The sequence below is a fragment of the Yoonia maricola genome, assembly GCF_002797915.1.
Lineage (GTDB): Bacteria > Pseudomonadota > Alphaproteobacteria > Rhodobacterales > Rhodobacteraceae > Yoonia > Yoonia maricola.
This window is the reverse complement of the sequence record NZ_PGTY01000004.1, coordinates 166856-224526: the sequence shown is the minus strand read 5'-3', so window position 1 is coordinate 224526 and position 57671 is coordinate 166856. Positions and strand designations below refer to the sequence as shown.

The 57671-nt window shown below is 56.5% G+C and carries 57 protein-coding genes (2 of these 57 running past the window's edge); 31 read left to right on the top strand and 26 right to left on the bottom strand.

All coding sequences use genetic code 11. From position 1 onward, the window contains the following. A protein-coding gene (locus BC777_RS17940; RefSeq protein ID WP_168769216.1) for a phosphohexomutase domain-containing protein crosses the window boundary here: on the bottom strand, positions 1–652 show its beginning. The gene continues 746 nt to the left of window position 1, outside the view; the window shows 652 of its 1398 coding nt (coding positions 1–652); it begins with the start codon at positions 650–652; the stop codon falls past the left edge of the window. A gap of 214 nt (positions 653–866) precedes the next feature. Here BC777_RS17940 and BC777_RS17935 point away from each other — a divergent pair, with 214 nt between their 5' ends. Then, positions 867–3020 carry a calcium-binding protein gene (locus tag BC777_RS17935; protein WP_100369584.1) on the top strand — a complete coding sequence of 718 codons (2154 nt, stop codon included), beginning with the start codon at positions 867–869 and terminating at the stop codon, positions 3018–3020. 2 nt (positions 3021–3022) lie between these two features. On the opposite strand, the gene BC777_RS17930 is transcribed toward BC777_RS17935, so the two are convergent. Together BC777_RS17930 and BC777_RS17925 are read right to left on the bottom strand one after the other, a co-directional pair. Beyond that, complete coding sequence (locus tag BC777_RS17930) at positions 3023–4135, bottom strand: polysaccharide biosynthesis/export family protein (RefSeq protein WP_100369583.1); 1113 nt, start codon at positions 4133–4135, stop codon at positions 3023–3025. Positions 4136–4228: 93 nt separating this feature from the next. Further along, positions 4229–4405, bottom strand: coding sequence for a DUF1674 domain-containing protein (locus tag BC777_RS17925; RefSeq protein ID WP_100369582.1), 177 nt, complete (start codon positions 4403–4405; stop codon positions 4229–4231). A gap of 72 nt (positions 4406–4477) precedes the next feature. Here BC777_RS17925 and BC777_RS17920 point away from each other — a divergent pair, with 72 nt between their 5' ends. The 10 genes from BC777_RS17920 to BC777_RS17875 all read left to right on the top strand — a co-directional run bounded on the left by BC777_RS17920 (position 4478) and on the right by BC777_RS17875 (position 16877). Next, positions 4478–5752 (top strand): RsmB/NOP family class I SAM-dependent RNA methyltransferase, encoded by a 1275-nt coding sequence (locus tag BC777_RS17920; RefSeq protein WP_100369581.1) that lies wholly within the window; start codon positions 4478–4480, stop codon positions 5750–5752. A gap of 69 nt (positions 5753–5821) precedes the next feature. After that, positions 5822–7561 carry a heparinase II/III family protein gene (locus BC777_RS17915; protein ID WP_311135480.1) on the top strand — a complete coding sequence of 580 codons (1740 nt, stop codon included), beginning with the start codon at positions 5822–5824 and terminating at the stop codon, positions 7559–7561. Positions 7562–7580: 19 nt separating this feature from the next. Beyond that, positions 7581–9170 (top strand): bifunctional phosphoribosylaminoimidazolecarboxamide formyltransferase/IMP cyclohydrolase, encoded by a 1590-nt coding sequence (gene purH / locus BC777_RS17910; protein WP_100369579.1) that lies wholly within the window; start codon positions 7581–7583, stop codon positions 9168–9170. 10 nt (positions 9171–9180) lie between these two features. Beyond that, positions 9181–9687 carry a signal peptidase II gene (locus tag BC777_RS17905; RefSeq protein WP_168769215.1) on the top strand — a complete coding sequence of 169 codons (507 nt, stop codon included), beginning with the start codon at positions 9181–9183 and terminating at the stop codon, positions 9685–9687. Positions 9688–9739: 52 nt separating this feature from the next. Beyond that, on the top strand, positions 9740–10378 hold the full coding sequence (locus BC777_RS17900; RefSeq protein ID WP_100369698.1) for a DUF3035 domain-containing protein: 639 nt from the start codon (positions 9740–9742) through the stop codon (positions 10376–10378). A gap of 83 nt (positions 10379–10461) precedes the next feature. Then, complete coding sequence (locus tag BC777_RS17895) at positions 10462–11793, top strand: M16 family metallopeptidase (RefSeq protein WP_100369578.1); 1332 nt, start codon at positions 10462–10464, stop codon at positions 11791–11793. After that, the gene (locus BC777_RS17890; protein ID WP_100369577.1) at positions 11793–13103 is read left to right on the top strand and encodes a M16 family metallopeptidase; all 1311 of its coding nucleotides are present in this window, start codon (positions 11793–11795) and stop codon (positions 13101–13103) included. The genes BC777_RS17895 and BC777_RS17890 overlap by 1 nt, the downstream gene beginning before the upstream one ends. 54 nt (positions 13104–13157) lie before the next feature. After that, positions 13158–14969, top strand: coding sequence for a DNA mismatch repair endonuclease MutL (mutL, locus tag BC777_RS17885; protein ID WP_100369576.1), 1812 nt, complete (start codon positions 13158–13160; stop codon positions 14967–14969). Next, a complete protein-coding gene (locus BC777_RS17880; protein WP_100369575.1) occupies positions 14966–16204 on the top strand; it encodes a DNA recombination protein RmuC in 1239 nt (412 codons plus the stop codon). The genes mutL and BC777_RS17880 overlap by 4 nt, the downstream gene beginning before the upstream one ends. A 22-nt stretch (positions 16205–16226) precedes the next feature. Continuing rightward, a complete protein-coding gene (locus BC777_RS17875; RefSeq protein ID WP_100369574.1) occupies positions 16227–16877 on the top strand; it encodes a DUF4259 domain-containing protein in 651 nt (216 codons plus the stop codon). 55 nt (positions 16878–16932) lie between these two features. Here BC777_RS17875 and BC777_RS17870 read toward each other — a convergent pair whose 3' ends face one another. Next, positions 16933–17583, bottom strand: coding sequence for a ChrR family anti-sigma-E factor (locus tag BC777_RS17870; RefSeq protein ID WP_245834469.1), 651 nt, complete (start codon positions 17581–17583; stop codon positions 16933–16935). Positions 17584–17591: 8 nt separating this feature from the next. Beyond that, complete coding sequence (locus tag BC777_RS17865) at positions 17592–18248, bottom strand: sigma-70 family RNA polymerase sigma factor (protein WP_100369572.1); 657 nt, start codon at positions 18246–18248, stop codon at positions 17592–17594. A gap of 124 nt (positions 18249–18372) precedes the next feature. Here BC777_RS17865 and BC777_RS17860 point away from each other — a divergent pair, with 124 nt between their 5' ends. Genes BC777_RS17860 through BC777_RS17840 form a run of 5 tightly spaced genes read left to right on the top strand, consistent with a single transcriptional unit; the run spans position 18373 to position 22966 of the window. Next, a complete protein-coding gene (locus BC777_RS17860; protein ID WP_100369571.1) occupies positions 18373–19671 on the top strand; it encodes an NAD(P)/FAD-dependent oxidoreductase in 1299 nt (432 codons plus the stop codon). Beyond that, positions 19668–20426, top strand: coding sequence for a DUF1365 domain-containing protein (locus BC777_RS17855; RefSeq protein WP_100369570.1), 759 nt, complete (start codon positions 19668–19670; stop codon positions 20424–20426). The genes BC777_RS17860 and BC777_RS17855 overlap by 4 nt, the downstream gene beginning before the upstream one ends. Beyond that, positions 20423–21649, top strand: coding sequence for an MFS transporter (locus BC777_RS17850; RefSeq protein ID WP_100369569.1), 1227 nt, complete (start codon positions 20423–20425; stop codon positions 21647–21649). The genes BC777_RS17855 and BC777_RS17850 overlap by 4 nt, the downstream gene beginning before the upstream one ends. Positions 21650–21652: 3 nt before the next feature. Further along, entirely contained in the window at positions 21653–22225 is a 573-nt protein-coding gene (locus tag BC777_RS17845; RefSeq protein WP_100369568.1) for a DUF3833 family protein, read from the top strand. Positions 22226–22228: 3 nt separating this feature from the next. Next, positions 22229–22966, top strand: coding sequence for an SDR family NAD(P)-dependent oxidoreductase (locus BC777_RS17840; protein ID WP_100369567.1), 738 nt, complete (start codon positions 22229–22231; stop codon positions 22964–22966). A gap of 52 nt (positions 22967–23018) precedes the next feature. On the opposite strand, the gene BC777_RS17835 is transcribed toward BC777_RS17840, so the two are convergent. Both BC777_RS17835 and BC777_RS17830 read right to left on the bottom strand, forming a co-directional pair. Further along, the gene (locus BC777_RS17835; protein WP_100369566.1) at positions 23019–24161 is read right to left on the bottom strand and encodes an alkane 1-monooxygenase; all 1143 of its coding nucleotides are present in this window, start codon (positions 24159–24161) and stop codon (positions 23019–23021) included. 51 nt (positions 24162–24212) lie between these two features. Next, a complete protein-coding gene (locus BC777_RS17830; RefSeq protein WP_245834483.1) occupies positions 24213–25211 on the bottom strand; it encodes an A/G-specific adenine glycosylase in 999 nt (332 codons plus the stop codon). Positions 25212–25333: 122 nt separating this feature from the next. Between BC777_RS17830 and BC777_RS17825 the strand changes: the two genes are divergently transcribed. Together BC777_RS17825 and BC777_RS17820 are read left to right on the top strand one after the other, a co-directional pair. Next, on the top strand, positions 25334–25852 hold the full coding sequence (locus BC777_RS17825; RefSeq protein WP_100369564.1) for a DUF721 domain-containing protein: 519 nt from the start codon (positions 25334–25336) through the stop codon (positions 25850–25852). A gap of 2 nt (positions 25853–25854) precedes the next feature. Further along, entirely contained in the window at positions 25855–26520 is a 666-nt protein-coding gene (locus BC777_RS17820) for a DsbA family protein (protein ID WP_100369563.1), read from the top strand. Positions 26521–26682: 162 nt separating this feature from the next. Here BC777_RS17820 and BC777_RS17815 read toward each other — a convergent pair whose 3' ends face one another. Continuing rightward, entirely contained in the window at positions 26683–27114 is a 432-nt protein-coding gene (locus BC777_RS17815; RefSeq protein ID WP_100369562.1) for a helix-turn-helix domain-containing protein, read from the bottom strand. An 80-nt stretch (positions 27115–27194) separates the two neighbouring features. On the opposite strand from BC777_RS17815, the gene BC777_RS17810 reads away from it, so the two are divergent. Together BC777_RS17810 and BC777_RS17805 are read left to right on the top strand one after the other, a co-directional pair. Beyond that, positions 27195–27686, top strand: a complete 492-nt coding sequence (locus BC777_RS17810; protein WP_100369561.1) for a DUF2938 domain-containing protein — start codon at positions 27195–27197, stop codon at positions 27684–27686. 117 nt (positions 27687–27803) lie between these two features. Next, the gene (locus BC777_RS17805) at positions 27804–28367 is read left to right on the top strand and encodes a hypothetical protein (protein ID WP_100369560.1); all 564 of its coding nucleotides are present in this window, start codon (positions 27804–27806) and stop codon (positions 28365–28367) included. Between the two features lie 41 nt (positions 28368–28408). Here BC777_RS17805 and lpxK read toward each other — a convergent pair whose 3' ends face one another. The 6 genes from lpxK to BC777_RS17775 all read right to left on the bottom strand — a co-directional run bounded on the left by lpxK (position 28409) and on the right by BC777_RS17775 (position 34645). Then, complete coding sequence (lpxK, locus tag BC777_RS17800) at positions 28409–29395, bottom strand: tetraacyldisaccharide 4'-kinase (protein WP_100369559.1); 987 nt, start codon at positions 29393–29395, stop codon at positions 28409–28411. Continuing rightward, positions 29396–30592 (bottom strand): 3-deoxy-D-manno-octulosonic acid transferase, encoded by a 1197-nt coding sequence (locus tag BC777_RS17795; protein WP_100369558.1) that lies wholly within the window; start codon positions 30590–30592, stop codon positions 29396–29398. It abuts the gene before it with no gap. Between the two features lie 22 nt (positions 30593–30614). Further along, a complete protein-coding gene (locus tag BC777_RS17790; protein ID WP_100369557.1) occupies positions 30615–30860 on the bottom strand; it encodes a DUF4170 domain-containing protein in 246 nt (81 codons plus the stop codon). Between the two features lie 36 nt (positions 30861–30896). Continuing rightward, positions 30897–31688 carry an inositol monophosphatase family protein gene (locus BC777_RS17785; protein WP_100369556.1) on the bottom strand — a complete coding sequence of 264 codons (792 nt, stop codon included), beginning with the start codon at positions 31686–31688 and terminating at the stop codon, positions 30897–30899. Beyond that, a complete protein-coding gene (locus BC777_RS17780; protein ID WP_100369555.1) occupies positions 31675–33021 on the bottom strand; it encodes a TldD/PmbA family protein in 1347 nt (448 codons plus the stop codon). Before BC777_RS17780 ends, BC777_RS17785 begins: the two co-directional genes overlap by 14 nt. A 121-nt stretch (positions 33022–33142) precedes the next feature. Then, complete coding sequence (locus tag BC777_RS17775) at positions 33143–34645, bottom strand: DUF2125 domain-containing protein (RefSeq protein ID WP_245834467.1); 1503 nt, start codon at positions 34643–34645, stop codon at positions 33143–33145. A gap of 130 nt (positions 34646–34775) precedes the next feature. On the opposite strand from BC777_RS17775, the gene BC777_RS17770 reads away from it, so the two are divergent. The 7 genes from BC777_RS17770 (at position 34776) to BC777_RS17735 (ending at position 41674) form a co-directional block, all read left to right on the top strand. Continuing rightward, positions 34776–35525: an SDR family oxidoreductase gene (locus BC777_RS17770; RefSeq protein ID WP_100369696.1), complete on the top strand. Its 750-nt coding sequence runs from the start codon at positions 34776–34778 to the stop codon at positions 35523–35525. Further along, positions 35522–36130, top strand: a complete 609-nt coding sequence (locus BC777_RS17765) for an enoyl-CoA hydratase/isomerase family protein (RefSeq protein WP_100369554.1) — start codon at positions 35522–35524, stop codon at positions 36128–36130. The genes BC777_RS17770 and BC777_RS17765 overlap by 4 nt, the downstream gene beginning before the upstream one ends. A 187-nt stretch (positions 36131–36317) precedes the next feature. Then, positions 36318–37604 (top strand): ammonium transporter family protein, encoded by a 1287-nt coding sequence (locus BC777_RS17760; RefSeq protein ID WP_245834465.1) that lies wholly within the window; start codon positions 36318–36320, stop codon positions 37602–37604. A gap of 133 nt (positions 37605–37737) precedes the next feature. Further along, positions 37738–38481: a hypothetical protein gene (locus tag BC777_RS17755; protein ID WP_133122589.1), complete on the top strand. Its 744-nt coding sequence runs from the start codon at positions 37738–37740 to the stop codon at positions 38479–38481. Positions 38482–38584: 103 nt separating this feature from the next. Then, positions 38585–39892, top strand: coding sequence for a mechanosensitive ion channel family protein (locus BC777_RS17750; protein ID WP_100369694.1), 1308 nt, complete (start codon positions 38585–38587; stop codon positions 39890–39892). Then, a complete protein-coding gene (locus BC777_RS17745) occupies positions 39889–41073 on the top strand; it encodes a TIGR03862 family flavoprotein (protein WP_100369552.1) in 1185 nt (394 codons plus the stop codon). Before BC777_RS17750 ends, BC777_RS17745 begins: the two co-directional genes overlap by 4 nt. Positions 41074–41458: 385 nt before the next feature. Beyond that, positions 41459–41674 (top strand): hypothetical protein, encoded by a 216-nt coding sequence (locus tag BC777_RS17735; RefSeq protein WP_100369550.1) that lies wholly within the window; start codon positions 41459–41461, stop codon positions 41672–41674. Between the two features lie 52 nt (positions 41675–41726). Here the strand turns inward: BC777_RS17735 and holA are convergent, their stop codons facing one another. The 5 genes from holA to BC777_RS17710 all read right to left on the bottom strand — a co-directional run bounded on the left by holA (position 41727) and on the right by BC777_RS17710 (position 47723). After that, complete coding sequence (gene holA, locus BC777_RS17730) at positions 41727–42749, bottom strand: DNA polymerase III subunit delta (RefSeq protein ID WP_100369549.1); 1023 nt, start codon at positions 42747–42749, stop codon at positions 41727–41729. Next, positions 42746–43231 carry an LPS assembly lipoprotein LptE gene (lptE, locus tag BC777_RS17725; protein WP_245834463.1) on the bottom strand — a complete coding sequence of 162 codons (486 nt, stop codon included), beginning with the start codon at positions 43229–43231 and terminating at the stop codon, positions 42746–42748. Before lptE ends, holA begins: the two co-directional genes overlap by 4 nt. After that, positions 43221–45779 (bottom strand): leucine--tRNA ligase, encoded by a 2559-nt coding sequence (gene leuS, locus BC777_RS17720; RefSeq protein WP_100369548.1) that lies wholly within the window; start codon positions 45777–45779, stop codon positions 43221–43223. Before leuS ends, lptE begins: the two co-directional genes overlap by 11 nt. Before the next feature lie 76 nt (positions 45780–45855). Continuing rightward, positions 45856–46251, bottom strand: coding sequence for a DUF3576 domain-containing protein (locus tag BC777_RS17715; protein WP_375342430.1), 396 nt, complete (start codon positions 46249–46251; stop codon positions 45856–45858). A 161-nt stretch (positions 46252–46412) separates the two neighbouring features. Beyond that, positions 46413–47723, bottom strand: a complete 1311-nt coding sequence (locus tag BC777_RS17710) for a porin (RefSeq protein ID WP_100369547.1) — start codon at positions 47721–47723, stop codon at positions 46413–46415. A 227-nt stretch (positions 47724–47950) separates the two neighbouring features. Here BC777_RS17710 and BC777_RS17705 point away from each other — a divergent pair, with 227 nt between their 5' ends. Both BC777_RS17705 and BC777_RS17700 read left to right on the top strand, forming a co-directional pair. Beyond that, a complete protein-coding gene (locus tag BC777_RS17705; protein WP_100369546.1) occupies positions 47951–48604 on the top strand; it encodes a YggS family pyridoxal phosphate-dependent enzyme in 654 nt (217 codons plus the stop codon). Beyond that, positions 48601–49248 (top strand): RluA family pseudouridine synthase, encoded by a 648-nt coding sequence (locus BC777_RS17700; protein ID WP_100369545.1) that lies wholly within the window; start codon positions 48601–48603, stop codon positions 49246–49248. Before BC777_RS17705 ends, BC777_RS17700 begins: the two co-directional genes overlap by 4 nt. 61 nt (positions 49249–49309) lie before the next feature. Here BC777_RS17700 and BC777_RS17695 read toward each other — a convergent pair whose 3' ends face one another. The 3 genes from BC777_RS17695 to BC777_RS17685 form a co-directional block, all read right to left on the bottom strand. Beyond that, on the bottom strand, positions 49310–49906 hold the full coding sequence (locus BC777_RS17695; RefSeq protein ID WP_100369544.1) for an alpha/beta hydrolase: 597 nt from the start codon (positions 49904–49906) through the stop codon (positions 49310–49312). Position 49907: 1 nt separating this feature from the next. Further along, on the bottom strand, positions 49908–50837 hold the full coding sequence (locus tag BC777_RS17690; RefSeq protein ID WP_100369543.1) for a VOC family protein: 930 nt from the start codon (positions 50835–50837) through the stop codon (positions 49908–49910). 96 nt (positions 50838–50933) lie between these two features. After that, on the bottom strand, positions 50934–52373 hold the full coding sequence (locus tag BC777_RS17685) for an aldehyde dehydrogenase family protein (RefSeq protein ID WP_100369542.1): 1440 nt from the start codon (positions 52371–52373) through the stop codon (positions 50934–50936). Positions 52374–52496: 123 nt separating this feature from the next. Here BC777_RS17685 and BC777_RS17680 point away from each other — a divergent pair, with 123 nt between their 5' ends. Further along, positions 52497–53150 carry a peroxiredoxin gene (locus BC777_RS17680; RefSeq protein ID WP_100369541.1) on the top strand — a complete coding sequence of 218 codons (654 nt, stop codon included), beginning with the start codon at positions 52497–52499 and terminating at the stop codon, positions 53148–53150. A 56-nt stretch (positions 53151–53206) separates the two neighbouring features. Here the strand turns inward: BC777_RS17680 and BC777_RS17675 are convergent, their stop codons facing one another. Both BC777_RS17675 and pnp read right to left on the bottom strand, forming a co-directional pair. After that, positions 53207–53821 carry an autotransporter domain-containing protein gene (locus BC777_RS17675; protein ID WP_100369540.1) on the bottom strand — a complete coding sequence of 205 codons (615 nt, stop codon included), beginning with the start codon at positions 53819–53821 and terminating at the stop codon, positions 53207–53209. A 195-nt stretch (positions 53822–54016) separates the two neighbouring features. Next, positions 54017–56149 carry a polyribonucleotide nucleotidyltransferase gene (gene pnp / locus BC777_RS17670; protein ID WP_100369539.1) on the bottom strand — a complete coding sequence of 711 codons (2133 nt, stop codon included), beginning with the start codon at positions 56147–56149 and terminating at the stop codon, positions 54017–54019. Positions 56150–56425: 276 nt separating this feature from the next. On the opposite strand from pnp, the gene BC777_RS17665 reads away from it, so the two are divergent. Beyond that, positions 56426–57145 carry an Lpg1974 family pore-forming outer membrane protein gene (locus BC777_RS17665; RefSeq protein WP_100369538.1) on the top strand — a complete coding sequence of 240 codons (720 nt, stop codon included), beginning with the start codon at positions 56426–56428 and terminating at the stop codon, positions 57143–57145. Between the two features lie 76 nt (positions 57146–57221). Here the strand turns inward: BC777_RS17665 and rpsO are convergent, their stop codons facing one another. Beyond that, entirely contained in the window at positions 57222–57491 is a 270-nt protein-coding gene (rpsO, locus tag BC777_RS17660; protein WP_100369537.1) for a 30S ribosomal protein S15, read from the bottom strand. Positions 57492–57629: 138 nt separating this feature from the next. Beyond that, positions 57630–57671, bottom strand: partial view of a calcium-binding protein gene (locus BC777_RS17655; protein WP_245834461.1) — the 3' portion only. 798 nt of this gene lie beyond the right edge of the window; only the last 42 of its 840 coding nucleotides appear in the window; the start codon falls outside the window, past its right edge; its stop codon occupies positions 57630–57632.

Here is a 57671-nt window from a genome sequence, read left to right as displayed (position 1 = left end):
GCGCCCAATCGCGCAATTGGTCGCGTAAATCGGCGGGTACCGCCTCTGTATCAATTGGCACAAACACATCGGAGCGGCCCAAGGACGTCACTTTTGCCCCAAGGCTGCGCAGCAGATCAGCCAGACTATCACGACCCACAGCGCTTTGTTCATAAAGCCCAAGGTGCAGACCGCCGAGAGCCTTGTCAAAGGCCGCCTGATATCGCGCTGCATAGCGGGCCTGCACATCTGTGGCGTTTGTCACAGAACCAACGGCATCAGCGGTACTCTTTTGCCCCAATGCGTTTTGGATCAATGCCTCTTCTGCCTTTGTGATTTCACCCGCTGGGGTATAGAATTTCAAACCATTGCGATCAGCCGGGATATGGCTGCCGGTCACCATGATGGCCGCCGCACCATCGGCCATTGCCGCATGCGCAAGCGCGGGTGTCGGTACTGCCTCGCAGCACGTCACCGTCAGACCGGCATTCGCAGCAGCGTGTCCCACGACATCGGCCAAATCGGGTGACGAAGCCCGTAGATCATGCCCAATATAAAGGCCCTTTCCGATTGGACAGCTCAGGGCAAAGGCGTGAACGTAGCGCGTGACGCAAGCCACTGTTAGCTCTGTCACAAGGCCGCGCAGGCCGCTGGTTCCGAATTTAGGGGGCATATGCGTGATCCAATTGCAGGGTGTCGCATGACAGACAATCAACTGTCATCAACGCAAATGTAAACCAAGCTTCACCTTAAATCCAAAACGATATTGAACAAATTGCTTGGTAAGCTCCACGCCCCTGCCGCAATTGGGTCACCCCCTCATCATGTGGGTCACGCAGGTTGTTTGGACATTCTGACGACACATGGTTCCGGGGGGGACCTCTTGCATGTCATCTTTATCATTTTCATTCTACGTCACCGATCCCGGTGACATAGGTTTTTCGCATATCACCGATCTGATGGTCGTGGATGTCGGCGGCGTGGCACAGCTTTACAGTAGCACGCGGTATGACGGTGTGCTGCGCCAGTGGGACATCGAAAGCGGTGTGCTGCGCCTCGGTGACAGTGACCCCTTTGCGGGCGGGCTGATCGCCGGTGGGACAGGAAGCATCACCAGCCTGTCTAATGGTGTGCTGGTGGGCGGCGGTTCGGGTGGCGCGCTTGAAATCGTCAGCCTTGGCACAGATGGCGGCTTTGATGCGTCGGTCGCGTTGACCGACCTGCCACCTGCCTTTCAAGGGTTCCAATATGGGACGACCCTGAACATGTCTGACGGTATCCAAGTGGTGTTTGGCGCATTGGCGGGGCAGACAGGGCTGGCGCGTCTGACCTTTGATGCGGGCGGTGCTTTAACGGGTCACACGGTCTTGCAGGATGCAACGCAAGGCACGGCCTCTGGTATCGCTGCGACCACCGCCGCGACCGTCGCCGGGCAGCACTTCATCGTCACAGCCAGCGCCTTGCAAAACAGCATCACCGCAAGGGCGGTAGATGATGCAGGCATCATCACCAGCGAGACGACCATTAACGCCGATGACGGGCTTTGGGTCAGCGCGCCAACAGCGCTTGAGGCCGCCACAGTCGGCGATAGCACCTATCTGGTCCTTGCCGCTGCCGGAACAGACAGTCTGAGCGTGGTTGAACTGGGCGCTGATGGCAGCATGATCGTCCGCGATCATGTGCTTGACAGCCGCGATACGCGCTTTGGCGGGGTCACATCACTGGAGGTGATCACGGCACAGGGCAAAACCTATGTCATTGCAGGCGGGGCGGATGATGGCATCTCTGTCTTTCTTTTGCTTGAGGGTGGTTTGCTGGTCCACCGTGATGCGATGGAGGATACCGATGATTTCGGCCTTGATAACATTAGCGCACTTGCAGCCGCAGCCCGCAACGCAGGGATCGATATCTTTGCGGCCAGCAGCAGTGAGACCGGCGTGACACAGCTACGGTTTGATACAGGGCCGCCCGGTCAGACATTTACGGCTGTCGTGGATGGTGATGTACTGACCGGGACGACAGGTGGCGATATCCTGCAAGGCCATGACGGTGACGACATCATCAATGGCGCGGGTGGCGACGACATTCTGCGCGACGGCTTGGGCAGTGACATCATGACAGGTGGTGCGGGCGCAGATGTGTTCATCCTGTCTGCCGATGGTGAGACCGACACGATCACGGATTTCACCGTGGGTGAGGATAAGATCGACCTGTCACTCTGGCCGATGCTGCGCGACATCAGCCAGTTGTTCATTACGCTGCAACCTGATGGCATGCGGATCATCTATGGGGATGAGATGCTGAACGTCATCAGCACCGATGGCACCCCGATTGACTATCGCATGCTGAACACAGCTGATCTGATTGGTCTGTCACGGCTGCCCGTTGACCTGCGGCCCGGCTATCCCGGCCCCGCGACACCTACGCCGCCGCTGGGCGAACCACCCACTGAGCCTCCGACGGTCGACGCTGGCGCAAACAACCCGATGACCGCTTGGCAAATGATCAAGTCAGGCAACATTGATCTGCTGCGCGGTGCGGTCAGCGATGAGGCCGGTGGCATGGTCATCGATGGCAGCGACGCATCTGAAACGATTACGGGTGGTGCCGGGTTTGATCTTGTCTTTGCCGGTGGTGGCGATGACATCCTGCACGGAGATGCAGGTGATGACGCGCTTTTTGGACGTGCTGGGAATGACAGGTTATCGGGTGATCAGGGGGCGGATACATTGCTTGGCGGTGCGGGCGCGGACATCCTTGATGGCGGATTGGGGCAGGATATGCTGATCGGCGGCGCAGGGGCTGATACGTTCATCTTCAACAGCGGCACCGATGAGATTGCCGATTTTGAACAAGGCTTGGACCAGATCATCCTTGATCCCTCGCTTTGGACCGGTCTGACCTCAGCCGCGGATTTATTGTTCCTCTACGCTGATTTCACGGATGGGCAGGCGATCATTGACTTTGAGGACGGCAACGTCCTGATCATCAACGGGATCACGGATTCCAATGCATTCGCCGATGACATTGCACTGTTCTAAGGTCAGTTGGCGTTGGCGAGGCTATTTACCGTACTTGTCAGGCTGAACAATGACAACGCAGGGCCAAGCGCGCTTTCGGTGCCGTAAATCAGATCATCGCCTTCCAGCATAAAGTTCCGGGCCGAAAACAGCCCATCAGCTGAGGTCAGATCGATGTTGAATACGACGCGTTCCTGTGGGGGGCCGGCGATGCCGTCAGACACAGCACTCGAGGCGTATTCGCGCAGGATCAAAATCCCCTCGGGATTTGCGCTGCTCGCGTTCACCCCGCCGATAAAGGCAAGCGCTTCGAGAGCGGAAAACTCAACCTCTGGGAAATCAACGACAGACTGGCTGCCTGTGGCCCCAAGGGCAATGAACTTGCGGGCGTCGTCTTCCACATAAACACGGTCACCGCCGCGCATGGCGATGTTGGCGGTAGGGTCCCGTAGTAGCTGTTCAAACGGGATACCAAAGGTGCGCGACCCGCGCACAAGACGGACCTGAGGCGAGTTCAACTCGGGGTTCGGCCCGCCTGCCTGCGACATCAGATCAAGGATCTTCACGTTGCGATCAAGCAATGGATAAAGGCCCGGCGCCACAAAACCAGATGCCAGATTTGCGGTATTCGACGACCCCGGCTCGACCGAAAGCTGGACCTGAGCGGAGGGTACCGTTCTGATCAGCTCTTCTTCGATACGCTGACGCGCCGTGTTTGGCGCCATGCCAGCTACACGTAAATCCCCGATGTAGGGTACGAAAATCCGGCCATCTGCACTGACCGTTTCGGGCTGCAACGGCGTGACACCGGCGACCCCGAAGATCGAGTTCTCTTCGGCATCCCAGATCGTGATTTGTACAATGTCGCCTGCAGCAATCATCAAGGATGCCGGCTGTTCTTGCGCAACAATCCACGGCAGCGTCGCATCGCCGGTCACTGGCCAGCCTTGCAGAACGGGCAAGGTATCGCGGTTCACTTCATAAACAGCAAAATCATAAACCGGTTCTTCACCTTCGACAGCCGTATTGGCGTTGGACGCCGCCAGAACCTCTGACTGGAAACCAGCACCGCGGGGCAGACCGCAACTGGCAAGGGCAAAACAAGCGACAACGGCAACAAATCTTTGAAAGAGCAAACGTGATTCCTTTCGAGCAGCCCGAGGAACCTACACCGCAAAAGTTGTATGCAACAGCACTTGCTAAGGAAAATCATTCTGAAAGCATGGCAATCAGAAGTCGATGGCGAGGCCCTTCTTCTCCCAATCGCCATAGCGCACGGGTTCAGGTCCGTCGCGCCCACCCAATTCGGTAGGCAGCGCTGGGCTCTCAGCCTTTTTGCGGCGTTCTTCGGCCTCGGCCAACGCGCGTTGTGCGGCAGGTGGCAGGTCTTTGGGCTGATCAGTCATGGGACATGCACTCCTTGTCGATATCATTGGATTGATATACGCCCCCGCCACCCGGCTTCAAGTGAGACACCCATGAACCAGACAGGCCTGCCCGCCCGCCGCACTGCGCATTACCTGCTGATGGAGATCACCGGCGAAGGCCGTTTAATGGCCGAACTGATCGCCGGTGGTGCATTGGCGCGCCTTGAAACCGACGACCGCGCACGCGCCCAGCGCCTTGCCACGGATGCCTTGCGCGGGCTGGACCGCGCCGACAGGATGCTGAAACCGTACCTGAAGAAAACACCTCCCGATCACGTGATGAATGCTCTGCGCCTTGGAGTGATTGAACTGTGCGGTGGCGAAGCTGCGCATGGCGTGGTCAACGCCTATGTTGAAATTGTCGCCCGCAACAAACGCACTCAGGCGATGAAGGGGCTGACCAACGCCGTTTTGCGCAAAATCGCGGCTGAAGGCCCCGAGGGCTGGAATAAACGTGCTATCCCGCTGACGCCTGGTTGGCTGCGACAACCGCTTGTCGCCGCTTGGGGACGTGACGCGGTTGAGGGGATGGAGGCCGCCCATTTTGCAGGGGCGCCTTTGGATTTATCCGCGAAGGGCAATGCAGAGGCTGTCGCCAAAGCACTGGATGGCAACCTTTTGTCCACTGGTTCAGTGCGGTTACAGAACGCGGGGCAGGTTTCGACCCTCAGGGGCTACGCGGAAGGTGATTGGTGGGTACAAGATGCAGCGGCGGCCATTCCGGTTAAGCTGCTGGGTGACGTTAAGGGCCTTAGGGTACTGGATCTCTGTGCAGCACCTGGCGGCAAAGCGATGCAACTGGCCGCCTTGGGCGCAGATGTCACTGCTGTTGATATCTCTGAGAAACGGATGGAGCGCATTGCCGAAAACCTTACCCGCGTCGGTTTGACAGCGGCTTGTGTAGTAAGCGACGCCTTTGCCTTTGATCAAACGGGTTTTGACGCCATCTTGCTTGATGCCCCTTGTTCGGCCACCGGCACCATCCGCCGCCACCCTGATCTGCCCTATGCCAAGGACGGGTCAGAGTTTGGCGCGCTTATTGATCAGCAAGAGGCGATGATTGATCACGCGCTGACCCTATTGAAACCCGGTGGGCGGCTGGTCTTTTGCACATGCTCGCTCTTGCCTGATGAAGGCGAGGTGCAGGTAGAAGAGGCGCTTGCGCGGCACCCGGACCTGAGGACCGAGGCTGATGCCTTGCGGATCAACGGCATCGACGCCGATTGGATCACGGATGAAGGCGGCCTGCGGCTGCGACCGGATTATTGGCCAGACATCGGGGGAATGGATGGCTTCTATATGGCGGTACTGCGAAAGCCTGCGTGACTTAGGGATCTGCTTTTTCTATGGTTTGCCTAACCGATTTACAACGTAGGCAAATCAAGGCTACAGGCATTGGCCCAGATAACAACATGGCGTGAACGCAGGGCGCGCTTTATGCACCGCCACCATGCGCGGCGCGCCGGTCGTATGGCACTGGCGACAGAATTTGTCGCCACACCCGAACCGCGCACCATTGGGGTGTCAGAACGCGGTGCGCAGCTGATTGCAGGCAAATTTCTGTTCTCTGGTCTGTTCGTTGAAGGCAAAAACTATACCGTTTGGGATATCGCCGAAGCCTACCCCGACGTTGCCGATGAAATCCATGGCTGCGATTGGCTGGATGATCTAGTTGCTGTCGGCGACAAGACCGCGCAGGCGTTGGCACAAAAATGGGTTTTAGCGTGGATGGCAAAATATGGTGACGGGCGCAGCGGTGGCTGGATGCCGGGCATCACAGGGCGCCGCCTGATCCGGTGGATCAACCACGGGCCGTTTCTGCTGCGTGGAAAAGATGAACCCACTTCGGCAAAGTTCTTTCAAAACCTTGCGGGCCAGACCGTCTTTGTCGCGCGCCGTTGGAAGACGACCAAGCCCGGTCTGCACCGGTTTGAGGCCTTGGCAGGCACGGTCTACGCCAGCCTGTCGCTGCAAAGCCTTGAACACCATGCAGAGGGCGCAATTGTGGCCCTTGCACAGGATTGCGCCGCGGCGATTGGCCCTGATGGGTCTATCGTCACGCGCCAGCCCGAAGAACTGCTGGATATTCTTGGCCTGCTGAACTGGACATCACAAACGCTGACCCATGCAACGCGCCCGATCCCATCCGAGATATCGGACGCTATCGCCCGCATTGTCCCGACTTTACGGGCCTTGCGGCATGCAGACGGCAGTTTGGCCCGCTTTCATGGCGGTGGTGAGGGTGTTGACGGGCGGTTGGATGCAGCCCTGTTTGCATCGGGCATCAAGACACTGCCCAAAGACCAGACCCATATGGGTTTCGCCCGCCTTGCCGCAGGCCGCACGACGCTCATCGCCGATGCAGCGGCCCCGCCGGAAGGCCGCGCTTCGGCGCAGGCGCATGCCAGTACGCTGAGTTTTGAACTGACCTCAGGGCGCAGGCCCCTGATCGTGAACTGCGGCTCCGGCGCGCGTTTCGGCGATGAATGGCGGCGGGCCAGCCGCGCGACACCCAGCCATTCCACAATGATGATCGCTGGTGCATCATCCTCGCATCTTGGGCCGAAAGGGCGGATGCCCAATGGGGACGAGTTGCTGACCGAATTGCCGACACGCGTGCAGGCCGAATTTTCTGCAACGCATATGGGACGCAAGTTAGAGCTGTCGCACAATGGCTATCAGCGCGCATATGGTCTGACACATGCGCGTGTCCTGATGCTTTCCGCGAATGGCCGGTCCTTGGTTGGCGAAGACATGTTCAGCACGCTGGGCCCGGACGATCAGACCGTCTTTGACCATGCTTTGCCGCAAGAAGGCTTGCCCTTCGTGATACGGTTTCACCTGCACCCAGAGGTGAAACCGGCGATTGATGCCGAAGGGACAGCCGTCTCTCTTACCCTGAAATCGGGGGAAATCTGGGTTTTACGGCATGATGGGGCGGCGAAACTTAGCCTTGCACAGTCGGTTTACCTACAAAATCGGCAATTAAAGCCGGTTGCCACCCAACAGGTGGTTTTATCCGGGCGCGCAATGGCCTATGCGACGCGTGTTCGTTGGTCATTGGCCAAAACGCCAGATACGCCCCTCGCGGTGCGTGACTTTGCGCAGGCCGATTCATTGGACGCGATTGACTAGCCTCTTCTTAAGGACCCACATGACCGATCTTGCCCCGCTGCGCCGCGCCTTGCTTTCTGTATCTGACAAAACCGGGTTGACCCACCTTGGACGCGCGCTTGCCGCGCGCGGGGTTGAATTGCTGTCAACGGGCGGGTCAGCCAAGGCGCTGCGCGATGCCGGGCTTGAAGTGCGCGATGTGGCCGATGTCACCGGGTTTCCAGAGATGATGGATGGGCGCGTCAAGACGCTACATCCGGTTGTGCATGGCGGTCTGTTGGCCCGCCGTGACCTTGAAGGGCACCGCGATGCGATGGTGGAACACAACATCGGGCCGATCGACCTGCTGGTGGTGAACCTTTATCCGTTTGAAGAGACCGTTGCGAAGGGCGCCGATTTCGATACTTGCATTGAAAATATCGACATTGGTGGGCCCGCCATGATCCGCTCTGCCGCCAAGAACCATGCCTTTGTGAATGTCGTGACAGATGTCGAGGATTATGACGCGCTGTTGGCTGAACTGGACGCCAACGATGGTCAAACCACGCTGGCGCTACGTCAACGTCTTGCGCTGACGGCCTATGCCCGGACCGCCGCCTATGACACTGCCGTCAGCACCTGGATGGCTGGTGCGATTGGGGCAGAGACACCGCGCCGCCGGTCGTTCAGCGGCACTTACAAGCAGACGATGCGCTATGGCGAAAACAGCCACCAGTCAGCCGCGTTTTATACCGATGGCACAGACCGTCCCGGCGTGGCCACTGCGATGCAGCATCAAGGCAAAGAGCTGTCCTACAACAACATCAATGACACTGATGCTGCGTTTGAACTGGTCGCAGAGTTTGACCCTACCGATGGCCCCGCCGTGGCCATCATTAAACACGCCAACCCTTGCGGTGTGGCGCGTGGTGCTACGCTGCTAGAGGCCTATCAGAACGCTTTCGATTGCGACCGCACCAGCGCGTTTGGTGGAATCGTTGCGCTGAACCAACCTCTGGATGAGGACACCGCCAAAGCGATTGTCGAGATTTTCACCGAAGTCGTCATAGCACCGGGTGCCTCAGACGCCGCCAAGACTGTGTTTGCTGCCAAGAAAAACCTGCGCTTGTTGACCACCGATGGTTTGCCAGATCTGAAAGCGCCGATCACGACCTATCGTCAGGTTGCAGGCGGGATGCTGGTACAAGACAAGGACACGGGCTTTGTCAGCATGGATGACCTGAAAGTGGTGACGAAGGTTGCCCCGACAAAAGCGCAGATGGCCGATCTTCTTTTCGCGTGGAAAGTCGCCAAGCACGTCAAATCCAATGCCATCGTCTATGTGAAAGACACGGCAACCGTCGGCGTCGGGGCTGGCCAGATGTCGCGCGTTGACAGCGCATTGATCGCCGCCAAAAAGGCTGAGCGCATGGCAGCGACGATGGGATTGCCTGAACCGTTGACCAAAGGCTCTGCCGTCGCATCCGACGCGTTCTTCCCCTTCGCTGATGGCCTGATGGAGGCCGCTGCTGCAGGTGCCACCTGCGTGATCCAGCCCGGCGGGTCCATGCGCGATGACGAAGTGATTGCCGCAGCGGACGAGGCTGGCATCGCCATGGTCTTTACCGGCATGCGCCACTTCCGGCACTAAGAGGTCTGCAATGCGGTTGATGTTCATGACGGCGCTGTGGATTTTCCTGCTTGATCAGGTGATCAAGTTCTTCGTGCTCTTCAACGTCTTTGGGCTGAAGTGGGCGCAGGTGACGGTACCTTCTGACCAACTGCCCTACCCCCAATCGATTGAGGTGTTCCCGCCTTTCCTGACCTTGCGGATGGCATGGAACCGCGGCGTCAACTTTGGCCTGTTTGCAGAATTCGACATGCGCTGGGTACTGATCGCCGTTGCCTTTCTGATCACAGCGGGCGTGATCTGGTGGCTCAACAAGGTTGGCGGGACCAAATGGGTTTATATCTCAGGTGGGCTTTTGATTGGTGGGGCGATGGGCAATGTCATCGACCGGTTCTTTTATGGGGCGGTTGCGGATTTCATCAACATGTCCTGCTGCGGGATCAACAATCCTTATGCGTTCAACGTGGCTGACATCTGTATTTTCATAGGCGCAGTCGGGCTGGCGTTTCTTGCCGATGACAAAAAGAAATCAGCGTGACGTCCCCCCGACCATGAGGTACACACCCCAAGAACACCCTGAGGGATTTTTGATGCGCGCGCTTTCTTTCTCTGTTCTGGCCCTGATCCTGATCACCGCCTGTGGCAACACAGACCGGCCTTTGCGTGACTTGCAGTCTGCAGGCGGTGGCCCTGACGAATTTGCAGTGATCCCGCTTGACCCGCTTGAAATCCCCCAGACCCGTGATCTGCCGACACCGACACCGGGGGGGACAAACCGCGCGGACCCATCACCAAACGCTGACGCGATTGTCGCACTCGGTGGGTCGCCATCGGCACAGATCGCAGGCGGCGTGCCTGCGGGTGATGCCGCCCTTGTGGCGCAAACCAGCCGCTATGGCGTAGATCCGAATATCCGGGCAGTCCTCGCCGCAGAAGACGAAGCCAGACTGAACCGCGCGCGGCGGTCAAACGTCATCAACCCACTTGGGCGTGATCGATATTTCCCCGCTTACCGCCGCGAGGCGCTAGATGCATCTGCTGAACTGGCACGGCTGCAAGATTTGGGCGTGCGTGTGCCACAGGTGCCCAGTGAAACCGTTGACGCAGGCGAAACTGCTGGTTCGGGACTTTTGGGTCGGCTTGGCGTGGATGAAAACTGCGTCTTCACCACTGTTGGATCACCCGATGGCCGCCTGCGCCGCGTCTGTACGGACGACGCAGCCGAATAACCCTACCTCACATCCGCGTATGGTGCCTTGAACATGGGCCAAAGCAGCGTAGGTATCGGGACAACCAACGAAAAAGGATGCCCATGACACGTTTGTTTGCCGCGCTGGCCATCATGATATCAGCCATGGCCGCACAGGCCGAAGAGGTCACCACCTACACGCTTGATAACGGGATGGAGGTCGTCGTGATCGAAGACAACCGCGCGCCCGTTGTCGTTCATATGTTATGGTACAAGGTGGGGTCCGCGGATGAACCCGCCGGCACATCCGGCATCGCGCATTTTCTGGAACATTTGATGTTCAAGGGCACAGACGTTCTTGCTTCGGGTGAATTTTCTTCCATCGTCGCGGCCAACGGTGGCAGCGACAACGCTTTTACCAGCTATGATTATACGGCCTATTTCCAACGGGTCGCCGCTGACCGGCTTGAGCTGATGATGCAGATGGAGGCCAGCCGCATGAACAATCTGGCGATCACGCCAGAGGAAGTCAGAACAGAGCGTGGCGTAATCCTTGAAGAACGCAACCAGCGCACCGAAAACGACGCAAACGCACTGGCGCAGGAACAATTCCGTGCAGCCCTGTATCAGAACCACCGCTACGGCGTGCCCATCATCGGCTGGAAGCACGAGATGGAACAGTTGGACCTGCAAGACGCGCTTGATTTCTACGACCTCTATTATGCGCCCAACAACGCCATTCTGGTTGTCGCGGGTGACGTGAAACCAGAGGAGGTCCTCGCACTGGCTGAACAGTATTACGGTGTCATACCGGCCGAAGACCAACTGCCCCTGCGCGAACGCCCGCAAGAACCGCCCCAACGGGCCGAGCGGCGGATGACCTATGTGGATGCCCGCGTCAGCCAGCCTTATGTGGTGCGCAGCTATCTGGCCCCTGAACGCGATCCCGGCGCACAGACCGAGGCCGCCGCATTGGTCTATCTGGCCGAGTTGCTGGGCGGGTCGCCATTTACGTCCGCCCTTGGGCAAGCGTTGCAATTTGACAGCCAGACGGCGATCTACACCAATGCATCCTACAGCGGACAATGGTTGGATGACGGTACATTTTCATTCTCATTGGTCCCGGCAGAGGGTGTCAGCCTGTCTGAGGCAGAGGCTGCGATGGATGATGTGATCAGCACCTTCATGGAAAGCGAAATTGACCCCGCGCGCATGGACAGCATCCGCACCCAACTGCGTGCGTCAGAAATCTACGCGCTTGATAACACGCAACGGTTGGCCCAGCGCTATGGTGCGGCCTTGTCGCAAAGCCTGACGGTCGAAGACGTGCAGGTCTGGCCAGACGTTCTGCAGGCAGTCACTGCCGAGGATGTCAAAGCGGTTGCCGCCAAGGTTTTCGACCGTAAGCATTCCGTCACCGGCTGGGTCGTATCCAATGAAGAGGAGGCACGCTGATGCGCCGTTTTCTGATTGCCATTTGCCTGACTGTCCTCGCAACAACAGCACGGGCCGAGATTGACATCCAAGAGGTCACATCCCCCGGCGGCATCAATGCATGGGTGGTGGAAGAACCCGCCATCCCTTTCATTGCACTTGAATTACGGTTCCGGGGTGGTGCCTCTCTTGATCTGCCCGGCAAACGCGGGGCCACAAACCTGATGACGGCACTGTTGGAGGAAGGCTCTGGTGACATGTCAGCACAGGAATTCCAGTCCACGCTGGAAGACCTTGCCGCAAGCATCAGCTTTCGCGCCTCTGATGACAGTATCTCAATTTCTGCGCGCTTTCTGACGGAAAACAAGGAAGACGTGCTCGCCCTGCTGCGCCAAGCCTTGCTGGAACCCCGCTTCGATCAAGAGGCGCTCGACCGGGTGCGCGCGCAGGTGCTGTCCGGCATCGCCAGTGACGCTAAAAGTCCCAATGCGATTTCAAGTGCCGTGTTCAATGCGGCCGCCTACGGCGACCACCCTTACGGCTCTGCCATCGACGGCACGGCTGAAACGGTTAACGCGTTGACCAGACAGGATATGATTGACGCCCACCAAAATGCACTGGCGCAAGGGCGCATTTATGCCTCGGTCGTTGGTGATACCACCGCTGATGCCGTGAGCGGTCTGCTGGATGATTTGTTGGGTGACTTGCCACAGGAAGGCCCCCCCCTGCCAGACGACATCACATATGATCTGGAAGGTGGCGTCACCGTTGTGGATTTCGATACACCGCAATCTGTTGCCCTTTTCGGTCACCGCGGCATGAAACGCGAAGATGAGGATTTCTTTGCCGCTGTTATCGTCAACCGGGTGCTTGGCGCGGGCGGTTTTGAATCGCGCCTGATGACCGAAGTGCGCGAAAAACGCGGGCTGACCTATGGCATTCGATCTTACCTTGTGCCGCGGTTCCATGCCGAGGTGATGTTGGGCTCTGTCGCGTCATCGAACGAAACCATTGCCGAAGCAATTGAAGTGACACGCAATGAATGGGCGCGCATGGCAGATGAGGGCATGACGGCCGAGGAGCTTGACGCCGCAAAGACCTATATGACTGGCGAATATCCACTGCGGTTTGATGGCAATGCCGAGATTGCCAAGATCCTGGTAGGGATGCAGATGATCGGGCTGACACCGGATTATGTGATCAACCGCAACGACTTGGTCGAGGCGGTGACGCTGGACGATGTGAACCGGGTCGCATCCGAGTTGCTGCAACCAGAAAACTTGCATTTCGTGGTGGTCGGTCAACCGGTCGGACTGGAAAGCACGCCGTAAAGACCCCCGTTTTCCACTCGCAGAATCGCGGCTGGTCATGCTACAGTTTGTGCCATGGCCACCGCAGACCCCCAGATACAGCCACGCCCAGTGATCCGGCAGCTGGATGACGCCGCAATCAACCGGATTGCGGCGGGCGAGGTGCTTGAACGTCCGGCATCGGCCGTCAAAGAGCTGGTAGAAAACAGTATCGACGCGGGTGCCACTCGGATAGAGGTGGTTATCGCCGATGGCGGCAAGACCCTGATCCGCGTGACCGACGATGGCTGCGGGATGACGCCCTCAGACCTGCCGATGGCCATGTCGCGCCATGCGACATCCAAGATTGACGGCTCAGACCTGCTCAACATCCGCTCATTCGGGTTTCGAGGCGAGGCTTTGCCGTCGCTGGGCGCGACGGGCCGCCTGACCATCACTTCACGCGCAAAAGATGCGGAGGCCGCGATGATTGCCGTGGCTGGTGGTAAGGCCGAAGGCGTCAAACCCGCCGCCCTGTCCGCCGGGACGGTCATTGAGCTGCGCGATATGTTCTACGCGACGCCTGCACGCCTGAAATTCTTGCGCACGGACCGGGCAGAAGCGCAGGCGGTGGCCGATGTCGTCAAGCGCCTTGCGATGGCGGAACCTTTTGTGACCTTCATTCTGCGCGATGCATCCAAGGGCGACAGCCGCACGGTCTTTCGCGCAGATGCCGAAACCGGTGATCTATTTGATGCGTTGCATGGGCGGTTGCGGTCCGTGCTGGGCAAGGATTTCGCCGAAAACGCTTTGCGCATTGATACCCAACGCGACGGGTTTCACCTGACCGGCTATGCCGCCCTGCCGACCTATTCGCGCGGTGCTGCCGTAGCACAGTTCCTTTTCGTGAACGGACGCCCTGTGCGCGACAAGATGCTGCTGGGTGCCTTGCGTGCTGCCTATATGGACGTGCTGTCACGTGATCGGCATCCGGTTGCAGCGCTCTTTGTCGATTGCGAGCCAACGCTGGTGGACGTCAACGTTCACCCCGCCAAATCCGAGGTCCGGTTCCGCGACCCCGGCACAGTGCGCGGGCTGATCGTATCTGGCTTGCGGCATGCCTTGGCCGAGGCAGGCCATCGTGCCTCGACCACTGTTGCCAACGCAACGCTGGGGGCGATCACGCCAGAACAGACCGCCCCGCGCATCTATCAGATGGATCGGCCCAGTTTCAGTGCGCGGTCGATGACGTTTCAGGCGCAAGCCCCGGGCTTTGGTGAGGCGCCATCTGCGCGCATTGAACCAATGGTCGAGGATGAACCCGACGATCTGCCCCTAGGTGCGGCCCGAGCACAGGTGCATGAGAACTACATCATTGCACAGACCAAGAAGGGTATCGTGATTGTCGATCAGCACGCGGCACATGAACGGCTGGTATACGAGAAGCTCAAAGCGCAAATGGCCGAGAATGGCGTTGCAGCGCAGGCTTTGCTGATCCCTGAGGTCGTAGAACTGTCCGAGAATGAAGCAGCGCAATTACTGGGCATCGCGGATGATCTTTCCAAGTTTGGCCTGACCATCGAACCCTTCGGTGGCGGCGCCATTGCGGTGCGGGAAACCCCTGCCATTCTGGGCGAGGTCAACGCCGAAGCCATGATCCGTGATATCCTTGATGAACTCGCCGACCAAGGCGACAGTGCTTCGGTTCAGGCGCGGATCGAGGCAATCCTGAGCCGCGTCGCTTGCCATGGCTCTATCCGCTCAGGCCGCCGGATGCAGGCGGCGGAAATGAACGCGCTACTGCGCGAGATGGAAGCAACGCCGCTTTCAGGACAGTGCAACCACGGGCGACCAACTTATGTTGAACTCAAGCTCGCCGATATTGAACGGCTGTTCGGGCGCACATGATCCAGATTGGCGATGCAGTTTATGACCTGAGCGATCCAGTGGTGATCGGCGTCATCATGGGCGCAGTGATCACGCTTGTGGTGTTGATCTTGCTGATCATGACGGTACGCCGTGCGGGGAAATCAACCGAAGCGGTGCAATTCGTCGCTTCTCAGGTCGGGCGCTTATCGCAGGATGTAAATGCGCTGGGGCAAGGCCAGCAGCAGCTGGCAGGCAACATCCGCACGGTCAGTGACGCGCAGGCCACCGCACAGGTGCAGGTCGTACAAACGATGGAGACGCGACTGGCCGAGGTGCAGGCTCTGATGGCAGAGCGGCTGGCAGACAATGCAATTAAATCGGCGCGGTCCCTCGCGGAGATGCAGGAGCGGATGAAAGATACGCTTTCTGGTTCATCCGAGAAAACGACCAAGAGCCTGACAGAACTGCAAGAGCGGCTGGCGACCATCGACAAGGCGCAGACAAACATCGAAAAGCTGTCGGGCGATGTGCTATCTTTGCAGGACATCCTATCGAACAAGCAAACACGCGGTGCATTTGGCGAAATCCAATTGCAGGATATCGTGTCCAAGGCGCTGCCCGCCGACAGCTATACTTGGCAGGCCACCCTTTCCAACAATAGCCGCCCAGACTGTCTGGTACACCTGCCCAATCCGCCCGGCCCCATCGTCATCGATGCGAAATTCCCGCTAGAGGCCTATGAGGCACTGATGGCGACCGAGACCAAAGTGGATCGGGAACGCGCGCTCACGGCCTTTGGCCAAGCCATAAAGACGCATATCAAGAAAATTTCCGACAGTTACCTGATCGAGGGCGAAACCGCCGACGGCGCGCTGATGTTCCTGCCGTCCGAGGCAGTTTATGCCGAACTACACAGTCGACTGCCCCACATCGTACGCGAAGGGTTTGCCGCGCGGGTCTGGATCGTCTCACCCACCACCTGCATGGCAACACTGAACACGATGCGTGCGATCCTGAAAGACGCGCGGATGCGCGAGCAGACTGGCGAAATTCGCAAGGAACTTGCCATGCTAGGCGGTGATGTAGAACGGCTGGTGACGCGGGTTGGCAATCTGGATCGCCACTTTGGACAAGCTGCGAAAGATATCGAAGACATCAAGATATCAGCCGAAAAAGCAGGCAAGCGGGCGCACCGCCTTGATCACTTTGATTTCGAAGAACTCGCGCCGGAGGATACGGCAAAGGTCGTGCCCCTCGCGTCATCAGAGCAATAACGCATCGTAAAAAGGAACCACCATGGGCGCTCGGGATGTTGGCCAATTCGGCAATGACACCGCATTGGATTTTGCCGCAGAGGTCAAAACCTTTGCAGATGTCTGTGCCGTCATTGAAGACGACAGCAAATTTGCCCCTGATCTGGATGCCGACGACGCCAGCATCGCTTTGGCAGCGTGCGAAATGCTGGCAACGGCCATAGGTCGCGCCCCGGAAGACCTGCCAGAGATGACAACACTTGGCGATGAGGGCGTCACACCGGCGCTTTTGGAAACTGCCACGGGGTTGATCATCCATATTCGTAGCAATTCAGAACTGGCCGCGCTTTGGCAGGAGTCTGAAGAAAACGACGCTTGGCAAGCCTCGCTTGATGGGTTGTTGGCGCGGCTTGACCAATCCAAGCCATTTAAAGCGCCTGCGAAGAAAGCCAAGCAGGAAGAACTGCCTGAGGATTTCATCGGCTATTGCTACATCTGCTACGGCATGGTGACAGAACGCGATGGCTTGCTGTTTGAGTATGATGATCCGGAAGGCGGATCGTTATCGAACTATCCCCATCGTAAGTGCATCGAAGATCAGATCACCGAACCTGGCCCCTATTGGAACGATGATGGATCACCGACACCAGTGACAAGAAAGCAATTGATGCGCGGATTGGGCTACGAAATCTAACGAAAAATGCCTCGGTTTTCACCGAGGCATTCTGATTTGGGGTGGGATGACCCGCTTAAATTCCGATAAATTTCTGCGCAATACGCGGCACAATACCGTTGAAGAGCAACGGCGCATCGGTCGCTGCGAGGCAGATGCAATCCACCCCTTCTTCTGCAACAGGCGTATGGTGCAAATCTTCGTTCGCAACCTCAACATCGCCCGCACCAAAGCGGTCTTCCTCGTCAGTGAAAGCGCCTTGCAGAACAAGCGTAAGTTCTGTGCCTTGGTGCCCGTGATCAGGCACAGCAGTGCCTGCCGGAATACGCAACAGCCGCACGCTGGCGTCTTTGGACGTGTTCAAAACCAACTGGCTCACACCGCCGCCAACTTTACGCCATTTCAGGCTATCGAAATCACCGCTGATGTAATCTTGCAGTGGCCCGGGGAACACGCTGTTTTGCGTACGTATGGGTTTCGGCCGTTCTGCCAAATGCCCACCGTCGATCATCGCAAGCGTCGCAGCCAGCGCATCTTCGGCGACATCGACAGGGTCTGCATCTAACATGACCTCACCACCGACGGCTTCATATTCAGCCAAGGCAGCGCGGCAGGTGTCACACATGGAAATATGTGTTGCGACCACAAGATTAAAAGCTTCCGGCAGCGTGCCAGCGGCATAGCCGATCAGCAGTGGCTCGGTCAGATGGTGTTTGATCTGTTTCATATCATTCATCATTTCATTGCGTGGCGCAGTCTATCCAACGCCAACCTAATCCGCGATTTGATCGTACCCAGCGGCAATCCCGTTTCTGCGGCAATTTGACTGTGGCTTAGCTCACCAAAGTAGGCGCGCTCGATCAGTTGTCTTTGTTCAGCGGGCAATGTGGCCAAGGCCTGCCCGAGTTGTTCCGTTTCTTGTTGTAGACCCATCGCATCAACCTGATCAGGCTCAGCTTCGGGTCCCCATGGCAGGTCTTCTGGTTCGGGCCTGCGCTGCTTGCGCAGGATGTCGATCTTGCGGTTCCGGGCGATTGTGAAAATCCATGTGGATACACTCGCCTTCGAAGGATCGAACATATGAGCCTTGTTCCAAAGGGTCGCCATGACCTCCTGTGTGCATTCTTCAGCCAGATCCGGGCTGGCCCCCGATTTCATCAAAAACGACTTCACCCGCGGAGCGAAATACCCAAACAACTCAGCAAATGCCTTGCGGTCCTGATTGTCCCGCACAGCGTATACTTGGACAACCCAAGCCATACGTTTTGCTGTTGCTTCTGGGGTCACCTGCGTCGTCCTCTTCTTGCGCACGGGCTGCGGCTTGACATCACCATAGGCAACGTTGGGCGGCAGCGCATCCGCTTTTGTGAGGGCGTTGGTTTCCGTCAACATGTATTTGTTACGCCGCTGTTAAGCTTTTGGATCACCCCGGATGATATTTTTCTTTTGATCCACGCAAGTTGTGGATGCGTAAGAACAATTATAAACGAAAAGAAGAAGTTGGAGCCCCCCAGACATGCCATTCGAGACCGGGACAGCCGTGCCCAGAAAAATTGCGGTGATTGGGGCAGGTATTTCCGGGATGGGGGCGGCGCATGCCTTGGCCAAAGACCATCGCGTCGTGCTGTTTGAGGCGGAGGATCGTTTGGGCGGGCACGCTCGCACACGGATGGCAGGCAAAAACCGGGATCAAGCAGTTGATACGGGCTTTATCGTCTTCAACTATGCCAACTATCCTAATTTGACCAAGCTGTTCGACCACCTCGACGTACCCGTCATCAAAAGCAACATGAGCTTTGGTGCCTCTTTCAGCGGTGGACGCATGGAATACGGGTTGGCCAGCCTGAATGCTCTCTTCGCCCAGCGCAGCAACATCGCCAGCCCCAAGTTTTTGCGCATGGTGCGCGATATTCTCAAGTTCAACGCCAAAGGGTTGCAGGCTAGTCAGGATGAAACTCTGACGATCCGGCAGCTACTCGAAAACCTGAACCTCAGCGATTACTTCCGCGACCATTATCTGCTGCCATTCTCTGGGGCGATCTGGTCGACCCCGAAAGAAAAGATTCTCGATTTCCCCGCCTACGCGATGATGCGTTTTTTTGACAATCATGCACTGCTTGGGGCCACAGGCCAGCATCAGTGGTACACTGTCGATGGCGGGTCGCGTGAATATGTAACGCGGTTAGGTGCCGATATGATGCAACGTGGCATCGATATTCGCCTTGGCACCCCGATTGATGCGGTGCGCCGCACGTCCGTGGGTGCAGAAGTCAAAACGCATGGTGCGAATTGGGAAATGTTTGATGAGGTGGTTTTTGCCACACATTCTGACGACACATTGCGCATGCTGTCTGATGCAACCGCTGTCGAAAAATCGGTTCTTGGTGCGGTGCGCTATCAGCCAAACAAAGTTGTCCTGCATTCCGATACCTCGATCATGCCGAAACGCCGTCAGGTCTGGTCATCATGGATTTATTCTGAGGACGCCCAGCGCACCGATACCGAGATCAACCTGACCTATTGGATGAACTCGCTCCAGCCGTGGCTGCAGGGCGATGACATGATGGTCACGCTGAACAGCAACCGGCCTATTCGGGAAGAATTGATCTGGGACGAAGTGTCCCTTCGCCATCCCGTCTATGATCTTGAGGCGATTGCCGCACAAGAAGCGGCTGCCGCGATGAACGGATCAAACCGGACGTGGTTCTGTGGCGCATGGATGAAGAACGGTTTTCACGAAGACGGGCTGTCCAGCGCTCTTGACGTTGTGCATTCACTCAATAGCCTTGAACACATGCAACTTGCTGCCGAGTGACCTCTAGCATTCATCATATAGCAGCCGAAACCTACCATGGGCGGCGGGGGGCCACGAAAAACGCCTTTCGCTATTCCATCGATTATGTGCTGACAGATTTTGAGGCTGAGGCACCGACGCCAACATTATTCTCGCGTAATGCAGGTAACCTGATGTCGCTGCAAGACAGCGATCACGGGGGTGCACCCAAGCATGGCAAGGGGGCACCATGGGTGCGCGAGGTGCTGTCCGCCTATGAGATCACTGATGCCGCACGTATCGAACTGCTCGCACAACCGCGCGTGTTGGGGCACGTCTTCAACCCTGTGTCTTTCTGGCTTTGCTACAATGCTGACGATGCGCTAACGACAGTCATTGCTGAGGTCTCCAACACATTCGGCGACCGCCATTCCTATCTGTGTCGTCATGAAGATGGTCGCGCGATCACCAAGGATGAAACGCTGTCAGCGCAAAAGCTGATGCATGTATCCCCATTCCAGCCCATCGAGGGCGGCTATACCTTCCGTTTTGATATCCAGCCTGACAGCATCGGCATATGGATCGACTATTCGCGCGGCAATGGGGGGCTGATTGCCACGCTGACCGGGCCGCGTAAACCGATCACAAATGCCTCTATCATCAAGGCGACACTTCGCAGGCCCTTCGGGTCCCGACGCGTGCTGACATTGATCCACTGGCAGGCGCTCAAGTTATGGTGGAAGGGCGCAACATTCCGCTCGCGACCTGAGCCGCCTGCGGAAGAGGTCAGCAGATGAAAGCCCTGTCAGAGCGGCTGCCCGCATACTCGGTCTTTGCGGCCGTGTTGTCGGGTGCGGGCTTGCCCATCTATATCTACGCGCCGAAATATTATGCCGATACCTTTGGGGTCAGCCTTGCGGCATTGGGCGCGCTACTTTTTGCCATGCGTCTCTTCGATATGATCCAGGATCCTGTGTTGGGGTGGATCAGCGAACGGCTTACATCCTCAAAGAAACTGATTATCACCGGGACCGCCCTGATCATGGCCCTGTCCATGATCGGTCTTTTTGCCATCGCACCGCCCATCGATCCGCTATGGTGGTTCGGTATCACGGTGACGGGGCTGTTCACCGCGTTCAGCTTCCTGACCATCAATTTCTACGCACAAGGCGTCAGCAAAGCAGGCAAAGATCCCCAAGGGCATGTGCGGTTAGCCGCATGGCGCGAAAGCGGGGCCTTGTTGGGCGTCTGCATCGCAGCAGTCATCCCCACAGTGCTGATCGGTGTTGTTGCCAGCCCATTCGCCGCTTTCGCCTATGGGTTCGCGGCACTCACGATCGTTGCGGCCATCTTCATGTGGCCCGAATGGAAAGGGCGCGTGAACGCAGAGCCTTCGCAGATCAGTGGGATCATCCGCGACAATACAGCGCGGAAACTGCTGATCCTTGCCTTGGTAAACGCCACACCCCTCGCCGTCTCATCCACGCTTTTCCTATTCTATGTGGAAAGTAAACTGGGGGCCGTCGGCTGGGAAGGCCCTTTATTGGTACTGTTTTTCCTGGCCGCAGCGCTGTCTTCGCCCATTTGGTCGGCGCTGGCGCGGCGCTTCAGCCCCAAGCCCGTTCTGGTCGCCGCGATGATCCTCGCGGTCGCCTCATTCGCCTACACGCTCACTTTATCGCCCGGCGATGTGATCCCTTTTGCTTTCGTGTGCGTACTAAGTGGAGCGACCATCGGGGCAGACCTGACTTTGTTACCTGCGATGTTTGCGAAACGTATGGCCGCCATCTCGCCAAATGGCGGACAGGGCTTCGGACTTTGGAATTTGGTGAACAAGTTCACGCTTGCCTTCGCCGCGGTGGTTTTGCTGCCGTTACTGGAACGATCTGGCTTCACGGCTGGGGCAACCGATTTGCCCACTGAGGCCATCACCATGCTGACGGTGCTTTACGCGCTTGTACCGTCACTTTTGAAACTTGTGGCCATCGGCTTGCTGATCGCCACGAAACTTGAGGACTAAACGATGTCGTTTGTCACTTACATCCTGATCGGGGCCGCTTTGATGGCCGTCGCAGTGTTCCTCAAAGAACGCTACGTATCCTTCTGGGCGCAGAAATCGGATGACTATGCCGATGGCCCGATCTTTGATATCCGCGAACGGTTCAACGGGCCGATCGAATGCGAAGGGGTCATCTACGGACCAACCGGCAAGGTGTCTTCGCGGTTCGTGGCCGATTTTGAAGCCTCATGGAATGGCAACATCGGCACGATGAAAGAAGTGTTCCACTACGACAGCGGTCAGGTGCAGCACCGCGAATGGACGCTGACCCTAGGCAATGACGGTAAGATCAAAGCCGAAGCGCCTGATGTGGTTGGCGCAGGCACCGGGCAACAATCCGGGTCCGCTGTCCTGCTGAACTACCGCATCAAACTGACCGAGGAAGCGGGCGGACACGCACTTGATGTGACCGACTGGATGTACCTCATGTCCAACGGCAACATTATGAACCGCAGCCAGTTCCGCAAATTCGGGATCAAAGTGGCCGAGCTGGTCGCAACCATGCGCCCCAAAGACAAGGCCTACGCAGGAGAATAAGCCGTGAAGAACTGGCAAGGAAAACGCTACTGGCTTGTTGGGGCAAGCGAGGGGCTGGGGCGCGAAGTGGCCTTCTGTCTCAGCCGTGCTGGGGCTGAGGTGATTGTCTCTGCCAGATCTGAGGACCGGTTGAAGGAGTTGGTGGAGGAGTTGCCCGGCAAGGCGTCTTACATCGCCGTCGATGTGGCTGACCGCGCAGCGGTTGAAGCTGCCGCGCAACAAGCAGGTGAGATCGACGGCGTCGTCTATTTGGCCGGTGTCTATTGGCCCATGAAAGCGCAGGAGTGGGATAACGAAAAGGCTGACATGATGGGCGAGGTGAACTTCCTTGGCGCATCGCGTGTCGTGGGTTCAGTCATCAAAGACATGGTGGCAAAAGATGTAGGGCATATTGTCTTGGTCGGTTCTCTCTCCGGTTTTCGGGGGCTTCCCGGTGCCATTGGCTACTGCTCGTCTAAAGCGGGTATGATGTCGCTCGCGGAATCAATGCAGGCCGACCTGCGCACCTCTCCTATCGAGGTGCAACTGATCAACCCCGGCTTCATTAAAACGCGGCTGACCGAAAAGAACGATTTCAACATGCCGTTCATCATGTCACCAGAAGATGCGGCGAAAGAAGTGTTCGAACACATGAACACCGACACCTTCAAGAAAAGCTTCCCGATGGTGTTTTCCTGGGTCTTTCGCCTGTCGCAATTCATGCCGGATTGGATGTACTATCGGCTGTTTGGGGCAAAATAATCCTCTTCATCTTGGCCAAAAAACTCCCGCCGGAGGCTCCTGACCGCGCCTCCTAGCGCGGCATCGGATTGGTGGCCCGCTTGTATGGCGTCCAATCCTTGATTTCAGGATAATACCGCTGTCGCCATTGCCTGACGCGCGGGTGCATCAATTTACGCCATGCGAGCGGCACCAAGGCGATCATCGTCATCAGCGGATAGCCATAGGGCAGCTGCGGCGCCTCATCGTCATCGTAGGTTTGCAATAGCGGAAAGCGGCGGTTGGGCTTGTAGTGGTGATCCGAATGCCTTTGCAGATTGATCAATAACCAGTTTGACGCCTGCTGCGTTGCGTTCCACGAATGGCGCGGCAACACATGTTCGTATTTGCCATCCCCAAGGTGCTTGCGGGTCAGACCGTAGTGTTCGACGTAATCCACCAGTTCCAGTTGGAAAATGGCCCAGAACGCTTGTGTCGCGAAAAGAAACACACCCCACCAGCCGCCAATCGCCGCCGCCAACAGGACAAAACCAACCTGAAGCGCGAGATAAAGCCAGAACGGGTTTGTGCGGTGAAACCACGCAAGGGACTTGCGGGCCAGCATCCCCTTCTCGGCTTTGAATGACGACACCAGTGATTGATACAGTACGCGCGGAAAGAACCGATAAAAACTTTCGCCATATCGCGCCGTAACAGGATCACGCGGTGTCCCGATATAACGGTGATGGACCAGCAAATGCTCGGACCGGAAATGCGAATAAAGGACCGAGGCCAGCAGGATATCGGCCATCCAGCGTTCCAGCTTGGGTTTCTGATGCATCAACTCATGTGCATAGGTGATCCCGATGGTGCCTGACAGGATGCCCAAGGCCGCAAAAAGCAACCATTGTTCGATAAGGGCAAGGTGCCCCGACTGGACGACGTAAATCATGATCCCAAAGATCGTGACCAGTTGGACCAAGGGCCAAACCAGTGTGATCATCCGATACCACACCAGCTGGTCATCAGGTGTCTCAAGATCGGGGTTTTCATTGTTTTTGCCGACGACATAGTCAAGCCCGGTGAACAGATACCAGGTTGAGGCCGGTAGCAGCGCTATCGCCCAGCCCCCCTGCATCGCCGCAAAGATCGCGACGGGCACCAAGCCCAGCGACAGCCAGAAAGGCAGCGCTGTTGTGATGCGCGCGACTTTCGGTGTTTGCGGAATGGATGTCATATCGCCTCGCAATGTCAGAGATGTCTATTTTACAACCAGTAAAGCCGTTTCTCAATTGTCGCGTAACGTCATATGGGCCAGATCAAAGACCTTGCGCATTGCCGTGGGTAGGGCTGTCGGGCTGAAAACATCCGGTGTCAGGAAGGTTCCGCGCAAGGGCGTTGCATCGATATCAGCATAATCCACCATAATCTTCAGCCGTAAATGAAAATGCGTGAAGGTATGGCGCGCCTCGGCATTCAGTGGCTGCCAATCAGCCTCGTAGGGCGGGTTTTCCTCTGGTTCGTCGCCCCATTCCGAGCCAGGCCAACCCAGCATGCCACCTAAAAGGCCCTTCTCTGGCCGGGTTTCCAAGAGCCATGCACCATCCGTCCGACGCGCAACATAGACGATGCCAAAGCGGGTCGGCGTCTTTTTCTTCGGTGTCTTTTTGGGCAGTTCAGCCGCCGTCCCGGCCAACCGTGCCGCGCACGGATCACGCCAAGGGCAAATCCCACATGCCGGGTTGCGCGGGGTGCAGATCGTTGCACCAAGATCCATCACTGCCTGGGCATAATCACCGGGGCGCGATTGTGGGGTCAGCGCTTGCGCTTTCGTCGTTAATTCACCCTTTGATCCGGGCAGAGGCGCATGGATATCGTGCAAACGCGCCATGACGCGTTCGACATTGCCGTCAACCACGGTTTCAGGCCGATCAAAGGCGATCGCAGAAACGGCGGCCGCTGTGTAGGGGCCGATACCAGGCAGTTTCAGGAGTTGCTCATAGCTATCCGGGAACACGCCATCATGTTCCGCCACCACAGCACGCGCGCATTTCAGCAGGTTGCGCGCCCGCGCGTAATACCCAAGCCCCGCCCAAGCCGCCATGACATCAGCATCATCTGCCGCAGCCAAGTCACCCACTGTCGGCCATAACGCCAGAAACTTGCGGTGATAGTCGCGCACCGCAGCCACAGTTGTTTGCTGCAACATGATCTCTGACATCCAAACAGCGTAAGGATCAGGCAGAACCCCAGCCTTGCGGTCCGAAGGCCCCACACGCCAAGGCATTTCGCGCGCATGCACGTCATACCACGCCAAAAGTTCCGCACTGAGGTCACGCAATGTTTATTACCCGCATCAATCTACGCCACAGACTTGGCGCATTCTTCATCTTAGAGTAGGGCTTAGATATGAAACAGCCACGCCACACCAGCACCACACGCGGATTTTCCCGCGCGGCGACGTTGATGCAAAGCAAGATTCGCAAAGCCAGCGAAGATCGGGGCTTTGCCGTGACGCGGCTGTTGACGCATTGGGCAGAGGTCGTGGGCGAGGTAACAGCCGGGATCGCCACACCAGTGAACGTCAGCTACGGCAAGGGCGGCATGGGGGCGACGCTGACTTTGCTGACGACGGGCGCGCAAGCACCGATGCTGGAAATGCAAAAGGAACAGATCCGCGAGAAAGTGAACGCCTGTTATGGCTACCGCGCCATCGCGCGGGTGCGCATCACACAGACAGCGCCTGTTGGCTTTTCGGAAGGGCGCGCGACTTTCAACCCGGCACCCAAAATCAAGAAAATGCCCGATGCTGCGATGCAATCTGCGGCTGAAGACCTATCTAAGGTCGTGGAAAACGAAAAACTGCGCGCAGCACTGACAGCGTTGGGCGCAAATGTCTTATCAAAACAAAACCCTGATCAGAGGTAGATATGAAACGCAGAACTCTTTTGACCGTAGGTGGCGGTGCTCTCGTGGCCCTTGGTGCCGGTTGGACCCTCACGCGGCCCGACCCGCAAACCGGGCTTCTGCCCGGCGCGGCAATGGCACAAAGCGCGGATGGTGAGGCGCCGGAAGTTGTGGACATGGTACTGGGCGACCCCGATGCACCTGTTGAGGTGATCGAATATGCCTCTTTCACATGCCCACACTGCGCATCATTCCACGCCAACCAATTCAAGGCGCTCAAGCAAAATTACATTGATACTGGCAAGATCAGATTTATCTATCGCGAAGTCTATTTCGACCGCCCCGGTCTTTGGGCATCCATGATTGCGCGTCACAACGACAACGCCGACTTCTTTTTCGCATTTTCGGACGTGATCTACGCCGAGCAACGCGAATGGGCCGCATCCGGCGATCCCGCCACAATCGTCGAAGCGCTGCGCGTTTTGGCCAAAACCGCCGGTTTGGATGATGCCACCCTTGATGCGTGCCTCAGCGATGGCGCAAAGGCCGAGGCCTTGTTCACATGGTATCAGGAAAACGCAGAGCGTGATGCGATCAACTCTACCCCAACATTCATGATCGATGGTCAGCAATACTCGAACATGGCCTATGATGAGTTTGCGGGCATTCTGGACGGAAAACTGGGCTAAGGTCCACCTTTCTGATCAAACTCATATGTTGAATTGCGGCGGGCCCTTACGGGCCCGTTTGCGTATCAAACAAGCGACTCCAACACGCCTTTGACTGACAGAAAAAGAAGTGGAGCGTTGGATAGCTTTGACCGATGCTTAGATCTGTCAGAAGCTTTGTTTTCAATAGGATACCGTGTTGTCAGGCCGGGTGCGGCGCGTCTTTGATCTTTTGATTAATGCAGCACGCATAATGCGTTGAAATCGCGGACAGTCCAGATGATGCTCTGCGGTGCAATTCGCGATATGGCGCAGGCCTTTACTCAGAGATGCAAGCTCATTGATCTTTGCGTCTATGGAGTCGGCCTTTTCATTCAAGGTCGCCGCATCAAATTCAGGCCTGCCTTCAGTCCCAATCATTTTCTTGATTTCGTTGAGCGAAAAGCTCGCTGTTTGGGCCAGAGAAATGACAGAAATACGGATCTTTACTTCATCCTCGTAAAGACGTTTCAACCCCCGCCGCCCGATTGATTTGATCAGACCAATTTCCTCATAATAACGGAGTTTTGAGGCGGAGAAGCCGCTCAAGCGGGAAAGTTCAGTAATATCGAGCATGGTCTTGACCTCAAGTTGGCTTGAACTTGTATCTTGCTTCCTTCGGGAAAGAACATCAACAAAGAGAGACTGTTCAGATCATGGTACTTAGCTTTTACGCAAACGCCGTTTTGATTGGTATTGGCGCAACGGCCTTTATGGATTTGGTGGCACTCGCCCAACGGTACTTCTTGGCACAGCAATCACTGAACTATGCGATGGTAGGGCGGTGGCTGGGTCATGTGCTGCGCGGACGCTTTGTCCATCGTCCGATATCGGCCAGCGAACCTGTCATTCTGGAACGCGCGATCGGATGGGGTGCACACTATCTAATCGGCGTCTCTTTCGCCGCAATTTTTCTTTTGTTCATGGGGCAAGACTGGCTTATTTTCGAGAGCCTTACTCCAGCGCTTATATTCGGCGGGATGACAGTTCTTGCCCCTTTTCTTATTATTCAACCGGGGATGGGGGCCGGACTGGCTGCGCGATGCCTGCCAAACCCAACTGTCGCGCGCTTCAAGACTGTTCTGGCGCATCTGAGTTTTGGTTTTGGCATGTGGCTCACGGCCATTTTCTTGTCGGGACTTCAGTAGGGAAAGACACTTACCTGAGGGCCGGAAAACGGGTCGCCGCTTCACCTTGTTAAAAAACACTGTGCGCGCTTTTTTTGGGGCGCAGACGTTGGAAACCTCAGTTAGATCGGAAAATGCATGTTAAAATCTCGTTTTCAGTTTTTTGGAACGGCAGCCATTGGCTTTGGTCTGGCTGCTGGCACGGTTTACCTGCTGATGGCCCGCATAACACTTGCCCATATCGAAACTGTTTCCGGTCAGGTTCCGCTCGATCTGCGTCCGTCTGGCTATACTTTTCACGACGTTGCAGAGCTTTTCAACGGATTGGGTGAAGACGGGCTTCGTTACTACCTCACCCGGCAACTTCCGTTGGATACGCTCTACCCTGCGCTACTGGCGCTGACCATGGTGTGCACGATGTGTTGGTTCGGGCAACGCCTTCCGAATAGCAAACTGGTGCGGACCGGTATTGCACTTTCTATCGGAACGGCTGTTTTCGATTATTGTGAAAACCTTGGTATCGCTGTCATGATCATCAGCTGGCCAAATCTTTCGGAAACCTTGGTTCGCTTGTTCAGTGTAGCGTCAATTGCAAAATCAGGTCTGACTGTTTTGGCACTTGTCCTGCTCTTTCTGATCGCACTGAGGTGGATACGACAGCGCAAGGCGGACGTGCAGCAACAGCCACCGAACGAAAACTAAGCCCCGATAAGCACCTGCTATCATCCACGGGACTTGCGCGCCTATAACCCCAACCTGTCGAAAGCCGCGTCAATCGGACCCCAATCCACCAATTGCAATCGCACCGGCAGGGTCAGCACTTTCATCCGAAAGCTTGTCGGCAGGCGCACCGCATCTTTTTCGGTCGTCACCAACTGCGCGCGGCACGCCTCTGCCTCGATCTCAAGCCGTTTCATCAGCGCATCGGTCAGCGGCTGATGATCGCCCAAGGCCTCTGCCCGGACCAGCGTGGCCCCCATGTCGCGCAAAGTGACAAAGAATTTTTCAGGATGACCAATGCCCGCGAAAGCCAACAATTTCAGATCACGCCATGGCATGCCGGTCGGCAAAGGTGCCAGATGACCCACCAGATGCGGCACCTCAAACGACCAATCGGCTCTGAACCGGTCTTGGGCATCCGGCGGGCCAATGGACAGCACCAAATCGGCACGTTTCATCCCCACCGCCACCGTTTCACGCAAAGGACCGGCAGGGATGACCCGGCCATTGCCAAAGCCGCGCATCGCGTCAACGACGACAATCGACAGATCTTTACCCACATCCGGGTTCTGAAACCCATCATCAAGCAAGATCACGTCGGCCCCTGCACTCTGCGCCGCCTGCACGCCTGCGGCGCGGTCTTTAGCCACCCAAGTAGGGGCAAAGGCAGCCAGCAAAAGCGGCTCATCCCCCGTTTGATCGGCCTTATGCGTGCGCGCATCTACCTGCACAGGGCCGTCCAGCGTGCCGCCATAGCCGCGTGACACGACATGCGGGGTGTGCCCACGCGCGATCAGCCGTTCAATAAGGGCAATCGTTGTCGGCGTTTTCCCGGTCCCGCCTGCGTTGATGTTGCCGATGCAAATCACAGGGACCTTTGCTTCAACCTTGGGCGCCTGACGCATGCGCCGCGCCGTCGCGGCGGCGTAGAGGGCGGCTAGTGGCCCCAAGGCCAGAGCCGCCCATGTCGGTTGCTCTGGCCGGGTGAACCAAAATGAGGGCGCGCGCATCTAAGGCACCAGCTCTTCCAGTCGCAACTGGATAAATGCGGCGATGCGGTTCGTGACACCTGCGCCGCGCGATGTGACATCCCAAGCGGCATGTGCCAGCTGTGCTGTCTTGTCAGCCGAAAGCAGGCTTTCCACATTCGGCCCCAATTCCGATGGTGATCTGATCAACCGGGAGGCACCTGCCGCGTTCAGGCGCGCGGCATGGCGCTGATAGGGAGCGACCTGAGGACCATAGAGCACAGCCGTGCCCAAGGCTGCAGCTTCGAACGGGTCACGGCACCCGCCACCATCCAGCGTTCCGCCCAGATAGGTGATCGGCGCAATACGATACCAAAGACCCATATCTTCTTCGGTATCGACAACATAGACTTGCGTGATCTCGGATGGGGCAGGCTCTGACGATCGCTCGGCGACATTGAACCCGTATTTGCGCAATTCACTTGTGACATGATCCGCCATGTCCGGACGCTTGGGTACAAAGATCAACAGCAACCGATGGGCACGCCTGCTCGCCAATTGGTGCGCGCGGGCGATATCGCCACATTCCTCCAGCGATGCCCCCGCTGCGAGCCAAACAGGGCGGGTGCCGATTGCGGCGGCAATCTCGCTCCGGTCAGCTTCGTTACAGGGCAGGGTTGGCGCGCAATCTTCCATGGCACCTGTGACGACCACGGTTTCAGCCCGCGTCCCGGCCTGAACCAGCCGGTCAGCCGCAGTTTGATCAACCGCAAAGACCGCCTCAAATTGCGACAAAAGTGATTTCATCGCACCCGGCACCCATGTGCCTGTGACATCCTCAAGCCCTTCTGCCGAGGCGTCCACAAAAATCGTGGCGATACCAGCATTGCGTATTTCGGCCAATAAAAGAGGGGCAAGGTCGCCTTTGATCCAGACGCTTATGACCGGCTGCCAATGCGCGATGAACTTGCGAGTATCAGTGCGCCCGCGCGGCTCTGGCAAGGCACGATCGGCGAAAATCGGGTTCCAATCCAGCAGCGTGGCGATGACGCGGACGGGATCACCATCTTCAGACAGTTTGCGATCAAGGTTTTCGACCGCAGTCAGCTGGTCAGGATGACTGCACCGCGCCCAGATAATAGCGCCATTCGGACGCGGCGGTTGTTCTGTCGATTTATCAGAACGGTCCGGCGAACCAAGGCCCGCCAGATACGCCGCGATTGCAAGGGATCGTGCCATCTTGCGATCCTAACACCCTGGATCAGTTATCAAGTTCTTCGGTCGGCGAGGCTTCTTTCTCTTCGTCCCGCAGCCTGTGGATATGCGCGATGTAATAACGCATATGGGCATTATCGACCGTCCGCTGCGCGGCGCCTTTCCATGCGTTATAAGCCGTATCATAGTCCGGGAACATGCCCACAATATCAATCGCTTCAATGTCCTTGAACGCGTTTTTACTTGGGTCGATAAGCTCACCGCCAAAGACGAGGTGCAGGCGCTGTGTCATGGAATTCCCTTTGTAAGGTCTGCTATTTCGCGCACTCTAGGGGTTTGGCTGCTGTGGCTCAAGCCGCGTCAACAGATCGGTGTGTAATTGTGTAGCGCCGGCCAACACGCCGGGCACCTGCGGGTGTGCGTTGTTAAAGCGCAACGCTGCCCCATATTGGTCGGTCACAGTACCCCCGGCCTCGGTGACAATCAGGGCACCGGCGGCGATATCCCATTCCCAACTGGGGCGCAGCGTGATCATACCGTCGAACCGCCCCTGCGCCACAAGGCACAGCCGATACGCCAGTGACGACCGGAAGACCCGCTTGATTGGGGGTAACACGCCCCCTTTCCAGTATTTGCCATCAAAATTCGGCTTGGCCCCCAGTAGAGTCGCATCCTGCATGGGGGCTTTGCTGGCCCTGATCGGACTTCCATTCAGCATAGCACCTGCCCCTTGGGCGGCTGTAAACATCATATCCCGCATTGGCAGATAGACCGCCGCCGCAACAGGAACACCGTCTTCGGTAATCGCCAAGGAATGTGCCCAGTCCTTGCTGCCATCGATGAAGGCGCGTGTGCCGTCAATCGGATCGATGACAAACTGGCATAGGGTCTTCAATCGGGCTGTATTGTCTTCGGTTTCCTCGGACAGCCAGCCATAGTCTGGCCTTGCTGCCTGCAAAAGCCCTTCCAGCATCGCGTTCACAGCAAGGTCCGCCGCCGTCACAGGCCCCGCCCCGCCCGGTTTATCAGTGACGTCGGGGTTTTGCTGAAAATAGCGTTTTGCGATGTCACCGGATTTGCGTGCTGCCTCGGTCAACAGCGCAAGGTCAGTCGCCTGCAAGGGTAAGCCCCTCAACCAACAGTGACGGCACGACGCGCGACAGATGCGCGCGCGCGTCATTGGCCGGGATGATCGTCTTGAGCATATCGCGCAGGTTTCCTGCGACCGTGCATTCATTGACCGGATAGGTGATTTCACCATTCTCGATCCAGAACCCGGCGGCACCACGCGAATAATCACCTGTGTTCGGGTTAATGGTCGAACCGATCATGGATGTCACCAGCAGGCCGGTTCCCATCGCTTTGATCAGGTCTTCGCGGGATGCGTCACCTTGGGTGAGCGACACATTCGTCAGGCTCGGTGATGGCGGTGCGCCTGTGCCACGTGCCGCGTTGGCCGTGCTGTCCATGCCCAGCTTGCGCCCCGTAGCAAGGTCAAGTGTCCAGCCCTTGAGCACGCCGTCATCCACAATCGCGCGCTGCGATGTGGCCAGCCCTTCGGCATCAAACAGGCGCGACCCGGTGACGCGGGCACGATGCGGATCTTCGATCACGGACAGGCCTTTTGGTAACACTTCTTCGCCCACCGCACCGCGCAACCAGCTAGAGCCGCGGGCGATCATCGCACCATTCGTGGCCTGCAAGAGGCTACCGATCAATGTGTTCGCAACCCGTTCATCAAAGAGAACAGGAAAGGCACCTGTCTGAGGTTTCCGCGCTCCCACACGCGCGACCGCGCGTTCGGCAGCAATGCGCCCAATGTCGTCCGCATCACGCAAGTCGGCCTGAAACACACGACTGTCATAGTCATAGTCCCGCTCCATCCCTGTGCCGGTACCGCTGATCGCAACGCAGGATAAACCACGGTCACTACGGGCGTAGCCCGCCGAGAACCCGTTCGTCGCTGCAAGATGTATACGGCGCCGGCCATAGCCGGCAGAGGCAGATTGTACCTGGCTGATACCCGCATTGCGCAGTGCCGCAGCTTCGGCGCGTGTGGCGTCTTCTTGCAGGGCCGCCGGGTCAGGCTCATCGCTGGGGTCAAACAGTTCTAGACCTTCGGTCGCAGTGTTTGTTGTCAACTGCGCGGGATCGGCCAGCCCGGCGTGCGGATCTTCGGGCGCCTCCTTGGCCATTGCGACCGCGCGTTCTGCCATCTGGATCAAAGTGTCCGGCTTGGCGTCAGAGGATGACACGCAAGCCTGTCGCTGACCCACGAAAACGCGCAAACCAATGTCGATCCCCTCCGATCGCTCTGCTTGTTCGAGCGCCCCTTCGCGCACGGTAATTGACAACGACGTGCCATCCACCGCAATGGCATCCGCGGCATCCGCGCCAGCACGCTTGGCAGCCTGTAGTATTTGGTCAGACAGGTCAGAGAGGGATTGTGTCATCAGGTATCCTTTGCTTGCCAAAGACCTAGTGCGATGGGGTGTTGCCCGCAAGGCCACAGGATCGGGCAAAAGAAAAGGGCGCAGATGTTTCCACCTGCGCCCGATCTTTTACTGTCGTTGTTTAGCGAACGCGGTTGCCGTTCACGTTGACTTCGCCATTCGGCAAAATCTCGACCGATGTTTCCATCATGTCATCGCCGGTCGAGCGGGCAAACATGCCCACCATCATACGGGCACCCATGACATCCTGCTCTGGCACCAGACCCATGGCGACAAGGTTATCCAACAAGGCGTTAAAGCCCGTGATTTCAACCGATGCTTCGCCCTCTGGGCGCGGGAGTGGCGCAAAGCTTTGCATGTCTGTGTTGTCAAAGGTGAAGGCACCTTCGCCCGTGACCGTGGCACCGGCGGCATCCACATTCAGGGTATCAATCGTGACGGACTCTAGCTCATAGGGCATATCTGCATTGTTCATCGCCTCCTGCTGTTCCGGGTCGAACATATCAAACAGCGCCTTGGCCTTGCCGCTAAAGGCCATCTGGATCGTGGCCGGATCACGCGGCAGGACATTACCTGCATCAAACAGATTCCAGATCGTATCACTGATGCTCAGATCAATCATATCAAACCCGAACGCAAAATCAGAAGATGTGCCCACATCGCCGGTCGGCATGCGGAAGTTGATACCATATTGCGCAAGGCTCAACTCAATCGGCAGTGGGAATTCGCCAGATACAATGTTCAGCGCAACGTCATCGGTTGTGGCCGTATATCCAACGGTGCTGTTATTGATCTCAGCGGTCAGCACGGACGCCCCCATGCTGACAGATCCCGAAGCCTGATCACCCTCTGCATTGATGTCAAAAACATAGTCCGCGCTGTCGATAGTATAGCCACCCGCCATGGCAAAGCCGTCGCTGACAAGGCTATCGGGGTCGTCAGAATTCGCATCCAGCGGCATGGCCATCTCGGCCTGTGTGGCAAGGCCAACCATCTTGCCACCGCCAGTGATATATTCACCGCCGCCACCCGGAAGCTGAATATCGACCAGAATATCAATCGAGGCGACCGTGCCATCGTAGGAAATGTTGCGCAGATCATCGACCACCGTGTTGTAGGTCATATCCAGATCATTCATCGCGATTTCTGCATCACCGGTGAAGGTGACATCCCCATCTACGATATCTTGCAAGGCAATCTTGTACTGATCGGCGGTAATATCATAATTCAGCGCGTCTGGATCACCTCCGACGACCATCTCCATATTCTGCTGGCTGATCAGGATATTCACGACAGTGCCATCAACCCCTGTGATCGTCATGGGATAGCTCTCATCCATCGTCACGCGCACAGTGCCGTCGGATTGCTCATTGAACACAATGCTTTGCATCGTCACCTCGGCGGTGACATCCGTATCGGAGAGTTGCAACGCAAGATCGCGCACGGTCAATGTGCCGCTTGATGTTTCTTCGGCGCCAATGCTCAGGTTTTCTTCGCCGTAAAGGGACAACTGCGCTTTCCAGTCCTCCCAGACTTGCGCGGCCGTGACATCGGCTTGCGCGGCACTGCCAGCGATTAATGCGGCGATGCAAACAACGCTGCGCAACGGTGTGGAATAGGTCATAAAGTCTTCCCTCTCGTTAAGTGTCTTTCAGAACGGCCCTTGGCTTTCTAATATAGCACCGAAGGGCGTTACGATTGGTGCAATACGTAGCTATCCCAAACATAATCCGAAAGGGACCGCAGTGAAAAACATCAATTTAGTCGGGAAAACCGTACTGATCACCGGGGCCAGCCGCGGAATTGGCGCGGCTGCAGCCTACTCATTCGCCAAAGCAGGCGCAAACGTGGCCCTTGTAGCGCGCAGTACCGATGATATTGCTGAAATCGCCGGAAACATTGGGGATAAGGCGCTGGCAATCCCCTGTGACGTCTCACGCTACTCAGACGTGGCATCGGCGGTTTCTGCTACAGCACAGACCTTTGGTGGGCTGGACGTACTGATCAACAACGCAGGCGTCGTGGACCCCATCGGCCACTTGCAAGACACCGACCCTGAGGCATGGTCGCGCACCATCGACATCAACCTCAAAGGCGTGATGCACGGAATGCACACCGTGATGCCAGGGATGATTGCGCAAGGACACGGGACGATCATCAACATCTCATCCGGTGCGGCCCATGGCCCGGTTGAGGGGTGGACGGCTTACTGCAGCTCCAAGGCGGCTGTCTATATGCTGACGCGCGCCGCCGACAAGGAAGCGCGCGACAAAGGCCTGCGGATCATGGGCCTGTCGCCCGGCACCGTCGCTACGCAAATGCAGCGCGAGATTAAGGCGTCGGGGATCAACCCTGTCAGTCAGCTTGATTGGTCCGCCCATATCCCGCCCGAATGGCCGGCAGAGGCCCTGTTATGGATGTGCACGTCAGAGGCGGATGCCTATCTAGGTGAAGATATCAGCCTGCGCGAAGACGACATCCGCGAAAAAGTCGGCCTAGTATGATCCGCTGTGACAAGAACGGGGATGTATGGACCGTCACGATCAATCGCCCCGACAAGGCCGGCGCCTTGACCCGCGAAATGCTGGTTGAATTGGCAGAGATTGCGGAAAATGCGCAGAGTGCAAAGCTGTTTATCCTGACAGGCACCGGGCGTGTGTTCAGCGCCGGTGCCGATCTTGACGCCGCGCGTGCGGGTCTTGCGACTGATCCGGTGTGGGAGCGCCTTTCGACCGCGATTGCAAACCTGCCGGGGCTGACGATTGCAGCATTGAATGGCACCGTGGCCGGCGGGGCATTCGGGATGGTGCTGGCCTGTGATCTACGGATTGCTGTGGCCAGTGCCAAATTCTTTTATCCCGTCATGAAATTGGGGTTTCTGCCACAACCATCCGATCCCCCACGCCTTGTCACATTGGTCGGCCCCGCCCGTGCAAAGTTGATCTTGATGGCGGGGCAAAAAATCACAGCCGAACAATCACAAGACTGGGGGCTGGTTGATCAGATTGTCGCGATTGATGCATTGCATGACACCGCCGTTGCGCTGGGTGGTGATGTGCTGACTGCCGCGCGCGATCACATTGCTGGAATCAAAGACATGACAGTTTAGGGTCAGTCCTCGCATTCTTGTCGCGGCAGCTAAGTCGATTCAAGAATGCTGTAATTTCTATCATTATAGTTAATAATTAGGCGTATATTGGCATATTTGCCAACTATTTTGGGTAGCCACGCCATAATTTTGCCCATAAATTCAGCGAAAAATAAATTCAACTTATTAGTGTAGAAGGTAACAAGTTTTGAAAAAGCTAATCGGAATTATATTGCTGGCCGCGCTGTTCGCGGGGCCTGCCCAAGCACAACAAGCGTCATCTGGCGTCTCACCCTTTGTGATGAATACGTTGTTCGTGGTGTTCTGCGGCGTCCTTGTCATGTGGATGTCAGCCGGGTTCACACTGCTCGAAGCGGGCTTTGTACGCGAGAAAAACGTCATCAACCAATGCGCCAAGAATATTGGCCTTTTTGCCATCGCCTCAACTGCATTTATACTTTGCGGATATGGCCTGATGTTCCCAGGTGGCAACTGGATCATGCCAGGTATCCTGGGGTTTAACGGCGCCATCGAAGTCACAGATGTTGTTGACGGCGGAACCGGCTTCGTTGGTCGCGGGCATGCGGGTGCTGCGGATGTCTTCTTTCAGTCGATGTTCTGCGTCGCAACGGCATCAATCGTATCGGGTGCCATTGCTGAACGCCTGAAGCTTGTGTCGTTCTTTATCTTTACGGCCATTTTGACAGCAGTCATCTATCCCATCCAAGCCTCTTGGACATGGGGTGGCGGGTTCTTGGCATCTGAGCTTGGCTTCAAAGATCTGGCTGGCAGTACTGTTGTGCACGTCGTCGGCGGCGTCGCGGCGCTGACAGGTGCATTGTTTGTCGGGGCACGCGAAGGGCGCATTGTTGACGGCAAGAAAGTTGCACTTGGCAATTATTCACTACCAATGGCAACCTTAGGGACACTCATCTTGTGGATGGGCTGGTACGGGTTCAATGCAGGCTCCTACCTTAGCTTTTCAACAGATGCAGATGCGTCCAACGTCGCACGTATCTTCCTGAACACAAATCTGGCTGCCGCGGGCGGGGTCATTGTGGCCGCTTTCGTGTCATACCTGCGCGAGTTGCGTTTTGACCTGACCTACATGTTGAACGGGGCGCTTGGTGGCCTGGTGGCGATCACGGCAGAGCCGCTGTTCCCATCGCCATTCTGGGCGTTTGCGGTTGGCATGGGTGGCGGTCTGGTCGTCTATTGGGGCACGCAAATCCTTGACTACTTCAAAGTCGACGACGTCGTAGGCGCAATCCCTGTGCACTTGTTCTGCGGCATCTGGGGCACCATCGCTGTCGCTTTCACAAACCCGGATGCAACCGTTATTGGACAATTGTCCTCGGTGTTGATCGTCATCACATATGTTACGGTCGCGACCAGCCTGGCCTGGATTGCGCTGAAAGAAACGATTGGCATCCGCGTGACATCAATCAAAGAAGCCAGCGGGATCGATAAAAGCGATTTCGTGGTGGGCAACTGATCTTACGATCATGGTCTGGGCAACCCCAATCGGTTTGCCCAGATCAAAGCGGCAGGCCGTTGTCTGCTAAACGCAGTGATAATCAGTGACATTGTCGCGACTGGTGCGGCAATCTTGTTTCGGAGTACAGTAGATGAAAATGCTGATGTGTGGGTTTGCGGTGTCGCTTAGCGCTCTGGCAAGCGATGTGAACGCTGAGCAAATCTTAACAGTCGATGGTAACGACTATCCCTTGTCGTCCTTATTGGAAAATTGCCAAAGCATAACGGACGACCCTGCAGCGCAGATTGACTGCTTCAGCGCCATTTCCCGATTGCTTGATGAGCAAACCGGAGAGGCGGAGGAAGAGGGCGCATCAGTGACCGAGGCTTTGGATACGTTGCGGACTGTCGCCCAGTATCAAGACAGTGAGTCAGGCCTGTTGATCGCTGGATCGGACTGCAACATCCACATCGTCTATTTCAACAACTACTTTCACATCAGCCGCCGCAACATCTCTACGATTGATTTGTTCAGCGCTGTGTTTGATGCGTCGAAGTTACAGTATGATCGCACCGTACAGGTGCAAGGGGCGCAAGCACCTTTGTTTACAGGTTTCATGGATGTTGGCGCGACAGCCGCAATGCGCGGTGGCGTTGCCTTGGAATCAACGGCCAACAACTTCGCCGCCAGATCGCCCGGCATGTCGATTGATGTCTACGCCAACGAGGTTGTCGGTCAGCTTCCGCCGACAGAAGCGCAGACATTCAACTTTGTTCTGGTTCATCCCGCACGGAACCAAGCCAGCGGCGAAATCTGGGCCGCGTTTGAAGGCTTTGTAACTGCATGCAGAGCATCACCACCTACCTGGAGTGCAGGCGTACCCGAAAGCGGCTAAATCATGGCTGGATCGGCTTGATACGATAGCCAAAACCATCCTACTTTCAAAGGTATGTGTCTGGGCCTGCTAGACACAACGAAAAGGGATGGGGGCGGCCTTTATGGAACCAACAGCATTGATGGATCAGGCACGTAGTGCGTTTGATCAGGCCTTGGTCTTGGCGCAAGACTGGCTCTTGTCGCCCGCCGCATGGTCACAATTTGGGCTTCTGATCGGGGCTTATTTGCTGGCGCGTCTGGTCAACCGGATCATTGCACCCCGCATCACGTCCTTTTGGACCCCGGAAGCGGCCAACCAGTCTGTACTGGCCAAAGGCCGGCGGTTCGTTCTGATTTTCCTGCCGCTGCTGCTGCCCCTGCTAGCCTATGGGTTCACAGCAATAGGAGAGGTGGTGACCCGGTCGCTTTTTGGTTCAGGCGCGGTCATTGCGTTCGGCAAACGGGTGTTCCTGTTTCTTGCAGCGCGGGCATTGGCCAAACACATCATTACTGATCCGTTCCTGCGGACATTGGCCAAATACGTGCTGGTCCCGGCCGCAGCGCTCTATGCCGTGGGTTTCCTTGACGAAGTGATCGCAGCACTGGATGCCGCACAGGTGAACCTTGGCAATATCAGCTTTTCGGCGCTGGCGATTGCCCGCGGGATCGTTGCGGGCAGCTTCCTGTTCTGGTTGGGCCAATGGTCCAACTCGCAATCCTCGACCTATATCGAACAACAGCCCTTGCGCCCAGCGATCCGGCAGTTGGCCATTAAATCATCCGAGTTCGCGATCTTCGCCATCGCCTTTTTAGTCCTGATGAACATCATGGGGATCAGCCTTAGTTCACTCGCCATTATCGGGGGTGCGGTTGGTGTCGGCCTTGGGTTTGGGCTGCAAAAGATTGCATCAAACTTTATCTCAGGCGTGATCCTGATGGTCGAAGGGCAAGCCACCGTTGGCGACTATGTCGAACTGGACGGGGGCGAGGCCGGGACTATTATCAAAATGACCGCACGCGCCACGATCTTGGAGACCTTCGACGGACGCTGGATTGTGGTACCAAACGAAGATTTCATAACGACGCGGGTGGTGAACTACTCAGATTCCGGGTCTGCCAACAGACTAGAGGTGGCCTTTTCAGTTAGTTATGACACCGACATCAATAAGGTGCCTGCGATCATCGAAGCAGCCGTCGCCGAGCACCCCGGCATCCTGCAAAACCCCGAAGGACCCGATTGCGAATTGCGTGGCTTCGGCGACAGCGGTGTCGATTTCGGGGTGGAATTCTGGGTTGAAGGGATTGACGACGGCAAAAACAAATATGCCTCTGACGTGCTATTCCTGATCTGGAACGCACTGAAAGACCACGATATAGAAATCCCCTATCCTCACCGCGTGGTCGAACTCAAAGGCCAGATGCCCGCGTGACAGATGCGGTTGTCATCGGCGCAGGTCCGGCAGGGCTGATGGCGGCAGAAACCCTTGGCAAGGCCGGGTTTTCGGTCACTGTGGCAGAGGCGATGCCATCTGTTGGGCGTAAGTTCCTGATGGCGGGAAAATCAGGACTGAATATCACCAAAGCGGAACCAAGTGCGACGTTTCTGGCGGCTTACGGTGATCAGATACCAACCGCCCTGACAACAGCATTGCACCAGTTCGGACCGGCAGAGGTGATCACATGGGCCGAAGGATTGGGGCAACCTGTCTTCACCGGATCAACGGGGCGCGTCTTTCCAACCGTTATGAAGGCATCCCCGCTCTTACGCGCCTGGCTTGCGCGGTTGAATAGTTTGGGCGTAGAGATCGAAACCCGCTGGCGTTGGGAAGGATGGCACGGCGATACGTTAGTCTTTGAAACGCCAGCTAGTATGCGGACCCTATCGCCAGAAGTCACCATCCTTGCTACTGGCGGTGCAAGCTGGCAGCGCTTGGGCGCTAACGGGCACTGGGCCAGGCATCTGCCCGAAAGCGTCGCCCCCTTCCAACCCGCCAATATGGGCTTTTCCGTGAATTGGTCCGACCATATGGGGCCATATCTAGGGGCCGCAGTAAAGGCCGTAGCGCTGACAGCCGGGGATCAGACCTCGCGCGGGGAATTCATCATCTCGGCGCGGGGGATCGAAGGTGGCGGGGTCTATATGGTGTCGCGTGCGATGCGCGATGGTGCTGCACTGACCCTTGATATGAAACCGGACTGGTCGCATGACAAGCTGCGCAACGCCCTGAACAAACCACGCGGCAAGACCAGCCTGTCGAACCACCTGCGCAAGGTGTTGAAATTCACGCCTGTACAATCTGCGCTATTGGCTGAATTTGGACGGCCATTCCCAGATGACCTGACCACGTTGATCAAGACCCTGCCCGTTACGCACGCCGGACCACGACCAATGGATGAAGCGATCTCAACCGCAGGGGGCATACGCTTTGATGCACTCACCGATGATCTGATGATCAAACATAAACCCGGCGTCTTTTGCGCAGGCGAAATGCTGGATTGGGAGGCCCCAACGGGCGGTTATCTGATCACAGGCTGCCTTGCGACCGGGGCGATGGCCGGGGCAGGTGCCGTGCGATTCACACGACAAAATGGTGTAGTTTCCGCATCTTAAACGGACATGACGGATATCTCAGACAGTATAGAATCGCTGCAACGCCGCCTCACACGCCCCAATATGGCCTTAATTCAGCAAAAAGTGTTGCAAAATTACACCATCTTACTGCTATTTGACGTCTCGGTGATCTATAAAAAATCAGAATCAAAGCGAACCGCTGCCGACAGATACATAAAGCAACATGTTGTTTTTCATATATAATACGTACAATGTTACATACGTCATAAACCAAGAACCGGTCATAGGCGCCATATCGCCCAACTGCGCCGCCCGCCCCATAGATTTTCGTATCTAGGATTTACCTGCAATCCCTGATTCAATGCAGCAATGTGGTGGGGTCACGCTTTGACCTTCCCGCCCCGTGCATGAATGGAGTATTAATATGCGCTTTACAACAACACTTGCCGCTGCCGCAGCTATTGCAGTTTCCGGCGTTGCCGCCAACGCTGGTGGTTTGGCTCAAGAAGTCACAGAAGCACCTGTCGTCGTGGCTGAGCCAGCACCTGCGCCTGCTACGTCTTCTGTCAGCCCAACATACGTCGTTCTCGGTGTGCTTGCAGCACTGCTGATCGCGGCTGCTGTTAACGAAGCTGACTGATTTAAGTTTCAGACTTTGAAAAAGGCAGGCTTGCGGGCCTGCCTTTTTTGTTTCAGCGCCGCGCCAGCATCGCCAGCCGGATCAAGACACGTTCCATCGCGGCATTCTGTGGCGCGTTACTGGCAGAGCGCAGTTGCAAATCCACATCCGTCAGTGCCGTTAACGCCCGTTCCAAACGGTCACGCCCCCAATGGCTGGCTTGTCGCACCACCTTGTCGCGACGCGGGCCAAAGACCGGCGGGCGTAGCCTGCCAACACCAGCCGCTGGACCGCCCGGATCAGATGCCACGACATGCAACCTGCGGAAATGGCGCATTGCCCCAATGCTCAGCGCAACTGGTGTCACCCCCTGAGCATAAAGGTTGCGCAGCAGTGGACCCAGTTGGTCAGCCTGCCCTGTCGTCACAACATCAAGGATATCGTCAACATCAACCTCGGCCGATTGCGGCGCATTCGCGGTGATATCCTCTACACTCAGCGGGCTGTCATCACCGCGTTTGTAAAGACTTGTCTTTTCAATGGTCTGCCTGAAATCACCGGGTTCCAGACTATTGGCCAGCGCCATCAGCGCATCCATCACATCACGCTCTGGCACAGGAATACCTGCATCACGCAAGGCTTGTTCGACATCAGCCATCGTTGGCGGGTCATCATAAAGACCGATTGAAACAGCATTGCTGTGGCCTTCGACGACCTTGCGCAGGGTCGACTTGGCAGTCAGCGATCCGGCCGTGATCACGACCTGCGCATCACCTGCCTGCCAATCAGCAAAAGCTGCTGCAATGACCTTGGACAATCCATCGGTTGCGTCTTCCACAAAGGCCACGCGGTGACCGGGAAAGAACCCCTGCGCCTTGATCGCATCATCCAGCAAGGCTGGATCCTTGCGCAGATCGGCGGCACTGATACGGGTCAGTCGCATCTCTTCTTCGCCTTGCGGTCCGACCAGCGCATTGATCACCTCTTGGCGCTTGTCCGCAACGCGCATCGGGTCCGCGCCGAAAATCAGCAAGGCAGTATGGGATGGGTCCGGCTGTCGGAAATAGCTGTTAGCGGCAACGCCCGTCAGCTTCATTGCACGGGCTCTAACGACAGGACCAGAACACGGCTGACAATCAGGTCTGCCAAGATCACGGACAAGCGCGCCTCGGCATCGTCCTGCGTTGCTTGGGTCGCGACGGTCGATGCGGTGGCGGAATAGCTGGTAAAGGCCTCGACTTCTCCGCTGTCTATGATCTGGCCGCTGGTCGTGTCACGCAATGACCATGTGGCCGTGCCAATGATATTAAAGCGCGATGTATCCCCTTCCGAGGTGATAGCCGCAGACCTTTGACTGGATTGAACCGTCGCCTTCAGCACAAACGCAGGTGCACTACTGCGCCCAAGCCTGTCTTCCAACTGTTCGCGCAACCGAAAACCGGCAACACTCTCATCCGTTTCAAAGGCCACGCGCCCCCGAAACCCGTTGCTGGTGCTGTAAACCGGCGCAAAGCCACACCCAGCCAGCCCCATCAAACTGATGAGCAGCATACGGCGGGGGATCAGCTTAGATGACAATGTTCACAATCCGTCCGGGGACAACGATCAGCTTTTTGGGTGCCGCGCCGTCAAGCGCGCTTTGAACAACCTCAAGCGTCATAGCCATCTCTTCAACCGCCTCTTTGGAGGCGTCAGCGGCCACCTGAATCTCGGCCCGGCGTTTACCGTTGATCTGGACTGGCATGGTAACCGTATCCTCGACCAACATCGCCTTATCGGCAACTGGCCAAGGAGCGTTGGCAATCAGGCCTTCACCGCCCAGCATCGCCCAGATTTCCTCTGACAAATGCGGGGTCATTGGCGACATCAACTGCGCCAGAACCTTGGCAGCCTGACGTTTGGCGGCACCGCCAGCCTTGGACTTGGCCAACACGTTGGTGAATGCATAAAGCTTTGCAATTGCTGCATTAAAGCCAAATGTCTCGACCCCCATTGTCACGTCATGGATCGCCTTGTGCATGGCGCGCAGCAAGTCCTCATCACCCACGCTGGTGCCTTCATCCATCGCCGCAATGTCGGTTGCCACACGGTAGACGCGGTTGAGGTGCTTAAAGGTTGCGTCCGCACCCGAAGCAGTCCACTCCACGTCCCGTTCTGGCGGGCTATCAGACAGCACGAACCAACGGGCGGTATCGGCTCCGTACTTGGCCAGGATATTGTCAGGATCAACGACGTTCTTTTTGGACTTCGACATCTTGGCCGATGGGATCACATCAATGTCTTCCCCAGTTGCACCCAGACGCGCGCCGCTTTCGGTCCACTCGACATCCTCGGGCAGATGATAGACGGGGCGGTCCTTTTCGTCCCGCGTGACATAAATCTCATGCGTCACCATCCCTTGCGTGAACAGCGCATTGAACGGCTCTTCTGTGCCTTGCGGCAGGTGGCCAGTCATATGCATCGCGCGGGCAAAGAAACGGCTGTAAAGCAGGTGCAGAATGGCATGTTCGATCCCGCCGATGTATTGGTCGACGTTCATCCAATAGGCGGCATCTTCCATATTGGTCGGCGTGTCGGCATCGGGAGAGGTGAAGCGGGCGAAATACCATGACGAATCCACGAAGGTATCCATCGTATCCGTTTCCCGCTTTGCAGGCTTACCGCAAGATGGGCAGGCACAGTCACGCCATGTGGGGTGGCGGTCTAGCGGGTTGCCGGGGGTGTCAAAGCTGACGTCATAAGGCAGTTCAACCGGCAGGTTTTCCTTCTTTTCAGGCACCACGCCACAATCATCACAATGGACAACAGGGATGGGCGCACCCCAATAGCGTTGGCGTGAAAGTCCCCAGTCGCGCAGGCGGAACTTGGTGACGCCTTCGCCAATCCCATGCGCTTCACAGAATGCAATCGCCGTTGCGATACCTGCGTCGCCCGTCTGTTCCGTTTCGCCAGCAAAGCCGCGCACGTAGATCACCGGTTCAGATTTCGGCGGGACATAAGCGTCGCCGCCATCCTCAGGCATCGTGATGCCTTCGTCCTTCACAGGCGCATAAGTGCTGACCACAGGCAGCGCATACTTGCGCGCAAAATCCAAATCACGCTGGTCATGGGCCGGGCAGCCAAAAATCGCGCCTGTTCCATAATCCATCAGGATGAAGTTGGCGATATAGACAGGCAGATCCGGCTGACCTTCCAGCGGATGCTTCACGCGCAGGCCTGTGTCATGGCCCAGCTTTTCTGCCTTCTCAATTGCCTCGGCGGTCGTGCCACCCTTGCGGCATTCGGCGCAGAACGCAGCAACAGCTTCGTCTTTCGCTTCTAATTCTTTTGCCAGAGGGTGATCGGGGGAAATCCCCACAAAGGACGCACCCATCAACGTATCGGGCCGGGTCGTATAGACCTCAATCTCACCACCATCGGTGCGCTGGAAGGCAAACTGCAAACCACGGGATTTACCGATCCAATTCGCCTGCATCAGTTTCACCTTGGCGGGCCAGTTGTCCAGCCCATCGATGGCGCTCAGCAGTTCTTCGGAATAGTCGCTGATCTTGAAGAACCACTGCACCAGTTCGCGGCGTTCCACTTCCGCGCCAGAGCGCCAGCCCTTGCCGTCGATCACCTGCTCATTGGCCAGCACGGTCATATCGACCGGATCCCAGTTCACGACAGCTTTCTTACGGTAAATCAGGCCCTTGGACAGGAAGTCGATGAACAGCGCCTGCTGCTGGCCATAGTATTCCGGGTCACAGGTGGCAAACTCGCGCGACCAGTCAATCGACAGGCCCAGCGGCTTCATCTGCGCTTTCATGTCGGCGATGTTGCTGTAGGTCCAGTCTTTCGGATGTCCGCCCGATGCCATCGCCGCATTTTCCGCAGGCATGCCAAAGGCGTCCCACCCCATCGGATGCAGAATGTTATGCCCGGTGGCCAGCTTATAGCGCGCAATCACGTCACCCATGGTGTAGTTGCGCACGTGGCCCATGTGGATGCGGCCCGAAGGATAGGGGAACATCTCAAGCACGTAATACTTGGGCTTATCCGCGCTGCGTTCAGCCTTAAAGGTCTGGGCCTTGGCCCATGCATCTTGCCATTTCGCCTCGATCGTAGCGGGGGAGTAGGTGGTCATCTTATCGTCTTTCGAAAAAAGCAAAACGCCGGGCAATGGGCCCGGCGCTATACATAATCGGGCTTTATGCCGATGGCTATAGCGCGCCGTCAGCAATCCGTAACTGGCGGGCCCGTGCGAGGATCGCATCTTCGACCGCGCGCTGCGTTTCAATGGCAACAGGGCCGTTGGCGGTCAGCAGGCTGAGGTTTAACGCACGGGCATCCATCGCAGGGTCTGTCACCTGCACGGTGGCCCTGTAGGCACGGCCACTGCCGGGCGGGGTGCCAAAGCCAGTGGTGATGACGCCAGTAAAGGGATCAGCAGATTGGACTGGCAGGAAGCTAAGCACATCAAGCGATGCAGCCCAAAGATAACGGTTCACGGCCACATTTTCTGCGCCACGGGGGGTTGGGGGGGTGCCGCTTCCGCAGGCCACCAGCGCGCCCAAAGCTACAATCGCCAGCGCTTTGCGCCATATACCAAACATCATGCTCAAACCACGTCCCCTTTGATCGGGTCAATTGCGTTGCGGGAATATGTAGCGAAGGCAGGGCGCGGTCACAAGCGGTTAAGGGGACATCCGCCTTTGCGCGAAAAGAAAGAGCGACCCCAAAGGGGCCGCTCTTGCTATTTCAGGTCGTTCTGCTTCGATTAGAAGGAGAAGGACACTTCAACAGTTGTACCAACCTGGTAGTCAGGACCACCAACTTCGTCGTCAGCCAGTGCGTCAGTTGTTTCTGCATCAGTGTATGAAACAAGCAGTTCTGCACCGCCGCCGAGGTCATATGTACCTGCAACGTAGTAGTCAGTACCGTCGTCTTCCTGATCAAAAACACCAGCCAGAACTGTGAAACCGTTACCTACGTCGTAAGATGCGTCGAGGCCAGTTTTATCGATGCCTTGGTCGTAGTCGTAGTCAAGTGTGACTGCGATTGGGCCGTCTGCGTAAGCAACTGTGACACCGTAGTTGTCTTCGTCGGAACCGTCGTCTTCAGAAACGTAGTAAACAGTCGCTGTAACTGGACCGAATGGATATGCAACCTGGATACCAGTGGAGTTTTCACCACCTTCACCGTCAATAGCGCTCTTCTCGGCGTATGCCAGAGTGATGTCTGCGCCACCAAGGTTAACACCAGCGGAAATACCGAAGATTTCGTTCTCAGTGAAGTCACCGTTTGCAACGCCGGGTGCGTAAACACCAGCTGCTACAACTGCATCAGTTTCGTCATCAGTCAGACCTTCTTCAGCGTTTGCGGCAGCAGCAATCGCTGCAAGACCAGCAGAGACCGACTCTTCCTGATAGGCCAACGACATGGAGAACATGCCAACTTCACCGGACAAACCGATGGACAGCTGGTCAACTTCTTCTTCGTTTTCGAAGTCGTCGAAGTCAGTAGCGCCAAAACCACCGGCTACCAGCTCGTCGCCATCAATGTTCGCGTCAACAAAACCGTTGTCGCCAGCTTCGTGGCCCAGAGCGTGTGTCAGGACGTAAGATACAGATGCGTCAAAGCCACCGAAAGACACGTCACCGCGCAGAACGTTTTCGCCGTCGTTTTCAGAGAAGCCGTCAGCTTCCATATCACCGGCTGCTGACCACTGTGTGATCGCCGCGAATTCTGTTTCGCCCAAGTACAGGCCAGCTTCGTCTGTTGTCAGTGACAAAAGAACGCCGTCAGACTGGATCGCTTGCTGGTTGGTTTCGTCGAACAGGTCAAACTCAAGCGACACACCGGCGGTAACGCCGTTGTCCAGAGCAGCTGTACCAGTGATGTTCAGATCACCTTCCCAGTAGAAACCGTCGTTATCGCCGATTTGCTCGTCGTTGTCGTCGTCGCCATCGTCGTTGAAGCCCAGCGAGAAGTCGCCACCAAATTCAACGCTTGCGTGTCCGTCAGCGTATACAGCCGGGGCGCCTGCAAGCAGGATCAGTGCTGTTGTTGTAAGAAGGGTGCTTTTCATGGATATTTTCCCTCGTGTTTTCGCATTCCCAAGAATGCCAGTTTTCCTAGCATTGGCGTTTACCTGCGCCCTTCCATGTGAACACTCAAGAGAAATAGGGCTGTACTGTCGGTCTTTGGTTAAAATGATGCATCAATGACACACAAAGTTTTGAACGATGACACGGGTGCAATTTCGCTCTATTTCAGGCCGAAATATACCGTGATCCTTATTTCTTGGAGTCTGCCATGCCCCTAGCCGAAATTCAGGCCCGTGTCGCGAGCGCATGTGATGCGGCAGGTCGAAATACTGCGGACGTCAAGCTGATCGCAGTCTCCAAAGTGCAGCCCAATGCACGGGTTCAGGCCGTGCTTGAGCAAGGTCACCGCATCTTTGGTGAGAACAAGGTGCAAGAGGCCGCTAGCAAATGGCCCGATTTTCGCACGCAATATGCGGACATTGAACTTCACCTTATTGGCCCCTTGCAAACCAACAAGGTCAAACAAGCGATGCAGCTGGCAGAGGCCATTCACACGGTGGATCGCCCCAAGCTTGCCAATGCTATCGCACGTCATGCGCAGGATTTGGGGGCCTGTCCCGATCTTTACATTCAGGTCAACACGGGCGAAGAGCCGCAGAAATCGGGTGTTCTGCCAACCGATACCGACGCCTTTGTGGCCGAGGTACGCGCACTGGATCTGCCGGTGAAGGGGCTGATGTGCATCCCCCCTGTTGATGAAGAACCTTCGCTGCACTTTGCACTTCTGGCTAAAATTGCTGCGCGTAACGATTTGACAGGGCTTTCGATGGGCATGAGCAGTGACTTCGAAAGCGCTATCGCTTTAGGGGCCACGCATATCCGCGTCGGCTCGGCCATTTTTGGTGAGCGTGTTTACGGGTGAGCAACGATTACAACCCGCCGCAAGACCCGCTGGCGATTTTGCATGATGATCACGAAGTGCTGCTGGTGGATAAGCCCAGCGGCCTTTTGTCCGTTCCCGGCAAAGGCGAACATCTGTCGGATTGCTTGATCACCCGCGTCCAGAAGGTTTTTCCGACCGCCCTTTTGGTCCATCGTCTTGACCGCGATACATCGGGCGTCATGATCTTTGCGCTGACCCCCCACGCCCAGCGCCATCTTGGACTGCAGTTTGAAAAACGCCAAACCAAGAAAACCTATGTCGCACGTGTTTGGGGCGAGATGGCAGAAAAGACCGGCACCGTCGATCTGCCCCTGATCGTCGATTGGCCAAACCGGCCACTGCAGATGGTTGACCATGAGAACGGCAAACAAGCGGTGACCGACTGGCGCGTCATACGCGCCCGCGATGGTGAAACCCGCGTACGGCTGATGCCACGCACCGGACGGTCGCATCAGTTGCGGGTGCATATGCTGGCACTGGGTCATCCCATTCTGGGAGATCCGTTTTATGCGGAAGGTACCGCGCGGGATTACCCGCGCCTGATGTTGCATTCAGAGACGTTACAGTTTCGCCATCCTGACGGGGGCCAAGGGATACGCATTACAGCAAAGGCACCGTTTTAAGCTGGCCAAGGATGCCTCCGGCGGGAGTTTTCAGGCCAAGATGAAAAAGGGAGCCCACGCTTTATCCTTTGGCGAATTGCGCGATGGCGTCGATTTCTGATTGTACAATCTCATGACCGCCCGCGTGCCAGTGAAGCGAGACCTCTGCCCCTTGTGCTGTCAGATAATTTGCCAACGCTTGGGTCATTGGTGCAGGGCAAATTGGGTCGCGCTCACCGGCGGTGATCAGAATACGTCGTCCGTTCAGTCCGGGTTGCGGGGTTGGCGACCATGGGATCAGCGGGTGCATGAGGATCAGATCATCGACAAGGTCGGGTTGACTGAGCGCAACAGCGGCAAGAATATTCGCCCCGTTTGAATAACCTAAACCCATTGTCTTTGACGGTGTGACAGAGTCTTTTTCGGTCTGAATGAAGGTTACCATCGCAGAGGTGCGCTGCGCGAGATCATCCATGTCGTAGACACCTTCACCCGTTCTGCGGAAGTACCGCAGCGCGCCATTTTCTGACACATCGCCACGCGGCGAGGTGACGTGCGCACCCCGGATCAGCTGTTCCGCGAACCCATGAAACTGGGTTTCATTGCCGCCCGTGCCGTGAAAGGTCAGGAACAGCGGACGACCCGCCGTTCCTTCGGTGCGTTTTGCGACGTAAGCCATGTCAGTCACCTAAGGGCTGCAACAGGCCTTCCAACCGGCCCCGCAGATGTTCGTGCTGGCTGGGCAGTTTCAGGGCCTCGCCCAGATGTGCGGTATCTTCGTCGCGATCAAAGCCCGGCTCATTCGTAGCAACCTCAAACAGAACGCCACCGGGTGTGCGGAAATAGATCGCGTAGAAATAGTCACGATCAATAACCGGGGTGACCTGATAACCAGTGTCCAACAGCGCCTCGCGCACTTCCAACTGACGCGCGCGGTTTTCAACCGCAAAGGCGATGTGGTGCACCGACCCTGCGCCTTGCGACGCATGCCCTGCTGTTGGCAGTTCTTCGATGTCAATCGTATTGGCATCATTGCCGCCGGGGACGATAAAGCGGGTGACGTTGTCTTGACTATCCAGCTTTTCATACCCCATGAACTGCAACAGCTCACCGCTGACGCCCGCATCCTTCAGACGCATATCGGCAGAATGGAAGCCACGGATACCCATGACCTCGCTCACGCCATTGCCCGTCCAAGGGGTGCGGTCATCATCGCTTTCGACCAATGCAAACTGGTCGCCATCGGGGCCATCAAACAGAACACGCTTTTCACCAAAGCGCGTGTCTTGGGCAACGCCTTTCACCGCAAACGCCGCGAACCTATCCAGCCACGCCTGCGCAGACCCGGTGGGAATGCTGAAGGCCGTCCGCCCGACCTCACCCACACCTTTTCCACCGCGCCCCGCATTGGGGAAGGGGAAGTAGGTCATGACAGTGCCGGGCGACCCGGCCTCATCACCATAGTAGAGATGATAGACGTCAGGCGCGTCGAAGTTCACGGTCTTCTTCACCCGGCGTAAGCCGAGCACGTTTGTGAAGAAAGCGTTGTTCTCGCGGGCATCACTGGCCAAAGAGGTGACGTGATGCAGTCCTTTGATTTGATTTAGCATATCGCGCTCCTATTCCTTTGCAGGGATAGATAACGATTTCACAAACGCACTTAAGGCCGATAGGCGCACCTAATTGGTGCGTACCTGCACATGATGCTACTCGGCAGCCCAGCCAGAGATTGCTTTGACTTCGAGAAACTCCTCAATCCCCCACACACCGCCTTCGCGGGCGCGGCCGGACATCTTCATGCCGCCAAAGGGCGAACCCGCGCCGCGACCTTTGCCATTCATCTCGACCATACCAGAGCGCAGCGCGCGGGCCATGCGGTTGCGCTTGTCACCATCTTGGGATTGGACATAGTTGGTCAAGCCGTAAGGCGTGTCATTGGCGATCTTCACCGCATCCACTTCATCCTCGAACGGGATGATGGACAGGACCGGACCAAAGATTTCTTCCTGCGCGATACGCATGTCGTTGCTCACATCGGCAAAGACAGTCGGACGGACATAGTACCCGCGGTTCATCCCCTCTGGCAGGCCGGGACCGCCAGCAACCAGACGGGCACCTTCATTGATACCAACCTCGATCATGTCCTGAATTTTGGTCCATTGGGTCTTGTTCACAACAGGGCCGATATGGCGACCGGGTTCGGACGCGGGGCCAACTGTGATCTTGCTTGCAATCTCTGCCGCCGCTTCGACCGTCTGGTCGTAGATCGCGCGTTCAACAAGCATCCGGGTTGGCGCATTGCAGGACTGACCAGAGTTGTTCATGCAATGGACTACGCCACGCTTCACCGCTTTTTCATCAGCATCGGCAAAGATCACATTGGCACCTTTGCCGCCCAACTCCAGCGTTACCCGCTTGAGCGTTTCGGCCGCCGCGGCAGAGATCGCCTTACCGGCACGGGTGGACCCCGTGAAGCTGATCATCGCCACATCTTCGTGGCGCGACAGCTGGCTGCCAACACCGGCACCATCGCCGTTCACAAGATTGAAGACGCCAGCGGGCACGCCTGCATCATGCACGAACTCAGCGAACAGAAGGGACGAGAGAGGGGACTCTTCGGAGGGCTTCAGCACCATGGTGCATCCGGCCAGCATCGCAGGGATTACCTTGAGCGTCACTTGGTTCATTGGCCAGTTCCAAGGTGTGATCAAGCCAACAACACCAATCGGCTCCATCGCAATACGGTCATTCGGGGCATGCGGACCAAGGGGTTTGATCCATTCGACATGTTTCATCGCATCGAGGGAGTTCTTTAGATGCCATGGCAAACAAGGCGCCTGACTGCTGCGCGCCATATCAATGGGCGCGCCCATTTCCAGGCTGATTGCTTCTGCCATTTCCTCGACCCGCGCTTCATACTGATCAAGAATGGCTTTTACATATCCAGCACGGGCCTCCGGGTCTGTTGCCGCCCACGCAGGGAAGGCCGCCTTTGCCGCAGCAACCGCTGCATCCGTATCCGCCTGATCGCCCAGCGAGATCACAGCACAGGCATCCTCAGTTGACGGATCAATCACATGGTGATCATTGGCGTCCACAGGCGGAACCCATGCACCGTTGATGTAGAAATTGCGGCTTTCGATCATCGTGGCTCTCCCTAGCTTCTTAAGAAATGTGGCATCGCAACAGGCCTTGCGCAAGCGGATGTGGTATTACGGTCATATCCTACCTATATTGGGCTTGGAATTCATACCACAAGGAGTACCAAGATGGGTCTGCGCATCAACGATACGATCCCTGATTTGACGGTCGAAACCGATCAGGGCAGTTTTTCTTTACATGACTGGATTGGTGACAGCTGGGCGATCCTGTTTTCGCATCCCAAGGATTTCACTCCCGTTTGTACAACCGAATTCGGGGCCGTTGCGCAACTGGCTGATGAATGGGCCAAACGTGGGACCAAGGTGATGGGGATCAGCGTCGATGGCGTTGAGGACCACAAAAAGTGGAAGAACGATATTGAAACCTTTGCCAATAGCAAGGCAGGGTTTCCCATTATCGCAGATGAAGGGCTGAAGGTCGCCAAAGCATTCGACATGCTGCCTGCGGACGCCTATCTGCCTGATGGACGCACCCCGGCAGACAGCGCGACGGTCCGCGTGGTCTTTATCATCGGACCGGACAAACAGCTTAAACTGTCCATGACTTATCCGATGAACGTCGGTCGTAACTTTGCCGAAGTACTGCGCGCGCTGGACGGTCTGCAAACGGCGGCTGGCAAAGGCGTTGCAACGCCAGCCAACTGGAATGTTGGTGACGATGTGATCATCCCGGCGACGGTTAGCAACGAAGACGCACAAGCCAAGTTCGGGGATTTCACAACAGTCTTTCCCTATCTGCGGACAACGAAACTGAAAGACTAAACGCAAAAGGCCGCCTGTGAATTCAGGCGGCCGTTGTCATGTTCTGCAACTCTTTCTTAGAATGTGTAAGAAACGCCTAGTGATAGATACGGCAGTGCTTTTATATCTGCCGCGTCACTGATTGCGTCTCGAACATCGGGATCAGCGTCGATAGCCGCCTGATCAGCCGGGTTTTCTGCTTCATATTCTATATCAATGCCGCCGGTCAGAATGACGCCAACCTCAGACGTCATCGCCCAACCGCTGCCAAAACGCCAGTCGTAACCAGTGGTGATCATCGGTGCCACCTTGTTGGCGAACTCAGCTGTGACATCAGCCTCATCGCCATTGACCTGACCTGATGCACTCAGATCTGTGTTGGACAGGAACAGTCCACCAGAAATGCGCCAGCCGTTTTGCATTGGATAGTAGTCAGCCAAAGCGGCCAAGCCGCCAAGGTTGAATTCACCCTCGACAGTGTCGCCATCGTCGGTCTCATCGAAATCAAGGCTCAGACCGCCCATAAAAGCGCCACGTGCGCGCCATTGTGGGTCAATCTGATAAGCACCTTCTAGGTTCAGCCCAAAGGTCGAAAGGCCTGTGCCGACCGTAAAGTCGCCAGTGTCTTGTGCAGCGGCCATTGCGCCAATTGTTGTTAGGGCTGTGGCTGTCAAAAGTGTCTTAAGGTTCATGGGTTTCCCTCGGAAAGAATATTATGGTGATGGCAATGCGAACGTTTGATTACCAGTTTGTGAATAAATGCTTAATGCGACCGCATCGAAACATAGAATTTTTATAAAGATTTTAGGTTGTCAACCAATAACACCCGGTCGATTGACCGGGTGTTATCCAATAGCGGTCTAAGAATTCAAAAAGAAGTCGAAGGCCTAGTCTTCGGCCTCTTCTTTTGTGATCTCTTCGCCGGTTTCCTGATCAACCATCTTCATGGCCAAACGGACCTTACCGCGATCATCAAAGCCCAGCAGTTTGACCCAAACTTCCTGACCTTCTTTCAGAACGTCGGAAGGGTGGTTCAGACGGCGGTTTTCGATCTGGGATACGTGCACCAGACCATCACGCTTACCAAAGAAGTTCACGAAGGCGCCAAAATCGACAAGCTTCACAACTTTCCCTTTGTAGATGACGCCTTCTTCCGGCTCTGCCACGATAGAATGGATCATATCGTAGGCTTTCTTGATCGCATCAGCATCGTTGGACGCCAGCTTGATGATACCTTCGTCGTTGATATCGACCTTCGCGCCAGATGTTTCCACGATCTCACGAATAACCTTACCGCCCGACCCGATGACTTCACGGATCTTGTCGGTTGGGATCTGCATGGTCTCGATCTTGGGTGCGTGAACTGAGAATTCATTCGCGCCGGTCAGGGCTTTGCTCATCTCACCAAGGATGTGCAGACGGCCAGCTTTGGCTTGGGCCAAGGCTTTGGACATGATCTCTGGCGTGATGCCTGCGATCTTGATGTCCATCTGCAAGGATGTGATGCCATTTTCGGTACCCGCAACCTTGAAGTCCATGTCGCCAAGGTGGTCTTCGTCGCCCAGAATGTCGGACAGAATGGCGTATTCACCATCGTCTTCCATGACCAGACCCATCGCCACACCAGCAACCGGTGCTTTCAGCGGCACACCTGCGTCCATCATGGACAAGGAACCACCACAGACGGACGCCATGGAGGACGAACCATTTGATTCAGTGATCTCTGACACCAGACGGATGGTATATGGGAAATCGGTTGCCGCAGGCAGAACCGCCTGAAGCGCGCGCCATGCCAGTTTACCATGGCCAATCTCGCGACGGCCGGGGCCGCCTACACGACCAACTTCACCAACAGAGTATGGTGGGAAGTTATAGTGCAGCATGAAGTTGGATTTATACATGCCGGTCAGCGCGTCGATCATCTGCTCGTCATCACCAGTACCCAGTGTGGTCACAACCAGACCTTGGGTTTCACCACGTGTGAACAGGGCAGAACCATGTGTGCGTGGCAGGATGCCAGTCTCGGATACAATTGGGCGGATGGTGTCGAGTGCACGGCCATCGATACGCTTGCCGTTCTTCACGACATCGCCACGCAGAACCTGGCTTTCCAGCTTTTTCAGCGCAGCACCAAGGTTGCCGTCTTCCTGTTGCTCTTCTGTCAGAGCCTCAACAATCTCGGCCTTGGCGGCAGTCACAGCAGCAGTGCGTTCCTGCTTGTCGGTGATTGCATAGGCAGCACGCATCTTGTCTTCACCAGCGGCTTTCACAGCGGCTGACAAGTCAGAGTAATCCTCTGGCTGGAAGTCAAACGGCTCTTTCGCGGTGTCTTCGGCCAGATCGATGATCAGGTCGATGACAGGCTGAATGCTATCGTGGGCGAATGTCACCGCACCGAGCATTTCTTCCTCGGTCAGCTCATAGGCCTCAGATTCAACCATCATCACGGCGTCTTTGGTGCCGGCCACAACAAGGTCCAAACGCTGTTCTGGGTTCATGCGCAGGTTGTGCATGTCGTCGATTTCAGGGTTCAGGATGTATTCGCCATCCTCAAAACCAACGCGGCAAGCTGCGATCGGACCCATGAACGGCGCGCCAGAGATCGTCAACGCAGCAGAGGCCGCAATCATCGCAACCATATCGGGGTCGTTGACCATATCGTGGGACAGCACGGTGCACATCACCAGAACTTCGTTCTTGAAGCCAGGGACGAACAGCGGGCGAATGGGGCGGTCGATCAAGCGGGATGTCAGCGTCTCTTTTTCAGTAGGACGCGCTTCGCGCTTGAAAAAGCCGCCTGGCACTTTACCGGCGGCATAATATTTCTCTTGATAGTGGACAGTCAGCGGGAAAAAGTCCTGCCCCGGCTTTTGCTTTCGTGCAAAAGTAACGTTGGCCATGACGCTGGTTTCACCCAATGTCGCGATGACGGACCCGTCTGCTTGGCGGGCAACCTTGCCCGTTTCCAGTGTCAGCGTTTCTTCGCCCCACTGAATTGATTTCTTCACTTCATTAAACATGATGTTTTCCTAGTTGGCCCAGTGCGGGCCTTTTTGCGTAGGGGGCGTATTCCCCCTCATCCCGATATCTTGTTTTGGCGCTGGGATGCGGGCGCCTGCTTCTCAAGATTTGCGGGGCTTAGCGGGTTTTGATGCGTTTGGGAAGGGGGTCGCTGTAACGCCCGAAACGATCCAATCGCCCGACAGCCAAATGTTTTAAAACAATCGGGAATAAACCCCTGCTTTGGGGCGTAACCACTGCGGAGCGCAACAAGTAATAGGAAAAAGAACATCCCAATGACAAAATTTACATCCGCAAGCCTTATCACCTGTATTTTGACCAGTACTGCCTCTGTCGCAACGGCGGATGAAATCAGTATCGAAATTCAGGCCCCGTCAATCAGCGCCGCTTTCGCCAATCAAGACGGTATCGGCGCAGAAACATCAGCACGTATCAGCGCAGACTATACGTTTGAGACGAATGCCGGTTTCCGGCTAGGCGTCTGGGATATGGATCTGAGCGATAATGAAGGACAAGGCGGGGCGCCCACCGAACTTTCGTTCCGGCAGGTTGATTTTGTCGGCTTCAGCAAATTTGACGCAACACCTGAACTTAGTCTTGAGTTTTTGATTGGTTTGCGCGCACTCGGCCTGAACGACCAGAACTTCACAAGCGAGGGGCGCGAGACAAATTTTGATGGGGTCGGCGGCGTTTTCGGCGTAAACGGCGCGCATACCATCATCCCAGGCGGCGCGATCTACGGCAACTTTGAAACCGCGGTGCTGTTTGGTGACGGTGATACAACGGCCGTTGGTGAGGCGACGGCAGAAAATGCACGGTCTGATTTGAGCCAGACGACGATTGGTTTCGGATACGAGCATGACTTTGCATTGGGCGACAGAAGCACAACACTCAGCATCGGCTATGAGGCGACAGTACTCAGCGGTCTTGAAGACCCAACTGACGTCACGGTTGGATTCGATGGCGTCGTGCTAGGTGCATCGGTTACATTCTAATCCCAACCGGCTTTGAAACAAAAAACGCCCACCGATTGGTGGGCGTCTTCTATAATCCGTTCTCAACCGTATCGCCTTAGCGACGCAGGCCCAGACGCTTGATCAGGTCTTGGTAACGCTCTTCGTCTTTGGCCTTTGTGTAGTCCAAAAGCTTGCGACGCAGGGCGACCATTTTCAGCAGACCACGGCGGCCGTGGTTGTCTTTCTTGTGGGTCTTGAAGTGCTCTGTCAGCGTCGCGATGCGGCTGGACAGGATCGCGACTTGCACCTCGGGGGAACCAGTGTCGCCCTCTTTGGTTGCAAATTCCTTCATGATCCGTGTTTTTTCTTCAGCAGTAATCGACATCGGGGTCTCCTTCATATCAAGGGTTAATGGCGCGATCCGGGATGTCGTCCAGAAAGGCCCGTGGAGGGTCCGTGCGGGGGTGAACCCCGCGCGGATGCGGTGCAATAGGAGGATTCTGCGTAAAAGGAAAGGGTTTTGTTAGGCGGCGACCAAAGTGATCTGTGCCAGATCAAGGTCAGA

Coding starts and splice junctions, on each gene's coding strand:
- BC777_RS17695 (WP_100369544.1), bottom strand. CDS start 49,906: ATGGCTTACGTCGCAAAACGCACCGAAGGAACGGCGGGTCGTCCGCTG.
- BC777_RS17750 (WP_100369694.1), top strand. CDS start 38,585: ATGGAACCAACAGCATTGATGGATCAGGCACGTAGTGCGTTTGATCAG.
- BC777_RS17860 (WP_100369571.1), top strand. CDS start 18,373: ATGCCATTCGAGACCGGGACAGCCGTGCCCAGAAAAATTGCGGTGATT.
- BC777_RS17755 (WP_133122589.1), top strand. CDS start 37,738: ATGAAAATGCTGATGTGTGGGTTTGCGGTGTCGCTTAGCGCTCTGGCA.
- rpsO (WP_100369537.1), bottom strand. CDS start 57,491: ATGTCGATTACTGCTGAAGAAAAAACACGGATCATGAAGGAATTTGCA.
- BC777_RS17805 (WP_100369560.1), top strand. CDS start 27,804: ATGTTAAAATCTCGTTTTCAGTTTTTTGGAACGGCAGCCATTGGCTTT.
- lpxK (WP_100369559.1), bottom strand. CDS start 29,395: ATGCGCGCGCCCTCATTTTGGTTCACCCGGCCAGAGCAACCGACATGG.
- BC777_RS17875 (WP_100369574.1), top strand. CDS start 16,227: ATGGGCGCTCGGGATGTTGGCCAATTCGGCAATGACACCGCATTGGAT.
- BC777_RS17895 (WP_100369578.1), top strand. CDS start 10,462: ATGACACGTTTGTTTGCCGCGCTGGCCATCATGATATCAGCCATGGCC.
- BC777_RS17905 (WP_168769215.1), top strand. CDS start 9,181: ATGCGGTTGATGTTCATGACGGCGCTGTGGATTTTCCTGCTTGATCAG.
- BC777_RS17835 (WP_100369566.1), bottom strand. CDS start 24,161: ATGACATCCATTCCGCAAACACCGAAAGTCGCGCGCATCACAACAGCG.
- pnp (WP_100369539.1), bottom strand. CDS start 56,149: ATGTTTAATGAAGTGAAGAAATCAATTCAGTGGGGCGAAGAAACGCTG.
- BC777_RS17795 (WP_100369558.1), bottom strand. CDS start 30,592: ATGGCACGATCCCTTGCAATCGCGGCGTATCTGGCGGGCCTTGGTTCG.
- BC777_RS17775 (WP_245834467.1), bottom strand. CDS start 34,645: ATGACCTATTCCACACCGTTGCGCAGCGTTGTTTGCATCGCCGCATTA.
- BC777_RS17680 (WP_100369541.1), top strand. CDS start 52,497: ATGGGTCTGCGCATCAACGATACGATCCCTGATTTGACGGTCGAAACC.
- BC777_RS17665 (WP_100369538.1), top strand. CDS start 56,426: ATGACAAAATTTACATCCGCAAGCCTTATCACCTGTATTTTGACCAGT.
- BC777_RS17820 (WP_100369563.1), top strand. CDS start 25,855: ATGAAACGCAGAACTCTTTTGACCGTAGGTGGCGGTGCTCTCGTGGCC.
- BC777_RS17790 (WP_100369557.1), bottom strand. CDS start 30,860: ATGACACAGCGCCTGCACCTCGTCTTTGGCGGTGAGCTTATCGACCCA.
- BC777_RS17710 (WP_100369547.1), bottom strand. CDS start 47,723: ATGAAAAGCACCCTTCTTACAACAACAGCACTGATCCTGCTTGCAGGC.
- BC777_RS17935 (WP_100369584.1), top strand. CDS start 867: ATGTCATCTTTATCATTTTCATTCTACGTCACCGATCCCGGTGACATA.
- BC777_RS17765 (WP_100369554.1), top strand. CDS start 35,522: ATGATCCGCTGTGACAAGAACGGGGATGTATGGACCGTCACGATCAAT.
- BC777_RS17900 (WP_100369698.1), top strand. CDS start 9,740: ATGCGCGCGCTTTCTTTCTCTGTTCTGGCCCTGATCCTGATCACCGCC.
- holA (WP_100369549.1), bottom strand. CDS start 42,749: ATGAAGCTGACGGGCGTTGCCGCTAACAGCTATTTCCGACAGCCGGAC.
- mutL (WP_100369576.1), top strand. CDS start 13,158: ATGGCCACCGCAGACCCCCAGATACAGCCACGCCCAGTGATCCGGCAG.
- leuS (WP_100369548.1), bottom strand. CDS start 45,779: ATGACCACCTACTCCCCCGCTACGATCGAGGCGAAATGGCAAGATGCA.
- BC777_RS17715 (WP_375342430.1), bottom strand. CDS start 46,251: ATGATGTTTGGTATATGGCGCAAAGCGCTGGCGATTGTAGCTTTGGGC.
- purH (WP_100369579.1), top strand. CDS start 7,581: ATGACCGATCTTGCCCCGCTGCGCCGCGCCTTGCTTTCTGTATCTGAC.
- BC777_RS17780 (WP_100369555.1), bottom strand. CDS start 33,021: ATGACACAATCCCTCTCTGACCTGTCTGACCAAATACTACAGGCTGCC.
- BC777_RS17685 (WP_100369542.1), bottom strand. CDS start 52,373: ATGATCGAAAGCCGCAATTTCTACATCAACGGTGCATGGGTTCCGCCT.
- BC777_RS17845 (WP_100369568.1), top strand. CDS start 21,653: ATGTCGTTTGTCACTTACATCCTGATCGGGGCCGCTTTGATGGCCGTC.
- BC777_RS17825 (WP_100369564.1), top strand. CDS start 25,334: ATGAAACAGCCACGCCACACCAGCACCACACGCGGATTTTCCCGCGCG.
- BC777_RS17925 (WP_100369582.1), bottom strand. CDS start 4,405: ATGACTGATCAGCCCAAAGACCTGCCACCTGCCGCACAACGCGCGTTG.
- BC777_RS17920 (WP_100369581.1), top strand. CDS start 4,478: ATGAACCAGACAGGCCTGCCCGCCCGCCGCACTGCGCATTACCTGCTG.
- BC777_RS17675 (WP_100369540.1), bottom strand. CDS start 53,821: ATGAACCTTAAGACACTTTTGACAGCCACAGCCCTAACAACAATTGGC.
- BC777_RS17815 (WP_100369562.1), bottom strand. CDS start 27,114: ATGCTCGATATTACTGAACTTTCCCGCTTGAGCGGCTTCTCCGCCTCA.
- BC777_RS17890 (WP_100369577.1), top strand. CDS start 11,793: ATGCGCCGTTTTCTGATTGCCATTTGCCTGACTGTCCTCGCAACAACA.
- BC777_RS17880 (WP_100369575.1), top strand. CDS start 14,966: ATGATCCAGATTGGCGATGCAGTTTATGACCTGAGCGATCCAGTGGTG.
- BC777_RS17870 (WP_245834469.1), bottom strand. CDS start 17,583: ATGAAACAGATCAAACACCATCTGACCGAGCCACTGCTGATCGGCTAT.
- BC777_RS17850 (WP_100369569.1), top strand. CDS start 20,423: ATGAAAGCCCTGTCAGAGCGGCTGCCCGCATACTCGGTCTTTGCGGCC.
- BC777_RS17690 (WP_100369543.1), bottom strand. CDS start 50,837: ATGCTAAATCAAATCAAAGGACTGCATCACGTCACCTCTTTGGCCAGT.
- BC777_RS17830 (WP_245834483.1), bottom strand. CDS start 25,211: ATGCCTTGGCGTGTGGGGCCTTCGGACCGCAAGGCTGGGGTTCTGCCT.
- BC777_RS17735 (WP_100369550.1), top strand. CDS start 41,459: ATGCGCTTTACAACAACACTTGCCGCTGCCGCAGCTATTGCAGTTTCC.
- BC777_RS17810 (WP_100369561.1), top strand. CDS start 27,195: ATGGTACTTAGCTTTTACGCAAACGCCGTTTTGATTGGTATTGGCGCA.
- BC777_RS17705 (WP_100369546.1), top strand. CDS start 47,951: ATGCCCCTAGCCGAAATTCAGGCCCGTGTCGCGAGCGCATGTGATGCG.
- BC777_RS17865 (WP_100369572.1), bottom strand. CDS start 18,248: ATGTTGACGGAAACCAACGCCCTCACAAAAGCGGATGCGCTGCCGCCC.